Annotated in this window: 29 protein-coding genes and 1 pseudogene (1 of these 30 running past the window's edge); 18 read left to right on the forward strand and 12 right to left on the reverse strand. The window is 42.6% G+C overall.

Going from position 1 to position 48,561, the window contains the following annotated elements; all coding sequences use genetic code 11:
• The 7 genes from gcvP to HMPREF9455_RS06675 all read right to left on the reverse strand — a co-directional run.
• Positions 1–1,635: the 5' portion of an aminomethyl-transferring glycine dehydrogenase gene (gcvP, locus tag HMPREF9455_RS06645; protein ID WP_006798861.1), read on the reverse strand. 1,218 nt of this gene lie to the left of the window's left edge; 1,635 of the gene's 2,853 nt are visible here — the first part of the coding sequence; the start codon lies at positions 1,633–1,635; its stop codon lies beyond the left edge, outside the window.
• A 17-nt stretch (positions 1,636–1,652) separates the two neighbouring features.
• Entirely contained in the window at positions 1,653–2,294 is a 642-nt protein-coding gene (locus HMPREF9455_RS06650) for an MBL fold metallo-hydrolase (protein ID WP_006798862.1), read from the reverse strand.
• Positions 2,295–2,453: 159 nt separating this feature from the next.
• Positions 2,454–3,104 carry an NAD(P)-dependent oxidoreductase gene (locus HMPREF9455_RS06655; RefSeq protein WP_006798863.1) on the reverse strand — a complete coding sequence of 217 codons (651 nt, stop codon included), beginning with the start codon at positions 3,102–3,104 and terminating at the stop codon, positions 2,454–2,456.
• Between the two features lie 67 nt (positions 3,105–3,171).
• Positions 3,172–3,582, reverse strand: a complete 411-nt coding sequence (locus HMPREF9455_RS06660; RefSeq protein ID WP_006798864.1) for an Rrf2 family transcriptional regulator — start codon at positions 3,580–3,582, stop codon at positions 3,172–3,174.
• A 70-nt stretch (positions 3,583–3,652) separates the two neighbouring features.
• Positions 3,653–4,273 carry a 16S rRNA (guanine(527)-N(7))-methyltransferase RsmG gene (rsmG, locus tag HMPREF9455_RS06665; RefSeq protein ID WP_006798865.1) on the reverse strand — a complete coding sequence of 207 codons (621 nt, stop codon included), beginning with the start codon at positions 4,271–4,273 and terminating at the stop codon, positions 3,653–3,655.
• 1 nt (position 4,274) lies between these two features.
• Positions 4,275–5,120, reverse strand: a complete 846-nt coding sequence (locus HMPREF9455_RS06670; RefSeq protein WP_006798866.1) for a DUF3298 and DUF4163 domain-containing protein — start codon at positions 5,118–5,120, stop codon at positions 4,275–4,277.
• A 228-nt stretch (positions 5,121–5,348) separates the two neighbouring features.
• Positions 5,349–6,530: a vWA domain-containing protein gene (locus tag HMPREF9455_RS06675; RefSeq protein ID WP_006798867.1), complete on the reverse strand. Its 1,182-nt coding sequence runs from the start codon at positions 6,528–6,530 to the stop codon at positions 5,349–5,351.
• 157 nt (positions 6,531–6,687) lie between these two features.
• Between HMPREF9455_RS06675 and HMPREF9455_RS06680 the strand changes: the two genes are divergently transcribed.
• A complete protein-coding gene (locus tag HMPREF9455_RS06680) occupies positions 6,688–8,493 on the forward strand; it encodes a tetratricopeptide repeat-containing sensor histidine kinase (protein ID WP_006798868.1) in 1,806 nt (601 codons plus the stop codon).
• Positions 8,490–9,248 carry a LytR/AlgR family response regulator transcription factor gene (locus HMPREF9455_RS06685; RefSeq protein ID WP_006798869.1) on the forward strand — a complete coding sequence of 253 codons (759 nt, stop codon included), beginning with the start codon at positions 8,490–8,492 and terminating at the stop codon, positions 9,246–9,248. The genes HMPREF9455_RS06680 and HMPREF9455_RS06685 overlap by 4 nt, the downstream gene beginning before the upstream one ends.
• 26 nt (positions 9,249–9,274) lie before the next feature.
• On the opposite strand, the gene HMPREF9455_RS06690 is transcribed toward HMPREF9455_RS06685, so the two are convergent.
• The 3 genes from HMPREF9455_RS06690 to HMPREF9455_RS06700 all read right to left on the reverse strand — a co-directional run bounded on the left by HMPREF9455_RS06690 (position 9,275) and on the right by HMPREF9455_RS06700 (position 16,304).
• Positions 9,275–10,504, reverse strand: coding sequence for a glycoside hydrolase family 99 protein (locus HMPREF9455_RS06690; protein WP_085930889.1), 1,230 nt, complete (start codon positions 10,502–10,504; stop codon positions 9,275–9,277).
• A 101-nt stretch (positions 10,505–10,605) separates the two neighbouring features.
• Positions 10,606–13,047 (reverse strand): glycoside hydrolase family 95 protein, encoded by a 2,442-nt coding sequence (locus HMPREF9455_RS06695; protein WP_006798871.1) that lies wholly within the window; start codon positions 13,045–13,047, stop codon positions 10,606–10,608.
• 680 nt (positions 13,048–13,727) lie between these two features.
• A complete protein-coding gene (locus HMPREF9455_RS06700; protein ID WP_006798872.1) occupies positions 13,728–16,304 on the reverse strand; it encodes an AfsR/SARP family transcriptional regulator in 2,577 nt (858 codons plus the stop codon).
• 255 nt (positions 16,305–16,559) lie between these two features.
• Here HMPREF9455_RS06700 and HMPREF9455_RS06705 point away from each other — a divergent pair, with 255 nt between their 5' ends.
• From HMPREF9455_RS06705 to HMPREF9455_RS06780, 16 genes and pseudogenes are all read left to right on the forward strand, one after another.
• Positions 16,560–18,776, forward strand: a complete 2,217-nt coding sequence (locus tag HMPREF9455_RS06705) for a glycoside hydrolase family 3 C-terminal domain-containing protein (RefSeq protein WP_006798873.1) — start codon at positions 16,560–16,562, stop codon at positions 18,774–18,776.
• Positions 18,777–20,168: 1,392 nt separating this feature from the next.
• Positions 20,169–21,914, forward strand: a complete 1,746-nt coding sequence (locus HMPREF9455_RS06710; RefSeq protein ID WP_044215529.1) for a PL29 family lyase N-terminal domain-containing protein — start codon at positions 20,169–20,171, stop codon at positions 21,912–21,914.
• Between the two features lie 112 nt (positions 21,915–22,026).
• A complete protein-coding gene (locus HMPREF9455_RS06715; RefSeq protein ID WP_006798875.1) occupies positions 22,027–25,218 on the forward strand; it encodes a SusC/RagA family TonB-linked outer membrane protein in 3,192 nt (1,063 codons plus the stop codon).
• A 16-nt stretch (positions 25,219–25,234) separates the two neighbouring features.
• A complete protein-coding gene (locus tag HMPREF9455_RS06720) occupies positions 25,235–27,247 on the forward strand; it encodes a RagB/SusD family nutrient uptake outer membrane protein (protein ID WP_044215628.1) in 2,013 nt (670 codons plus the stop codon).
• Positions 27,248–27,276: 29 nt separating this feature from the next.
• Complete coding sequence (locus HMPREF9455_RS06725) at positions 27,277–28,023, forward strand: DUF3823 domain-containing protein (protein ID WP_044215629.1); 747 nt, start codon at positions 27,277–27,279, stop codon at positions 28,021–28,023.
• Positions 28,024–28,247: 224 nt separating this feature from the next.
• Positions 28,248–29,756, forward strand: coding sequence for a glycoside hydrolase family 99 protein (locus HMPREF9455_RS06730; RefSeq protein WP_148401852.1), 1,509 nt, complete (start codon positions 28,248–28,250; stop codon positions 29,754–29,756).
• A 5-nt stretch (positions 29,757–29,761) separates the two neighbouring features.
• Positions 29,762–31,414, forward strand: coding sequence for a family 43 glycosylhydrolase (locus tag HMPREF9455_RS20635; protein ID WP_006798879.1), 1,653 nt, complete (start codon positions 29,762–29,764; stop codon positions 31,412–31,414).
• 141 nt (positions 31,415–31,555) lie between these two features.
• Complete coding sequence (locus HMPREF9455_RS06740; protein ID WP_006798880.1) at positions 31,556–33,817, forward strand: GH92 family glycosyl hydrolase; 2,262 nt, start codon at positions 31,556–31,558, stop codon at positions 33,815–33,817.
• A 15-nt stretch (positions 33,818–33,832) separates the two neighbouring features.
• Positions 33,833–35,575, forward strand: coding sequence for a family 43 glycosylhydrolase (locus HMPREF9455_RS06745; protein WP_006798881.1), 1,743 nt, complete (start codon positions 33,833–33,835; stop codon positions 35,573–35,575).
• Positions 35,576–35,587: 12 nt separating this feature from the next.
• On the forward strand, positions 35,588–36,910 hold the full coding sequence (locus tag HMPREF9455_RS06750; protein WP_006798882.1) for a glycosyl hydrolase family 28-related protein: 1,323 nt from the start codon (positions 35,588–35,590) through the stop codon (positions 36,908–36,910).
• A gap of 9 nt (positions 36,911–36,919) precedes the next feature.
• Positions 36,920–39,291, forward strand: a pseudogene (locus HMPREF9455_RS06755) (glycoside hydrolase family 31 protein).
• Positions 39,292–39,405: 114 nt separating this feature from the next.
• Positions 39,406–42,075: a beta-glucosidase gene (locus HMPREF9455_RS06760; protein ID WP_006798885.1), complete on the forward strand. Its 2,670-nt coding sequence runs from the start codon at positions 39,406–39,408 to the stop codon at positions 42,073–42,075.
• Entirely contained in the window at positions 42,072–43,481 is a 1,410-nt protein-coding gene (locus HMPREF9455_RS06765) for a GDSL-type esterase/lipase family protein (RefSeq protein WP_006798886.1), read from the forward strand. The genes HMPREF9455_RS06760 and HMPREF9455_RS06765 overlap by 4 nt, the downstream gene beginning before the upstream one ends.
• Entirely contained in the window at positions 43,478–45,148 is a 1,671-nt protein-coding gene (locus tag HMPREF9455_RS06770; RefSeq protein ID WP_006798887.1) for a GH35 family beta-galactosidase, read from the forward strand. The genes HMPREF9455_RS06765 and HMPREF9455_RS06770 overlap by 4 nt, the downstream gene beginning before the upstream one ends.
• Positions 45,149–45,184: 36 nt before the next feature.
• On the forward strand, positions 45,185–46,171 hold the full coding sequence (locus HMPREF9455_RS06775; protein ID WP_006798888.1) for a family 43 glycosylhydrolase: 987 nt from the start codon (positions 45,185–45,187) through the stop codon (positions 46,169–46,171).
• Between the two features lie 31 nt (positions 46,172–46,202).
• A complete protein-coding gene (locus HMPREF9455_RS06780) occupies positions 46,203–47,138 on the forward strand; it encodes a family 43 glycosylhydrolase (RefSeq protein ID WP_006798889.1) in 936 nt (311 codons plus the stop codon).
• 90 nt (positions 47,139–47,228) lie between these two features.
• Here HMPREF9455_RS06780 and HMPREF9455_RS06785 read toward each other — a convergent pair whose 3' ends face one another.
• Together HMPREF9455_RS06785 and HMPREF9455_RS06790 are read right to left on the reverse strand one after the other, a co-directional pair.
• Positions 47,229–47,681, reverse strand: a complete 453-nt coding sequence (locus HMPREF9455_RS06785) for an RpiB/LacA/LacB family sugar-phosphate isomerase (protein ID WP_006798890.1) — start codon at positions 47,679–47,681, stop codon at positions 47,229–47,231.
• Between the two features lie 80 nt (positions 47,682–47,761).
• Positions 47,762–48,561 (reverse strand): transketolase-like TK C-terminal-containing protein (locus HMPREF9455_RS06790; protein WP_044215532.1); only part of this gene is annotated, 800 nt, incomplete at its 5' end.

Raw genomic sequence — 48,561 nt, forward strand, 5'->3', positions numbered from 1 at the left:
CAATTCGTTATATCCCTGAGTCTGCGACTGAGGTGCAAACGGATGGATGTTCTGGAACCCGCCCAATGAAAGAGGGAGCAGTTCTGATGCAGCATTCAGCTTCATGGTACATGAACCGAGTGAAATCATAGAATGGGCAAGTGAAATATCTTTTCTGTCGAGGCGTTTAATATAGCGCATCAACTCCGTTTCGGTATGGTATGAATTAAATACTTCGTGCTGCAAGTATTCGCTTTTACGGAGGAACTCATCTTTAATAGTCAGTTTTTCGGGAAGATCATCAATCATAAATACCTCCATACGTCCGGCTGCAAGGGAAAACACTGCCAGAAGTTCATGGGCTTTATATTCCGTGATAGTCTCATCTATGCTGACACCTACTTCTCCTCCCTCGTAATAACGCAGATTTATATCGCGCATTTCGGCATATTCGCGTAAAGAATATTGAGAGACACCACTGGCCAAACCTATTTTCAATGTATCGAAATACTGTTCGTTAAGGATAGTATAGCCCAGTTCTTTCAGTTCATCCGCTATCAATGCTGTTGCAGAATGAATCCGTTTCGCAATCTCCTTCAAGCCTTTAGGCCCGTGATATACGGCATAGAAACCGGCCATAGTAGCCAACAATGCCTGAGCCGTGCAAATATTCGACGTTGCTTTCTCCCGCTTGATATGCTGTTCCCGGGTTTGCAATGCCATACGATATGCAGACTTACCATAAGCATCTTTCGATACACCGATGATACGTCCGGGCACATTACGCTTGTTCTCTTCTTTTGTTGCGAAGAATCCGGCTGAAGGGCCTCCGTAAAACATCGGTATACCAAACCGTTGGCTGCTACCGAAGGCTATATCAGCGCCCCATTCTCCCGGAGGGACCAAAAGAGTCAACGCCATCAAATCGGTAGCGACAGCAACTTTGCATCCGGCAGCATGCACTTTTTCTGTAAAAGCCTTATAATCTTCGACACTACCGTTCGAATTCGGGTATTGGATAATAGCACCAAAAAATTCACTGTTAATATCAAATACCTTATAATCGCCAACCACGACCTCTATACCTTGCGGCACGGCACGAGTATTGATTACAGCGAGTGTTTGCGGGAATATATTTTTATCAATAAACAATTTGTCTGCTCCGTTTTTCACCTGATCGCGGCTGCGAAGGGCATGCATCATTGCTGCCGCTTCCGCTCCGGCCGTAGCTTCGTCAAGCAGGGAACAGTTCGATAAAGAAAGGCCTGTCAACTCGCTCACCATTGTCTGGAAGTTCATCAAAGCCTCGAGACGACCTTGTGATATTTCCGCCTGGTATGGTGTATAAGACGTGTACCAGACAGGATTTTCAAATACATTACGGAAGATAGGCGCAGGACATACCGTATCGTACCATCCCATCCCTATATACGAAGCGCATATGCGGTTTTTCGAAGCCATCAGTGCCATTTCTTCGGCATACTCATGTTCGCTGAGAGCCTCCGGCAAATTCAATCCGCTTTGTAATCGGATATTCTGAGGAATCGTCTGATCTATCAGCTCATCAAGGGATTTTACCCCGATTTTAGCCAACATTATTTTCTCTTCTTCTGCATTGATGCCAATATGGCGATGTTGGAATCTTTCGCTTTTCATGTGCTTTCCGTTCTGTTTTATTGTAAATAAAAATTACTTTTGATTTCTTCCCCTATTGTAGTTAATGGCCCGTGGCCTGAATATATCACTGTTTCTTTAGGCAGTGTAAGCAGTTTGCTCTTTATACCGACAATAAGCTGTTCATGGCTTCCTCCGGCAAGGTCGGTACGCCCTACGCTTCCCCTGAACAACACATCTCCGACAAAAGCGCAGCCAACATCCTGATTATAGAAAATGATGCTGCCCGGCGAGTGCCCCGGTATTTCCAGAACTATAAATCTCTGATTACCAAATGTCACCACATCGTTTTCATTCAGATACTTGCTAATCCTTGGAATTTCAGCACTTTCATTCTTAAAGCCGAACATTTGCAATTGGGCCGGCAATTGCTCCAGAAGAAATTCATCTCCTTTGTTTGCCTCTGTTTCCAGATGAAACTGTTCGTATATAAAATTATTTCCGAATACATGGTCAAAGTGCAGATGAGTATTCAAGAGGTGCTTTACCACCAGGTCGTTATCGAGAATAAAATTCAACAAAAGCGCCTTCTCATCCGGAAAGAAACAACCCGGATCAATGATGACACACTCTTTCGTTTCATCATATGCCACATATGTATTTTCGCTAATCGGATTAAATTCAAATATTTTTACGTTCATAGATTTTACAAATGACTTTCTGTTAAAAAACAGCCTAAAGGTAAAACTTTTTTCGTTTCAAAACTAGCCATTTAAGCTTATATCTTATGTTATAAATATACAAAAAGGCAGTATCCATATTTGGAATACTGCCTATACCGTATAGATTCTATATATCAATTAATATCCGGCTGTAAAGCGTTGGCGGGAGAATTTGTGGTTCTCAATCTCGTCAACAACTGCTACCGAAAGGTCTTCGACAGACAATACCGATTCGCCATCCTTATCAAATACAGGTTCATCCGTTCCCAGCCTGTATTTACCCGTTCTTCCGGTCTTAATACCCGGATGCATATTGATAGCCGGTGAAAACATTGTCCAGTCCAGTTCTTTTTCTTTTTTCAGCACATCCAGATAATCCCTTGCTGCTGTTGCACCGGGCTTAATACTTTCAGGAAAATCAGCGCCATCCACTATTTGCTGTCCGTCGATGTACAGGCTGCCTGCCCCTCCTATCATCACATAACGTTTTACTCCGGCTTCCTTTACTGCTTGCCGGATAGCTTCCGATCCTTTCATAAAATCATTATAAATATCCGGATTCGACCATCCGGGATTAAAAGCACTCAGTACAACATCATTTCCTTTTAATACAGAGGCTAATGCTTTTACGTCTGTTACATCTGCTGCCACCGCCTTTGGCTTTCCGTCCTTCACCGGAATTTTATCTACCGAACGGGCCACTGCTGTTACTTCAAAACCTCTGTTTACCAACTCTTGTAATAAATGTGAGCCAACAAATCCTGTTGCTCCTATTAATGCTACTTTCATATTGTTTTATTTTTAAATGTTATCCTTTTCTGTATTTATATTTATTACAGTTTTATATAAAAAAAAATTACTCGAACTTCTTCTTAAAATCGGCCAGTGTCTGATCTGAAAGTTTTGCGATTATAAAATCTTCTGCTTCCATATTCAAATCGTGCAAATGTTCATTAATCTGTTTCCCTACCGGACATTTCGGATTCGGAGATGCTAATGAATTGCCCAATGCTGTCTGCGAACTGACTATTCTATATATATCGGAAAGAAGAATCTTGTCTGCCGGTTTTGCCAGCATACTACCTCCGTTTTTACCTTCTTTACTTACAACAATCCCATGCCTGCGAAGGTTCGACAATTCTTTTCTTACCAATACTGGATTGATATTCATACTTCCTGCCAGATAGTCGGAAGAAATCCATTCATCCAAACTCGTAGCCAGGAGTACTAATATATGCATTGATATTGAAAACTTACGATCGCTCATACTGTAACATTTATAATTACAGTACAAAGGTAGACATATTTTCCTCCCGACAAAAAGAATTAACAATTATTTAAATAAGTACGTAAACGATTTTCTTGGTCTTGAAATATTCTTCATCGAAGAACATAGATAAGTCATCCGCTTCGGCTGTCTTCTTAAATGGCTTCAGTTCACCTTCAAGGTTCCCCCCTTTAAGGCAAATCAGACCGTTTGGCAAAGCATTGTGCTGTTCTTTCGAAATATTCTTTTTTATAATTTTTACCAGATCGGGCAACGGCATCACTGCGCGGCTTACTACAAAGTCAAATTTTTCTTTTACTTCTTCGGCCCTACAATGGCGGAACTGTATATTCTTCAATCCGATAGCTGTGGCTACCTCGGTAGCTACCCTTATCTTTTTACCGATACTATCTACCAGCAGGAACTTGCATTTCGGAAACAATATAGCCAATGGCACTCCGGGAAAACCTCCACCTGTACCTACGTCCATTAGCTGTGTCCCATCTGTGAATTGTATAAGTTTAGCTATGGCAAGTGAGTGCAGGACATGATGTGTATACAGATTTTCTATATCCTTGCGCGAAATTACATTTATTTTGGAATTCCAGTCAACATATAAGTCATAAAGAGCAGCAAATTGGCTCTTCTGTTCTTCACTGATATCAGGAAAATACTTAAGAATTATTTCCATATTATTTTCCGGCAAAAATTGATATTGGTGAATTATCTCTCAACAAGTCCCGGATTTCATTATAGGGAAGTGATACACGGATTTCCCCAAGAGATGGTGCCGAGTATTCTCCCGGATTGAAAATATAGGTCAGACCATTATTATCTACAAGGAAATTTTCATTCGATGTCAGGTCTTCAATCCCCCAATAACCGAACTCGAGAAGGTCTTCTGGCTTCTGCACTTTATTTTGAGCTACTATTTTTCTTATCAAAATAGCATTCAGCAATTTCCTGTATTCCGGCAAGAATATATCCTGTTCACTCAATATATTTCCGGTCTTTAAATCTATCACAATATTGCGGTAAGCCGTAGAGGAGTTGGCCCCGCCTTTATAATCCATCGATGATATTTGATACGACAATATATCGTCCATGTCGAATATCACCTTTGTATCCAATGTTTTATAATACGAAAAATAATCCTCGGTGTCGCCTGATTCCTGCCAGTCGGGAAACTGCTCTTTGGCATCAGTCTTATATTTTTCCACATAATCTTCCACATATTTATTGATGGCATCCTGCGGCTTCATTTGCTCATATTTCTCATCTTCCATCAGTGCAAAATTCAATTCCTTCTGTACTGTCGCCAAAATCTTCTCATCGGCAAACTTCACGGGGAAGATATATGTGATCTTTAACGAACATGATGGTTTTGTAGAATCATTATCCAAATGATATATCTTGGATACTGATATGGAATCGTAAGATATCGCATTCGGAGTATTTATCTTTTTCTCTGTCTTACAGGATATAAAAACAGCGAACGACAACACAAACAAGCTAATAGATGTAAGTATGATTTTCATATATACTATTATTTAACAATACAAATATACGACAAAATGGAAGAATGCCGATCTTTACCTAACATTTTTACATTTCGAAACCCTTTTATCTTTATAGATAAAGTAAGCTACTTCCTGTAAATCCAGTCAGTAGCCTACCTATCATAAAAACAAAAAACTAATGGATTTGTTTAACTCTTCAGTATTTGCATCGGTATAGTTTTGCTCCGGTACAGCGCCGACAGATCATTATTTACTTATAGTATAACCCTTCTGATTGGCAAATGCAAGAACGGATTCGTTAATAGCCTTGCCTAGGTCGTCGCTGGTACCATCGTTTTTCAGTTGCTTGTCTATATAGTCCTGTCGTTTTTTTGCCAGTTCGCTTATTTCTTTTTGTATAGCCGCTCTTTCGGCTTCTTTTCCGGCAATTACTTTTTGTATTTCAACCTTTGATTTATTCTGCAATTCTTCCGGAAGATCAGATTGCCTTATATTATCCAGGGCATCTTTGTCTTCTTTAACCCTATCCACCAAGTCCCAGCTACTATTCTTATAAACGCCTGCCGATTTACTCACCGCCCGTTCTGCCATATTCGACCTCGATATGGACTTCGCATTCACATCCTGAACGGCCTGCATTTCTTTCCGTGCAAAACCATTGTGTCCATATCCTAAATAAGTCGCGTTCAGCCGATCGTTACAAGTACTTATTCTGTCATCGTAAGGAGTATCGTAATAGCGTACTCTCACATTATGGTCGATATTGAAAAACTTCCCTTTTCCCCTTATAGCGGCATCACGCCACATTCCCTGAACACCTGAGCTATGATTGCCGCAATGTATTGTATTCACAAATATATCCTTGCCCAAAGCTCGGTCTATAGCAGATTTGTAAGAAATACGACCTTGAGTGAAAGGTTCATTACCCGCGATATAGATAAGCTTCATATCCGATGTGTTTCTGCCCCAGTCCAGCACTTCTACGGCTTTATTTATCACTGCCCCGCAATATTCGTCTCCTCCGTAGGTGGTCAGAGCAAATAGCTTTTGAGAAATCAGATCGAGATCGGTAGTCAGAGGTGTTACCTGGCGGATATAATCATTCGTACGTATACCATCATTCCCATATTCATACAAAGCAATTTCTATGCGGGGCGCTTTGCCTTCGTACCGCAGTGTGGTAAGTGTATTTACGATGTTCCATAAACGAGACTTAGCCTGTTCAATCAGTCCGTCCATACTGCTCGACGTATCGAGAAGAATAGCAACTTGTATTTTCGTCCCCCTATTCATTTTATTATCAGTTGCAGGTACAGACAATTCAGAATTGTGTTTCTGTTCTCTATTTTCGGCTGTTGCTGAGGAACAACCGACAGCCATTGCGACAAAAGTAAATAACACTGAGCTTAATAGTACAAACTTTTTCATATCATTGTGTTTTAATTGGTTTCTTTGCTCAAATGTATTATGATAAGAATTAACAATCGTGGAAAAATGGGTGAACGGTCATTTTGAATTGGTGAACTATAAGGTATAAATGTTTTAAAAGTATTTACTTTACAATCTCAATCAAACACAACAGCTTATGCATATCAGATATATACTTATACTCTTTCTTATCCTGATCTCAGCACCAGGTTGGGCGCAGCAGCCGAAGAGCGCATCCAAGCAATCGAGAGAGAATATACGGATACAGGAGGTTTCCAAAGCCATAGAAGAAGGCAAGTCCGATATGGAAGTAGCCGAAAGCTATGAGAAGCTGGCAAAAGAACTGTCCGAAAAAGGAGAATATGCAAAAGCCGAAGATTACCTGACAAGAGCTAAACGAATATACCAGGTCCGCAGAGAAAAGGAGAAACTGGCTGCTGTGGAACGGGAACTGGCAAAAGTTCAGGAAGCACAGGATAAGAGATATGATGCCTTTCTTAACTTTGGTTCTGCACAGGCAAACACCTCCAACAAAAAGATGCAGCAAATCAATTCCAATGATATGTATCGTGTGCAGAACTACAACAATCCGGCTGTACAATCGGGATATATACAACAGAATATACTGCTGGCCGAAGAACTGGACAGCAAGGATGATAAAGTCCTTGCCTACCGGCAAATGGCACAAGTGAACAAAGATATGGACAATGCTCCCGAAGCAATCAGAAACCTCGAGAAAGCCTTGGTCACTGTCCAGGGCCAGCCGGAAGCATCCATGCAGATACGGCAGGATATAGCCAGCACCTATGCCTCCGACAACCAGATAGGAAAAGCAATAGAAATAAACAAGGATCTGGTAGCAGAAGCCAAAGAAACGAACAACCCCAAAGCCGAGATCAAGCAACTGCAAGCCCTGTCGGAAAATTACCTCGAGGCCAATAAGTTGACCGAGGGTGTATCCGCCTTGCAACAGGCATACAGCCTCGCCATAGATAACGGACAGACCATAGAAGCCAAAAACAGCCTTGAGTTGCTCGTAGAACAATATCAGAGGATGCGTCAACCCCAGAAAGCCCTGGATGCTTATTCCGACTTCATGAAGAAGCTCGAAGGCCTTGTAAAGAACGACAGTACGCTGCTGGACGAAAGATTCTTTCACGTACAGGAGGAGAAAATACTCCGGCTGGAAAAAGAACGGGCGCTAAAAGATGAACTTATATCCAGAACCAATAGGTTCAACTATGTACTACTCATAGCCATTGTGCTTATACTCATCTCACTCGTCTTTATAGCCAAAGCCCTCTATTCCATCAAGAAGAAGAATAAGCGGATAGCCCTGCAATCGCTGCGCAGGGAAATGAATCCCCACTTCATTTTCAACAGCCTCAATAGTGTGAACCAGTTCATAGCGCAAAATAACGAACTGGAAGCCAACAAATACCTGTCTTCCTACTCCAAGCTGATGCGCAATATCATGGAAACTTCAAACAAGGACTTCATTCCGTTGGCTACCGAGATGGAGCAGATGAAGGAGTACCTCGATCTGGAATACATGCGCTTTCACGACAAGTTCACCTATAAGATGGAAATAGACAATTCGCTGGATGCCGATTCCCTGTTCATTCCCAATATGCTGATACAGCCGCAGCTGGAAAATGCCATCTGGCACGGGCTACGCTACAAAGATAGTATGGGACTGCTCACCCTGACCGTTAAGCCCGACGGTAATCATCTGAAAGTCGTCATCGAAGATAACGGCATCGGACTCACAAAAAGCAAGGAGCTAAAAACCAAGCACCAAAAAGAACACCGTTCCCGCGGACTGAATAATACACAGGAACGCATCAACCTGCTAAACGGCCTGTACCATACCGACATATCAATTTCCATCACCGAGAAGGAAGGGACGGAAAGCGGAGTGATAGTCAGGTTATTATTCCCTTTAATGAACAAGAACCTATGAACACACTGCAAAGAATAAAGAGCGTAATAGTAGAGGATGAGCCCGCCGCCCGGGAAGCCCTGAAAAACTATCTGGCAAAATACTGTCCGCAAATAGAAGTGATAGGCGAAGCATATAACTGTAAGGATGCCATACCCCTTCTTCACGATCTGGAACCGCAACTTGTATTTCTCGATGTGGAAATGCCGTTCGGTAATGCCTTCGATGTACTTGAAGGCTGTAAAGACCTCTACTTTGAGACGATATTCGTCACGGCTTTTTCCGAATACTCTTTGCGGGCGTTGAACCAAAGCGCGGCATACTATCTCCTGAAACCCGTAAGTATCGAGGAACTGATATTAGCCGTAAACAAAGTTCAGCAGCACATCATCAACAAGGAAGTCTTCAACCGCAACAAAATACTGGTAGAGAACTTCCGCGAAACCAAGCCGGAAAAACAACAGGTCATACTACCTACTCTCGAAGGCTTCGAAGTGGTGAAGATGGAGGATATCATCCGCCTGCAAGGCAACGGAAACTTCACCGATATCTACCTGAAAGATAAGAGCAAGAAGATGGTTTGCCGGTTCCTCAAGCATTTCGGCGAGATACTGCCCTACCCTTTCATCCGCATCCATAAGTCACACATCATAAACTTCAACTTTGTAAAGTCATATCACAAAAACTCCGGCGGATATGTGACTCTGGAAGATGGTACGGAGATCGAAATATCATCCAGCTATAAGGAAGATTTCCTCAGATTCTTTAAAGCATAGGTATAGAGCCTGCTTAATCAATCCTACTACCGGGAATCCCTTTTCGGCATCGGGATACTCAATGGCTTTTGTCTTTTCAGCATCTTAGACGCTTCACCTGTAAGCCAGAGATAATGATCGGAAGGCACTCCTTCCATCCCCACGAACTTAGCGATATCACTTACCGGAGGGTTGTCACTGCATTTGAATATTGCCGTCCCTTCATTTACCTCATCGAACATAGCCGCATAGATCATACCGGCGCCCGCATTGATAGCAGTAGATATCTGCTGCCAGTAGAAACGTCCCCCTTGGCGTGGTATAGACCCGGAGGGCTTTATATCATCGGGAAATTCAAAACGGCTGAGATTATGCCAACTGAATCCCGGGGTCACACAAGGCACATAATCGATATTGTTATTTTTACACCACTCCATATCACCTATTATCAGGTCGCGGAAACGGTCCATATCGTTATGCAAAAGCGGTGTAAAGCGCTGGACAGTCCAAGGGAGAACGATGTCGGCCTGTTTGATTATCGTATGTAAATAGGGGTCCGGAATACAATCGGCAGTCAGTTCGCGCCAGAATGTAGGTACCCCCAGCATAACACTGCAACCTCCATATTCAGGATCATTTTTCAGAAAATCGATGAAGCGCTCAATACCTATATCGCGAATATTATAAGGTCTGTCGGGAAATCCGATACCCCAGATGGCCACAAGAGGTTTCCCGTTGAAAAATAAATATGTCTGATTTCCTTTTTGGTTTGTCACCCGTATGGAATCTACCAGATACTTCCAGTCTTCTATCAGGCTGGAACAATCTTCTCCCGATCTTTTCAATCCCGACAGGTCGTACATAATAGCTACAGCACGCTGATATTTAGATGCAGCCTCAAACGCGTTTCTGATTACCGCAGTCGGAGCCTCCCCTCTGGCTTTTGGCTGAGCAGAATGAAAGAAGCGTTGCATAAACACACCGTCTACACCATATTCCTGCATCCATTTGAAATGCAAATCTATTGTACTTTTGTCCGTAGAACTGAAAAAGCGTGCTGTGGAACCATCCGCGTGCTTCAATCCTGTAGGATATGTCTTTTCATACTCGTTCACATCCGGCCACATATCTATGCGGACTTGTTTTTCATCGGGATACATCACTCCATCGGCCGGAGCCCTGAACCATCCCTGATAACCTGCCATAATCAGGCCTTTATAGCTTGGATACTGTGTTTTAGCAGAGTGCTTGTTTGTCTGGGCTGTAATCTTATTCATAAAAAGGCAGGATAAGATTATCACAGACAGAATAATTCGCTGATTCATTATATTTTAGTTTTATATATTAAATAATTATTTAAATTTTAATGATTTAGTCCTTATTTCATACCTCTCTTAAATGTATATGCCTGCCCCTGCCGCGTATCCACGTCATACTCGTATATCTTATACAGCAACGGATACTGAGCGTTTATCTCTTTGGAGACCAGAGGTTCCTTTATTTGTGCAGTTCCGTACAGCGGATTTGGATTTACTCCCTTAGCCTCTGACAGTCCCGCACCTGTCAATGGCACGTAAGAACGCAGGCGCATATTCCCTCCCAATTTAGATAATACCGAGACAGTCAAAAGTTCCCCGTTGTCCCACTCCATAGAAACTTCGAAACCACCGCGAGCTATCAGCCCTTTTACTGTACCTTTTTTCCATACATCAGGCAGGGCAGGAAGCAGATGGAGCGCTCCATCGTGGCTTTGCAATAACATTTCGGCCACTCCGGCAGTAAATCCGAAATTACCGTCGATCTGGAAAGGCGGATGTGCATCGAACAGGTTCGGGTATGTTCGTCCATCGTTATTTCCCGGCTCTACAAGCGATAGCATATTGGATATAATCTTATATGTATGGTTCCCATCCAGCAAACGCGCCCAGAAATTTATCTTCCAGCCTATCGACCACCCCGTAGCCATATCGCCACGGTAAAGCAACGAATTCTTTGCAGCCTGAAACAATGCAGGATGCGAATAAGGTGATATCTGGTTGCTCGGATACAACCCATACAGATGCGACACATGGCGATGGTCATTCTTTGGGTCGTCTACGTCATCGAGCCACTCCTGTAACTGATTGTATTTGCCTATCTGCATAGGGGCAAGACGTGAAATCATATCTTCCAGCCTTTTTTCATATGCATTATCGGCCAGTTGCAAAGCCCTGGATGCGTTCAATGCATCACTCAGTACATCGAATACTATCTGATTGTCCATCGTAGACCCGGCCGTGATGCTTGTCCCCGTTCCCGGAGGTCCTTGTTCGGGCGAAGTGGAAGGAGCCGATACCATCCATTTATATTTCGGATGCTCTACAAGGAAATCCAAAAAGAAATCGGCCGCACCTTTCAGCACAGGATACACTTCGCTCAGGAATGCCTTATCGCCCGTATAGAGGTAATGCTGCCACATATGACGGCTAAGCCATGCCCCGCCGTCAGGCCACATCCCGTAAAAAGCACCGTCCACAGGTCCGGTCGTACGCCAGATGTCCGTATTGTGGTGTGTAACCCATCCATTGGCATTGTACATTACTTTTGCTGTCTCTTTACCCGTTTCGGCTATTTCTTTCACCATTTCGAACAATGGAAAATGTGTTTCGCTCAGGTTGGTCACCTCGGCAGGCCAGTAATTCATCTCGGTATTGATGTTGATAGTGTACTTGCTATCCCAGGGTGGTACAAGCTGATCGTTCCATATACCCTGCAATGTCGAAGGCTGACCTCCCGGTTGTGACGAACTGATAAGCAGATAGCGTCCAAACTGGAAAAGCAGTGTTACAAGGTTCTGGTCTTTACCATCCTTAAAGTTCCGCACACGGCTATCGGTTTCATCGTTCATTCTTTCGGAAGTACCCAGATCCAGCTCAACACGGTTAAACTGCTTCTGATAATACTTTATATGGTCGGTCAACGCGGTCTGATACGGTTTGGTAAGTGCGGACTTCAATATTGTTTCTGCTTTTCTGGCCTCATTACCGCTTACATTCTTATAGTCTATAAAATTAGTGGCGATGGATATGTATATTGTCGCCGTATTGGCGTTTTTCACAACGATATTATCTTTTCCGGCTTTTACCGTTCCGCCCTCCGTTTTTATTTCGGTCTGGTTTTCGAACCTTACCACTCCTTTTATACCTTCATGATCAGAGCCTGTACCTTTCAGCACCAGCCTGTTGCCCTTTACTGATACAGAATAGCCTTTCACCTGAGAATCATATGACGCGGAGAAGTTAATACTGTTCGCCTTATCTGCCGTAATACGCATAATAATCACATTATCGGTAAACGAAGTGAAAACTTCACGGGTATATGTTACACCATCTACAGCATACCGGGTAGTTGCTACCGCCGTTTTTAGATCCAGATTGCGCGAGTAATCCGAGTAATTGTCATGCCCGGTGAAGTCAAGATACAAGTTTCCGATTGTCTGATACGGCATGCCGTTGTGAGGCGTCCGCATCGTTTTGTCCAATAATGCCTCTGCTTCTTTTTCCTTCCCTGCAAAAATAAGACTCCTGACTTCATTCAGTGAGCCTAGCAAAGCGGGGCTATCGTTCCGGTGCGGTCCTCCGCCCCACATTGTTTCTTCGTTCAGTTGCAGGCGCTCCCGGACCGGGCTGCCAAAAACCATCGCTCCCAACCGTGAGTTTCCTAAAGGCAAGGCTTCTACCCATTCTTTTGCGGGACGTTTATACTGTAATTTGATATCACCGGCCTGAACGGTAAGGATGCTCAGCGCGAAAAACATGAATAATCCAAATTTCTTTCTCATGGTATTATTTAAGTATTGGTTATTTCCGGGAACAAAATAAAGCCGACCGTATTAACGGGAGAGTTAAAAACATATTAATAATGTATTAAAAATACGGTTCGACATCATATTTTTTTCAAAAGGTAACAAAGGTTACACTTGTTTCAGTTAACAATATTCTCTCGCAAAGATGCTAAGGGGGCAAAGTCCAACCTATCATCATATTTACGTTTTTTAACCATACTCAGTTAAAATCTGACACATCTGACAGCTTTTCCTTTGTTTTTATCTAGTCATCTTTGCATCCGTTAACTATACATAGTTAAAAAGTAACAAAAGTAACAGTTTTTAGCCTTTGTGCCCTTTGTGACTCCCTTCGTGTACTTAGTGGTTAAAACTCTTTACCACAAGGGACACAAAGGTTTACACAAAGAACACTATATAAAAGGTAACTTTTCAGTTAACAGTTAATAATTAGAACTCCTTCATACTTACTACTCAATACTTACTACTTAAAAAGGTAACAAAGGTAACACTATTTCTACCTATTACTTTTTACTCTCTCTGTAAGGTGGGGGAAACAACGTTCGGCGGAGCCAATTTGGGGGCCATTAATCTTTCAAAGAACTATCAGCCAACTGCTAAAAGCTGTCAGCTAACATATAGATAAAATTATTTTTAGTTAAGAAGGAAAAGGAGACTCAATCTTCGATATTATTCCGGCTTATAACATCTGTAAGGGAGTACTTATATTTCGAGCCCAGCAGATTATAGTATTCTTTACAGAAATTGTCGTAAATGCTTTTCGCAATTCCTTTCTTACCCGAATTGAACAATATAGAGCATTTGAGATATAACGCTTCTTCATTTATATAATCGTGGAGGAATAAAGTATCGGCAATCTTAAGTTTCAGGTCATCAGTGAGCTTATAATAATTGCTCTGTGATAGTTCGGTCAATATATCTATCGTCATATTAGAAAAATCACTTTTGAATCCGTCTACCCAGTCAGCTTCTGTGTTTGGTAACAATACTCCCCTAAGCAATAGTTCGAGCAGCCTGTCTATATTTGTCTGATCGGGTGAAGCATTTTCTTTTATTATACCAAACAACCGCATCGCCTCTGTATAATCACACATGATACCTTCATTCAATTTTATACTCCAAAAGCCATTTTGGTTTATAATTTCTGCATTTCCTACATTTTCGAGTGTTGCACGCAACTTACTAAGATAGACGTTTCTGTTGTTTTTAGCAGACTCTTCATTCTTATCAAACCAAAGCAACTGAATCAGCTTCTTCCCCGATATACCTTTTTCATCCCTCTCTGTACTAAGAATGAGCAACACCAGCAAGTATTTCAGCATCGGCGTAAACTGGCCTGTTATATTCTGTCCATTTTTATCCATTACCAAGAAGCCCCCAAGAAAACAAACCGATCGCCGGGAGAAATCATAGTACTGAACCTCGGGCTCCTTCACTTTTGTCTCACTTACAGCAGATGTTATAATGCGCTGAGATGGAGCCATTATCTTTTTTCCGGTTTTTCTTTTAAATGTTCCACTTTTAATTAAAAAATAGATCGGAAGAATAAGTACAAATATAAGTCCCAGAGCTATTACAACAATCATCCACACGGAAGATGGCGAAGCCGGCTCTTCTATTGGCTGAGTAACCTGTATCTCGCTTAGAGCGATTGGCGGATAATTAAGTGAATAAATCGCAACTTCAGCCGACTTATCTGTTTTTATTTTATTTATCAATAGATAAAATTTATTATCGGCCTTGGAATAATATAGCTTCATATATAAATAGTGAGCCGTAAGATCTTCGTGTATAGGAAAAGACATAGCTTCAAATCCCGCAATATCTTTCTTTAGCCTCATTAATGTGCCGCCATTTTGGCTTGTAAATACATAAAAACAATCTTCTTTCTCATCATAAATCATATTCTCACCGGGAAGAAATTCCAACTCGGGTGCCGGCGTCTCCATTTCCCACAGTTTATTTGTCTGTTCTGTCAGGAGATTAACCGAATAAAAATCGTAATAATTACGGGGAGATAATTCCTGTCGTCCTGTTTTATTACCCCATCCTCCATAGATATACAAGGTATTGTTTACAATAACGGTTGAAGAAGAATGCCGGGGGGAAATATCTGGCAAAGTAGACTTTTTTATAGATTTCCGGCTCGGGTCTAAACGGAGTAATTCATTGTTATATTTATAAAAGCCATAACCTCCAAAAGACACCAATGAAGAATCGGAAGGCGAAAAAGAAACTGAGTTATTCCAGTAGGCATGTTCCAAAAGCGATTTTGTATTGTTTTCCCACGATTCGGAAACCGGATTGAATACGGATACTATGTTCTCATCGAGATTATAGGAAAATAGCTTGTTCGAAACAGGGTTGTAGAATAACTGATTAGGAGCATTGGCAGCTATTATTCCGCTTTTCACAGCTATTATATTTTCTTTCCTTTTATCGGCATCGAAAGTGATAAGCTCTTTAGAATCGGGGGAAGCAATATAAATTACCCCCTGATTCGGATTGAAGGCAAACAATGAATTCTCTTTAATATGTTTCGAATAGATTTTTTCCCAAGTTGCATAAATATCTATGATCCATCGTGGATTTGTAACTACTGCCGGTACCTGGGCTACAGAGTCGGGACTGTGCTTTTCATCGTGTTTCTCCAATTTCCAGTGCCTCAGTAGGTTTTTACCATTGAATATTTTTACATCCCGGATATTCACCGATGCTATATCATATAACATATATCCTTCAAATGGGCATAGGCCAAAAGAGACTTTCACCTCATTGGCACGTGATATCTGGTAAGGAACAGATAATTTAGTCTCCCCATACAATACAATGATTTCATTTTTCTCTGACGATAACGTTATACTTACCGATAGCCATTCATCGCAGATTATTTCTTTGGAAATCATGTAGACAGACTCATTTACCACAAGCATCGGATATCGCTTATCTCCCTCACCCACTGTAAATAATAAGTCTATATTTTCTTTCTTATCCGTAATCATCCTGAACACAACCCCAAACACATTGTCTTTGCGTACGCTCATATCAAATGTCATGGTTGTCTCATTGTGCAGCCTGATCGGTTGGTTATTCTCCAGTATCAGGGATGTTTTTTCCTGATCATTGAACGGGAATGACTTTATATATAAACCATAATCTATACTATCGGGTTGTGCAGCATTGATTAATACTGACAAGAAGAGAAATAAAATAGTAGAGAATAGTTTTTTCATTTAGATTTTTTGTGGAAGATAAATTGTATTTTTAAAACTGTAACAGAAGCTAACGATTGTAAAAATAATCTATTTCTTTTTTTATTCCAACTAAAAGATTTTAGTTTTCCGATAAATCACCTATTTTTAGTCTCATTCTTTTAAAATATAGAATATTAATCCTATTTTAATAGAAACATTAATGTTTGATTTCAGCTTTTATTAATGCCTTTTGCTTTATTTTGTATTTAATAAATATCTTAAAAAATCTTTATCATGAAAACTAAGGTACTCTTAATTCTCATTTTTTCCACATTTTCGGGCACTCTGATATTCGGTCAGCCATATCCTTTCCGCGATACAAAGCTGTCTACAGATAAACGGGTATCTGATTTGGTATCGCGTCTGACTTTAGAAGAAAAGGTATTGCAAATGCTAAACAATACCCCGGCCATAGAACGGCTCAATATCCCGGCTTATAATTGGTGGAACGAATGCCTGCATGGCATTGGGCGCACAGAATACAAAGTAACTGTTTTTCCCCAAGCCATAGGGATGGCTGCTGCATGGGATGCCAGGTTACTAAAAGATGTAGCAAATGCTATTTCTGACGAAGGACGTGCAATATACAATGATGCTTCGGCAAAAGGAAACTATTCTATATACCATGGTCTGACATATTGGACTCCTAATGTAAATATATTCCGTGATCCTCGTTGGGGACGCGGGCAGGAAACATATGGAGAAGATCCTTACCTGACAGGGGCTTTAGGCAAGTCATTTGTCGCCGGACTACAAGGTGACGATTCCCAATATCTAAAAGCAGCCGCCTGTGCTAAACATTATGCTGTACACAGCGGTCCGGAGAATACTCGCCATACATTTAACACCTTTGTTACCACATTCGACTTGTGGGATACGTACCTTCCTGCATTCCGCGATTTGGTTGTAGATGCCAAAGTAGCAGGCGTTATGTGTGCATATAATGCATTTAGCGGAGAACCGTGTTGCGGGAACAATCTGCTAATGCAGGAAATATTGAGAGATAAATGGGGCTTCACAGGATATGTAACATCCGATTGCGGCGCTATCGACGATTTTTACCGTCATCATAAAACCCATCCTGATGCTAAATACGCTGCTGCCGATGCGGTATATAGCGGAACTGACATCGACTGCGGCAATGAAGCATACAAAGCTCTTGTAGATGCCGTGAAAACCGGGCTTATTACAGAGGAACAAATAGATATATCTTTAAAGCGCCTATTCGAAATACGTTTCAGATTGGGAATGTTCGATCCTGCAGAAGATGTGAAATTCTCAAAAATTCCACTTTCGGTACTGGAATCACAACCTCATAAGGATTTAGCCCTTAAAATAACGAGAGAATCAATCGTATTATTAAAGAATGAGAATAACTTTCTACCGCTAAGTAAGAAGTTGAAGAAAGTAGCTGTTATCGGACCTAATGCAGACAATGAAGTATCAGTGCTGGGTAACTACAATGGCTTCCCTACACAGATAATAACTCCTTACAAAGCTATCAAGAACAAACTGAAAAATACAGAGGTGATTTATGAAAAAGGTATTGACTTTGTAAAACCGTCGGAAAACAGCAAAGAGGAAATCGCAGCTCTGGCCAAACGTTTGAAAGGAATGGACGTAGTCATATTTGCCGGAGGTATATCTCCGGAACTGGAAGGTGAAGAAATGCCTGTCAAAATAGAAGGATTTACAGGAGGTGACCGTACGAGCATAAAACTGCCGAAAATACAGACAGAACTGATGCAGGCGTTAAAAGCAGAAAGAATTCCGACTGTCTTTGTTATGATGACCGGAAGTGCTATCGCTGCCGAATGGGAATCACAAAACGTACCTGCAATATTAAATGCCTGGTATGGGGGACAGGATGCAGGAACAGCCATTGCAGATGTTCTTTTCGGAGATTATAACCCTTCGGGAAAATTACCTGTGACATTCTATACAAAAGACAGCGACCTGCCTGCATTCAATTCTTATGAAATGAAGAACAGAACCTATCGTTATTTTGACGGACAGGTACTTTATCCGTTCGGTTATGGATTAAGCTATACCAAGTTTGAATACTCCCCTATACAAATGCCTGCAAGTATAAAAGCAGGTGAAAACATGGAAGTTTCCATCACTGTAAAAAACACAGGAAAGACAGATGGAGAAGAAGTAGTCCAACTATATATATCCCACGACAATAACGGTACAAACAGACAATTACCGTTATATGCGCTGAAGAGCTTCGAAAGGATATCCCTGAAGGCGGGAGAAAGTAAAAGTGTAACATTCAAATTATCGCCAAGAGAAATGGCTCTGGCAGACGAAGATGGTGTATTAAAAATGACTAAAGGAAAAAGCAAGCTATATATCGGAGGAACTTCTCCTACAAAAACAAGTGCGGAAAAATTACCTCTTGTCGAAACTCAGTTTGAGATAACAGGAAATGATTACATAATTGATTAAAAGAGATATCTATTCATAGATAATCTTTTCTATACGCACATAATGGGGGTGGATAAACATTCGGCTAAGACGAAATGTTATCCACCTCTTATTATATCTTCAAGCTATATTATCTAACATGTCAAGATCAACAAACGTAATACTTATTATACCTTTATTATCCGTACCTGCCTCGTCACCAGCCAAAGAAGAGAAGTTTACAATACCAGACCTTAACAAATTTACATGTATTAATTTATTAATGCGAATCAGTAGTTGAGATTTAATGTTCTATTTTTATCTAATGCGCCGTCCGGCTTGTTTTTCTTAACTTTTTCTTGATAAAAAGTTACAAAAATCAAGGCTGCATCCCTTTGGCGACCCAAAACCGCAGCTCCGGTGGGGCAAAATAATACGGAATTATCTATAGACGGATTATTAGCCGTGTATAGCAGCTATCCTATTTTGCCCTACACCTCCGCTTTACGGATTGGGTACCCCGCCTGCGGAATGAGGCCGGAATCGCGATGCGGCGACAGGACTGTGTCTTTTCAGGCTTTAGCTCCGCGTGCGTCAGCCCTTGCGCATTAGTGACGCAGGCGGGGTACCCAATCCGTTGCAGGCGGCGTAGAATCAAACGGGGCTATAGCCCATGTGTTTGATTCAGCCGACGAAACGGTTTTGGGTCGCCGAGGAGCGAAGCGCTAGCCTTTTGGTTCGTTTTGGGCAATGCCAAAATGAACATTTAAGCGGAACGAAGTGCAGCTGAAAAAAATAGAACAATTTTATACTACAATAGTTACTTGAACTACTGATTGGCATAATTAATAAACTTTCATAAAATACCGAATCGGTTTAATCCCTATTCTCATTATTTAATTTACTTCCATATTCAAAAGCATCAGTTATCTCCTGAATTAATGAAACCCTTATGAATAAAAGGTTTAAAAGCCTAAATTATAGAAATTTTAATGGCTCTATTAATGTTATTTTTAGAAAAATATTAATATATGTTATATAAATTTGCCCACACTCAAGTACTATTAAAATTAATTATATAAACATGAAAAATACATTAAATACCTCTTGAACACAAAAGAAGATCCGGATCCGTGTATATTTATATAACCATAGGTGTAAGACAGCATAGGCCTAATCCATTTGATATACAAATCCTCGAACCTAAACGATTATAATAACAATTTATGAGCAATAATTCCAGGGAAAAATACAAGCGGAAACAACCTGTTTTCGGCTTATAAAATCTTGTTTTGGAAACTTCGTATAGTTTTCCACGCAAATATTTGTTTTTCAGAAATTACTTAAATAAAAGATAAAGATTTCACAACAAAAGTTATCACTTAACTTAATCCTTATTTATCTATGAATAAACCATTTAACTCCTATTTATGTATGAACAAACGATTTTTAAATGTGCTCCTATGTGGAGTCATGCTTTTTTCAACAGGTATTTTCTCATCATGTGGTGAAGACGTCGATGACCTGAAATCAAGAGTATCAGTATTAGAAGTTGCAGTTGCGGATCTCAAAGATCAGCTGTCAAATGCAATGACAACCGGTGCAACCATTGTAAAGGTAGAAGAAGCCAATGGCACTTATACTTTAACTTTGAGTGATGGTAAAGTTATTACAATTAAACCGGGTACCGGTAGCGGAGCAAATATTACTGTAGAAAAAAATGAGAAAAATGTAATTATTACTGTGGATGAAACTGAATATGTACTACCTATTGGTTCGGCAGTAAACTCATTAATCTACAGTCCTGAAACTACTGACGGTATCGTCAATATAGGTAATACAAGCATTACCGTAAACTTTTTGGCTACACCGGCTATCACTTCCGCTAATTTAGAGAGTGCCACTTTCGATATAGCAGAAGCCCACCAACTCAAAGTAGGAGGCAATGGCTTGTTCAAAGTCGACGGCGATGTAACGCTTGAGGGCGATTTCATTAAAGTTCCTATCAAAGCTCTTGGTGTAGAAGCGAGCAAATCGTATGCCGTGGCAATCTATATGACTATCAACGGTACTACGGCTATCAGCTCCAATTACTTTACTGTAAAAGTTTCCGACGACTATTCTTTCAATAGTGAAGAACTTGTTACCCCTACTTTCTCTAATGCAATTACTGACGCAACAGAAGTATCACCAGGCTTCTGGACAGCTACTCTACCCGAAACTGATGCTGTCAGCTTCCTGAATGAATTCAACTTCAATACACTTGTTTCCCTTCCTTCAATTAACGCGGCAGACCTGCGTTTCGAATTGGGAGTGAAAGCTAATCAGAATGGTAATGTGCAAGATAGGTATGACTTCTTAAAAAGTTGTCTAACCGCAAATGGCGCATGGAAAATGCAAGGCCGTCCAGGTTCAAACTTTAATAAAAAAGAAGGTGATGCAAAACCTGACGGTGTATTGATTAATGTCGTAGTTAACGATGTGATAAAAGCTAAAATATACTGGAAAGTCATTGATCCATTGGCAAATATTGATTTCCACGGTGGATTAGTGAATTTCAGTGAACACATGGAATACGGTAATCCTGGAGTTGACGGTACAGGCGTTGGCGAAGGTGAAGGAATCATCGTGAATCCGGGTGTAAACAGCATCGATTTGGCGAGAACTTTAATTGGAGGCAAACTGTCTTTGGTACATGGTAATGGCATGAAGTTCCTGAATGCTTTGAAAGCGTATTCAGTAAAATTGGGAGAGGAGGACTTAGTTATGAGCGATGGTACTAAATTGGTAGTGACTAACGTCGGCAAAAAATACACAAAATTCTCTCGTGGACTGAATTGGTTCAATATCCAAACATCAATCGCAAAATCACAACGCAGGAACTGGACGATGTCCGATGATGAAAAAAAGGCTCTCGCACAATCCGATTGTAATGGAGAAATTGTTACAGGTTGGGACGGACTTCCAGGTGAGGACATGACTGCAAAAGGCTTGAATATCACATCCGATGGTTTCTTCAAAACAACAACAGCTTATGGTGGATGGGCCCTTCGTGTAGGTATGGGACTCGAATTCGAATATGACTACGGAATGAAACCAATTAGTAACGGATGTTTGGTATTCCTTTGGATCAACCGTCGCACCAGTGCGGAGAACGTAGTAGATGTTGCTCCAAGATAATAATCTTTTGGATATATCATATATGAAATACTCTCTTCTCCCCGCATGGGGAGAGAGGTCTTTCTATCGCAAATAGAAATCATATTTCCGATTAATAATTTAAAATTATATCATGAAAGATAGTAACTCAAAAACATATGGAAAAAGCGCGTCGGCCTCGTGGAGGTTTATTATAGTCGCGTTTTTATGCCTCCTGGTGGCATTGCCTGCTTCAGCGCAGCTCCGGATGGTTCAGGGGATGGTCGTTGATGCCTCAGAAGAACCAGTCATCGGAGCCACTGTAACAGTCAATGGAAACGCTACCCGTGGTACAATGACCGACTTGGACGGTACTTTCAAAATAGAGGCATCGAAAGAAGAAAAACTGACAATCTCATTCATTGGCTATCAAACGGTTGTGGTAACAGCCGACAAAACTGACCTGAAAATCACATTACAGGAAAATAGCAAAGAATTGGAAGAAGTAGTCGTTGTAGGCTATGGTACACAAAAGAAGGTAACACTGACAGGTGCGGTTTCCGCGATAAACAGTAAAGAAATCGCTGTTACCAAGAATGAAAATGTGGTCAACATGCTTTCAGGTAAGATACCGGGTGTGCGCATCTCTCAGAATAGTTCGGCGCCAGGGGATTTTGACAGCAAAATTGACATCCGCGGTATGGGCGAACCTCTGATCGTAGTCGATGGAATTCCCCGTGATAAAGGATACTTTTCCCGTATGGATGCCAATGAAATAGAAAGCGTATCCGTATTGAAAGATGGTACGGCAGCTATTTATGGTGTTCGTGCCGCCAATGGCGTTATTCTGGTTACAACCAAGCGTGGTGATTCCACCAACGGCAAGTTTGACATCACGTTCTCTGCCAATTTAGGCTGGCAACAGTTCCTCTATGTACCCGAAACATCAAGTGCGACAGACCATATGTTACTGACCAACGAAAAAAGATACAACGATTTTAACGGCAACTATCCCATTCGCACTACTCCTCAATATACCTGGGAAGAAATGCTGGAATACAGCACCGGCCGCAAAAAAAGTACCAACTGGAACGATGAGTTGTTCAAGAACAATGTGCCACAATCTCAATACAACATCAGTATGGATGGCGGATCGGATAAAGTGAAGTATTTCTTCAATCTGGGCTACATCAAACAAGAAGGAGCATACAGAAGCGGTTCCCTGAACTATGACCGTTGGAACTTCCGAAGCAATGTGGACGCACAAATTACCAAACGGCTGAAAGCCGCGGTACAGTTGAGTGGTTATATGGATGAGAAGAACCAGCCACTCACCGATATATGGACAGTATACAAAAAAGCGTGGAGCTATCGCCCAACGGCTGAAGCATGGCTGGATGGCGATCATAGTATGCCTGCTTTCAACGAGCAAATGCCGGTAGCAGGTTATATGGATAATCCTGTAGCTCAAACCAACAGTGATTTTGCCGGTTTCCGCCGCGAAAAACGGAATAACTTTAATGGTTCTTTGGCACTGACTTATGATATTCCGGGCGTAGAGGGATTAAATGCGAAAGCATTCTATAGCTACGACTATTATTCTACAAATAATACAGAATACAAACGTACACACAATCTGTATCAACGGTTAGGAAATGGGACTATAGAACCTATCGTTCAGAATGCCGACAGTTATCTGAGACGACGCACCGATCCGGCTTATGGGACAGTAATGCAATTATCATTGAACTATGCCCATAAATTCGGCGATCACAACATCAACGCTATGGTGCTGTTCGAGGAGCAATACAATAACTATGATAACTTCTATGGGCAGCGTGACATGCTTCTCGATGGTGAATACCTTATTTACGGTGAAGCCGAAGGCCAAACAGCGTTTTCCGACGGTGGCGGTATTTGGGATGTGGTTCGTCAAGCAGTTGTAGGAAGAGCTAATTATGACTACAAAGGCCGTTATATAGCAGACTTTGCTTTCCGTTACGATGGATCATCCCGTTTTCCGTCCGGGTCGCGTTGGGGATTCTTCCCTACAGCATCTCTCGGCTGGCGCATCAGTGAGGAGCCATTTATGAAAGAATGGATTTCATACTTAAACAACCTTAAGTTGCGTGGATCTTACGGACGAATGGGGGACGATGGCGGCGCAGGCAACTATCCTCCTACGGTAGTGGGTTATGAACTGAATGGCAGGAAACTCGGTTGGATTTATAACGGAGCTCTCATGGGCGGATTAACGCCTACGGCTATCCCAAATCCTGACCTAACCTGGTACACCATAGACACTTGGGACTTTGGTCTTGATTTCGACCTTTGGAACTCAAAACTCACAGGTACATTCGATGTATTCAAACGTAGCCGGAACGGACTGTTAGCAAGAAGCACATCCGTTATTCCAGGCACGGTAGGTGCTTCCATGCCTTTGGAAAATATCGAAAGTGATGAAACATTCGGTTGGGAAATCAGTCTGGGACATAATAACAAGATAGACGACATTACTTATTGGGTAAATGGTCAGATTTCAGCCACGAAGAATCGTTGGGATTATAGAATCGATTCTCCGGCACAAAACTCAATGGACAATTGGCGTCGTTGGCAGACATCCGGTCGTAACAAAGATATCTGGGCTACCTACAAGGAAGGGGGAAGATTCACCAGTTACGATCAAATCCGCTATCATAACACTACCGGAGGTAATTACGGCCAAGGTTCGCTGCCGGGAGACTATTGGTACGAAGACTGGAACGGTGATGGAGTTATTAACGACCAGGACAACCATCCGGTGGCTACTTACAACCTGCCGGTATTCAACTATGGTATCACAATGGGAGCCGCATGGAAAGGTGTAGACTTTTCTATGAACTGGCAAGGTTCAGCAGGTGTATACAATCAATACACTGAAGTATTTGCCGAAGTAGGTGCATTCGGAGGCGCTATTCTGGATATCTACAAGGACCGTTGGCATACAGCTAACGCGACAGATGATCCCTGGAACCCGAATACCCAATGGGAAGAGGGGCTCTATCCGGCTACCGGCCGTCCTTTTGGCTCAGGTACAACCGGTATTAAAAATACTTCATATATACGTCTGAAAACATTGGAAGTAGGTTATACACTACCCAAACCCTTGATTAGCAAAATGGGTATCAAAAACCTTCGTGTATACCTGAATGCCTACAACCTATTGACTATAACAGGCTTGGACAATATTGACCCTGAGCGTCCGGGGGCTAAGGGAGGTTCCAATAATAATGATGAGCAAGGTGTTTTATTTTATAATTATCCGGTGAACCGCACCTTCAATGTAGGTGCTACAATTAAATTCTAACATGAAAGGACAGAATATGAAAACATTCAAATATATATGTATAGCAGCGTTAACACTCACCATGGGTTCCTGCTATGACATGGATCTGGAGCCGAAAGGAATCATTGGGGAAAATGTCCTGTTGACTTCTGACAATGGTATCAAAAAGTATTTCGCTGTCACTTATCAGGACCTTCCCATCGAAGACTTTAACTATAATCATACAGGGTCTGATGGCAGTGGAAAGGGGTATGCGACCGTCAATCAGGATGGTTGGCATACAGGCAATAAATGGACAGCACAAAAGGGTAGCCCGGCTTCCGCTGCTCTCGAAGCATTAGGCCGCGGTACATCCTATGGTGATGGTTGGGGATATTGGCCTTACGACCGTATCCGTGACATCAACAATTTCATTGCGGTTTTTCCGAATTATAGAGACAGTTATTCGACCGAAGAAGAATATAATTCTTACCTGGGCGAAGCTCACTTCCTGCGTGCGTTTTATTATTTTGGAATGGTGAAACGCTATGGTGGAGTACCTATTGTAAAAGAAGTGTTGAACCCTACTGCTGGCGAAGCATTGCTACAACCACGCAATACAGAGTACGAATGCTGGAAGTTTATCTACGAAGATCTGAAATTTGCGATGGAAAATGCTGCTGACAAAAGCAAGTATGAACCAGGTCGCGCCAATCGCTACGCTGCTGCCGCCCTAATGTCACGAGCTATGTTGTATGCCGGATGTGCGGCTAAATATGGTAGCTACATCAATGTAAGCGGTCCGGCTGTCAGCAGTGGACTGATGAGCATTCCTGCGGATAAAGCGGAAGAATTTTTCCAATATGCATACGATGCTTGTAAGTTTATTCAGGAAGGTGGCTATACGCTGCATGGAGCAGGCGCCGCAGATGCTGCTGCCAAAGAAAAAGCATATGTAGAAGTCTTCCTGAATGATAATAAGGCAGACGAGGATATTTTTGTGAAACAATATACAGCAGTGGCCGATGCCATTTGGGATACAAGTTTATTCCATTGCTGGGACGGAATGGTGTTGCCTTTGAGTATGATTGGCGGTGGAGCGGCAGGAGCGGCTTTGCAACCGACATGGGAACTCATGAAATTGTATGAGGTGCCTGCCATCATCGACGCAGATGGCAAACCGGTTCGTTTCGACAGTCCGGAAGAGCTTTGGAATAACGGGGAAATGGAACCTCGCTGCCGTGCTAATTTCTACTTCACCGGAATGACTGAACCGGGCTCCGGCAAAAAGGTAGACATCCAGGCAGGTGTTTATACAGAATATCCGGGAACAGCAGCTGACGGCACTGCCGAGATTGGAGGAAGCCGCAACGACTATACCGACAGATATCGTATCAGAGCCCAGCGGGCAGGCGAAAGCCGGAATATTGGCGGTAAAATGGTGAGAGTGAGTGGACAGGACGGCTTGGGTGAAGGACTTGGCGACGAAGGATATACCCGTTCGGGAGCGTTTATTCGTAAGTATACAGACCCCGCTGCCGCTGCCGCCAGCCGCGTATTATTCGGCAGTAAACAACCTTGGAAAGTATTCCGTTACGGAGAAGTGCTTTGCAACTGGGCGGAAGCCGCTTATGAGTTGGGTACGCTGAGAAATGACAACAATCTGAAAAAAGAAGCATTCGTATATGTGAACCAAATCCGTTCACGTGCCGGCGCTCATCCTCATGAGATGGTAACCAACCCGGAAGATATAGGTACGTCGCTCTACGGATTCGCCATTGACGAAAACCTGAAATATATCCGTGACGAACGTGCTCGTGAGCTGTGCTTCGAGAACCAACGTCTTTTCGACCTGCGTCGTTGGAGAGTGGCCGACATCGATTTCCTTAATGGGAAATTCGGACATACCTTACTTCCTTATTATGTACTGAATGAAGACAAATGGATATACCTGAACGAGGTAGAAACCATAGCCCGTACAGTGACATTCGAAAGAAGATGGTATTATGAACAAATACCGGGGGGAGAAATTGGAAAAAATCCGAATTTGGTACGTAATGATGGTTATTAATGGAAATAAATGAACTAAAATACTTGAATATGAAAAAAGTAATATATAGTCTGCTTGTGGGCGTGTCGGCACTGTTGGCAACTTCGTGTATGGAAGTTGATAACTTTGATGAACCTGATGCCCATTTCACCGGACGTATTATCGATTCGACTACGGGCCAGAATATTCTTGCCGATCAGGGTGAAAATCGTATCCGTATATGGGAGAAGAGTTATAGTCTCAATCCCGCTAATCAGGATATCCCCGTGAAACAGGATGGAACTTTCAATAATACGAAGCTCTTCAAAGGTACATATGACGTAGTTCCCGAAGGAGCTTGGTGGCCTTGCGATACAATACGGGTAGGGATTGGAAAGAAGTTAGAACAAAATTTTGAAGTGACCCCTTACCTGACAATGTTTGATTTCCAAATGGAATATGTCAATGATTCACTGACAATGTCGTGCCGTTTCGACGCTCCTATCAAAACGGGACTGCCAAATATCAGGGATATCAGGCCGTTTCTTAGCTTGAATCAATTCTGTGGTGCCGGCAATTCGATCAGTTATTATAACACCCCGGAAGACGCTAATGGCGATCCTCTATATTGGAAAAGCATCATGACAAGCTGGGCAAACATACCTAAGTTACAAGATGGGAAGAGCCAGGTTTATAGCTTTAGGCTACCTGTCAAACCTGGTTATATTTATTTCGCCCGTATGGGTGCCAGAGTAAATGATACTCAACAGAAATATAATTATACAGAGATCAAAATGATTGAAATCCCGAGTAAATAAAGGTAATATAAGGTGATTTAGATTATTCTCAAAATGTTACCGGGAGGGATGACATAAAAAGAAAGACTCTCTCCCGGTTCTTTACTTTTTACAATGGTTCGTTATTAAATAGAGTAAATGGCGGGGTACAAATAGACAATGAAAAGTGCTTGTATATATTGATATATTACAGCTATTTATTCAAAATTTATAACAAACTAATATTTATGATAAAGATGAAATATATGAAACTAAACAAGATATTATTGGGAGGTCTGTTATTATTCGCAACCTCTTGTAACAGCGGAGATGACGACTATATTCCACCCGCAATAGAGCCGGATCCGAAGCCGAATCCACCTGTAGAAGAGGTATATAACGACCTTGGCTTTGCCCCGCATGAGGACGGCAAGCCTTTCGATACATACCGGGGATTGGTGATGGCTGGTTATCAAGGATGGTTTGGCGCACCCGGAGACGGATGTCCACATGCCGACCATGCAAATACCGAGTGGTATCACTATCGGGAGAATGACATGTTTAAGCCTGGCGTGTTACGAAACAAAATCGATTTCTGGCCGGATATGAGCGAATATACAGTTCAGTATACACCCGGAGACGATGGTACACCCGGTCGGTCAGAACATTTTTTCTATCCCAATGGAGAAAAGGCTACCGTATATAGCGCTTATGATGAATCGAGCGTATTGCTCCATTTCAAATGGATGAAGGAATACGGTCTCGATGGAGTATTTATGCAACGATTTGTGGGTGAGGTAATAAACAACCATGATGGAAAGACTCATTTCGATAAAGTACTGGAGTCTGCCATGAAAGGGTCTAACACTTATCAGCGCGCCATCTGCGTAATGTACGACCTGGGTGGATACGAGCCTAATAAGAATAACACTACAGCTGCTGTTTTGGCCGATGCAAAAGCTATCATGGACAAATATCAGTTACTGAATAGGGAAGCCAAACAGAAATACTACCTCTACCATGACGGCAAGCCGTTGATTACTTTGTGGGGTGTAGGTTTCAATGACGGCCGGCCTTACAGTCTTACCGATGTGGAAGGATTGATGAATGGATTGAAGGAAATGGGCTACAACATTATGTTGGGTGTTCCTACTTACTGGCGCGAAAGGCGGAACGATGCTTTACCTGATGCTAAATTACACGATCTGATCAAAGCTGCCAAAGTGATCATGCCGTGGTTTGTGGGTCGTTATGATAATAATAATTTTCCGAACTTCCATAGTTTAATTGAGCAAGATGTCAAATGGTGTAAAGAGAATGGAGTAGACTATGCTCCGCTTTGTTTCCCCGGCTCTGCCGACCGCAATATGCATCCGAATAACACAGTTCAACCGCGCCTGGGTGGTACGTTCCTTTGGAATCAGATGTATCATGGTATCAAGTCGGGAGCTCAGATGCTCTACATTGCTATGTTTGATGAAATAGATGAAGGCACGGCTATTTATAAATGCCTCAATCAATCGAAGGTACCGGGTAATACAGCAGATCAGGATTATTATGTGGTGTTCCAGAATGGTGGGTATCGAATGACTTCCACTATGGTAGAAGGCCTGACAGGAAATGATTGGTGCAAAAAAGCTTCGGAACTCAATGTTACCTTCACAGGTATCGAAGACAATCTGCCTACCGACCACTATCTGTGGCTCACTGCAGAAGGCAAAAAGATGCTGCGCGGAGAAATCCCTTTGAAATCTACCTGGCCTGCCAGAAAATAAGACTTATGAAATTATTAATAAATCTGGTTAAAACAGGAAGTCTGATCATTGCATTACTCTTTGCGTCGTGCAGTGATAGTAAAGAGACCCCTGAGAAACTTCCGGAGGAAACGCCTCCGGAAGTTACTCCTCCCACACCCTCCGAGCCGGATGGTCCTTATGTCTATGATAATGATCTGGATTATGACACAGAGGCGTTTCTTAATGCCTATAAAGGAACCGCCTATCAAGGGCCTCATCATGTGCCTGGGACAGTAGAAGCCGAAGATTTCGACGAAGGAGTGAATGGTGTCGCTTACTACGAAAGTGATTCCAAAACTGCTGACGGTTATAGAAGCGGACATGCAGTTGATATACGTGGAGATGCCAGAGCATCGGGTGGATATTATATAGGTGAAGTACAGCCTGGTGAGTGGATTTGTTATACAATTGAGGTGGACGAAGCCGGGACTTATTCTATCGACACCTATTGTGTAAAAGGAGATGGCTCGGAAGGCAGTTTCTATTTTGAAGTGGATGGGCGTGGAGCAAGCCGGAGCATAACTATACCTCAGGGTGGATGGACGGACTTCTCTAAAAAAACAACAGCTACAAACATCCAGTTGACCAAGGGGAAACATGTACTGAAATACTTCGGTAGTACCCCCGGCAATGTGGATAAGTTTGTATTTACACGCACAGGAGATTTAGAGGAACTGTCCAATTCTTTCACCTATCCTGCCACTAAAGCGATGGCCAATCCTCTGTTTGTAGACTTTGAGTCGCCAATGTATAATAGCTGGTTGAAAGGTCCACTGTATACAGCCGATGCTTCAGCACGTGTATGGAACATTAATGGAAAAGAAGTACTTTATGTATATGCATCGCATGACATGGAACCTGCACAGGGATGCGACCGGATGGACCGCTATCATGTGTTTTCGACAGAAGATATGATCAACTGGACAGATCATGGCGAGATCATGAATGCAGCCACTGTGCGAAAACAAGCCGGTTGGGGCTGTGAAGGTTTTATGTGGGCTCCCGATTGCGTGTACAACCCGGCTAATGAAACATATTATTTCTATTTTCCTCATCCCACCAATGCGACCAATTGGAACAGTACCTGGCGTATCGGTGTAGCTACCAGTAAATATCCCGATAAGGAATTCCGTGTACGGGGATATGTAGAAGGTATGTCTGCTGAAATAGATCCATGCGTATTTGTAGACGATAATGGACAACCATATATTTACAATGGCGGAGGAGGCAGAATGTATGGTGGTAAATTAAAGAAAGATGACTGGACTAAGTTAGACGGAGCAATGACACCAATGACGGGAATGAGTGATTTTCACGAAGCGGCTTGGGTACACAAAAAAAATGGCGTCTATTACTTGTCTTATGCCGACAATAATCCGGGGGCTAATCGTTTGAGGTATGCAACAAGCAATTCACCGCTGGGGCCATGGAAATATGAAGGTATTTATCTGCAACCGACTACTTGCGACACCAGTCACGGTTCTATCGTTGAGTTCAAAGGCCAATGGTACGCTTTCTATCATACCTCGGATGTATCCGGAGAGGGAACTCTTCGTTCGGTGTGCGTAGATAAATTGTATTACAATTCTGACGGGACTATACAAGAGGTGAAACAGACTCGCAGACAAAAATTATAATTAAAAAGACTTAATTCGACCGATTTATTAGAAAACGAATAGAGAATTAAGTCTTTTTTTAATCTAAAATTAATCTATCTATTAGTTGGTATCCTTTTTATTTGCTTTTGTAAAAAATATCAACTTAATAAATTACTTATCATGAAAATCAGTAATGTATTTTTCTTCATTTGCATCCTTATTTTATCAGCTTGTACATCTATAAATAATGGTAGTGCAAATAAACAGCCGGTCGACTATGTAAATCCTTATATGGGCAACATCAGTCATCTGCTTGTACCCACCTACCCTACCATTCATCTGCCAAACAGTATGCTTAGGGTATATCCCGAACGGGCCGATTTCACAGGCGATAATATCAAAGGCCTGCCATTGATTGTAACCAGCCACAGAGGACGTTCGGCTTTCAACCTTAGCCCTTATCAAGGCGCCAAAGAAGACATAAAGCCTGTCATGGCGTATAGTTACGATAGAGAAAAGCTGAAACCATACTACTACGAAGTAGACCTGGACGATCAGCAAACGCATATCCAATATGCACCTTCGCATCAATCGGCTATCTACCAGATTGACTTTTCAAAATCCGAAACACCGGCTTATCTTATATTGAATTCCAAAAACGGAGCAATAAAAGTAGAGGGCAATGCTGTCAGCGGATATCAAAAACTGGAAAATAATACAAACGTATATATATATCTGGAAACAGAACAAACTCCTGTAGAATCCGGCACATGGAAAGACAATGCCATCGACGAAAGCCAAAGACAGGTTGAGGGAGACAATGCTTTTGTTGTACTATATTACGGAGACAAAGTACAAACAATAAACCTTCGCTATGGTATTTCATTTATCAGTGAAGAACAAGCAAAGAACAACCTGAAAAGAGAACAAAAAGATTATAACGTAAAACAACTCGCCGACAGAGGGCGTGCGATTTGGAATGAGGTTTTAGGTAAAATTAAGGTGAATGGAAACGACGATACAGAGAAAACTGTATTCTATACATCTCTGTATCGTTGTTATGAACGTCCGGTTTGCATCAGTGAAGACGGGCACTATTTCAGCGCCTTCGATGGTAAAATACACGAAGACGGAGGCAAACCCTTCTATACCGACGACTGGATTTGGGATACTTATAGAGCAACCCACCCGCTACGCGTACTTACCGAAGCAAAAACAGAAGTAGACATCATCAATTCATACCTGTTGATGGCCGAACAGATGGGTACCAACTGGATGCCTACATTCCCGGAAATAACCGGAGACTCGCGCCGGATGAATTCAAATCATGCCGTAGCCACCGTGATAGATGGTTATACAAAAGGATTGAAAGGCTTCGACCTTGAAAAAGCATATATCGCCTGTAAAAAAGGTATAGAAGAAAAAACACTAATTCCGTGGTCAGGCGCGCCTGCCGGATGGCTCGACGAATTCTATAAAGAACATGGCTATATTCCGGCCCTGTATCCGGGAGAGAAGGAAACTGTAGAGAACGTAAACTCGTTCGAGAAGCGCCAGCCTATCGCCGTCACTCTAGGTACCTCTTACGACCAATGGTGCCTTTCTCAAATAGCAAAAGCATTAGGCAAAACAGAAGAAGCCGATTATTACCTGAAATGTTCATATAATTACAGAAACGTATACAATGCCGAAACAGGATTCTTCCATCCTAAAGATAAAAACGGGAAATTCATCGAACCATTCGATTACCGCTATTCTGGTGGAATGGGTGCGCGCGATTACTATGGGGAAAATAATGGCTGGGTTTACCGCTGGGATGTACCTCACAATGTTGCCGACCTTATCAGTCTCATGGGCGGCAACGAACAATTTATCGCTAATCTGAATCGTACTTTCGTAGAACCGCTGGGTAAAGGTAAACCTGAATTTTACGGACAGCTACCCGATCATACAGGCAATGTGGGACAGTTCTCGATGGCAAACGAGCCGAGCCTTCATATTCCGTACCTGTACAACTATGCCGGGCAGCCGTGGAAAACGCAAAAACGCATCCACACACTGATAAACCAATGGTTCCGCAACGACCTTATGGGTCTGCCCGGTGACGAAGATGGCGGCGGTACTTCAGCTTTTGTAGTATTCTCTATGATGGGCTTCTATCCTGTAACCCCGGGAATGCCTGTGTATAATATAGGAAGTCCGTTTTTCGCAAATACCAAAATGACAATGAGCAATGGTAAAGTATTCGAAATCGAGGCTCAAAACTATTCTGGCGATAATAAATACATCCAGTCGGCAACATTCAACGGAAAAGACTGGGATAAAGCATGGTTCAGCCATTCTGATATAGAAAACGGAGGTAAACTTATACTGGTTATGGGCAATAAACCAAACAGGAACTGGGGAGCAAAAGACGTTCCGCCTTCAGCCGAGAAATTATGATTAAACTATAAAAGCATGTATAAAATACATCCGTATATATTATTTTTTTTAGGTTTATTTATTCTTTACAGTCCTTTTTCTAAAAGTCAGACTAACGGAAAGAACAGGCAGATTATAGCGAACCCTCTCAATCTGAATTATCGATTCCAGTTCGATGATCCGACACGGAGGGAAGCTGCCGATCCTGTGATAGAATACTTTAAGGGAAAGTACTACTTATTTGCATCTAAGTCGGGGGGCTACTGGAGTTCCCCTGACTTAAGCGAATGGACTTATATTCCGTGTAAAACCATCAAAACTATCGAGGGCTACGCGCCTACCGTTCTAGTACACAATGATGCGTTATATTATCTGGGGTCAGGTGCTCCTACAGTATTCAGAACAACCAATCCCGATGAAGACAACTGGGTAGATGCGGGCAGCCGGTTCAGTCATGGAATGACCGATCCTGCTTTTTACAAGGACGATGACGGAAAGGTTTATCTTTACTGGGGATGCTCCGATGTAGATCCTATTATGGGCGTTCAGGTTGACCCTGACAACGGGTTTAAAGAAATGGGTGAAGCCGTTGTACTTATCAGACATAACGGAGATAAATACGGATGGGAAGTACCGGGAATAAATAATGAAGAAACCCGCACCGGATGGAACGAAGGCCCTTGTATCATCAAATACAAAGGTAAATACTATCTGCAATATGCTGCACCCGGGACTCAATACCGCATTTATGGCGATGGGTTATACATATCCGATAATCCTCTGGGTCCGTACACTTATGTAGAAAGCAGCCCGTTCTCTTTCAAACCCGGAGGATTTATCGGCGGTGCAGGACACGGCCATACATTCAAGGACAAATACGGAAATTACTGGCATGTGGCTACCATGACTATCTCGGTAAGACATATGTTTGAACGAAGAATAGGATTATTCCCCGCTTATATGTCATCTGATGATGAGTTGCATTCGCATACTGTGCTCTCCGACTACCCTTTCTACATTCCCGACAAAAAAATAGATATGGGGAAAAACGACTGCTCTCTGTCATGGAATATATTATCCTACGGTAAAACAATTACGGCATCTTCTTCCCTGACAGGATATGAGCCGGCAAAAGCCAATGATGAGAAAATAGAAACATGGTGGGCTGCCGCTTCGGGAAAACCGGGGGAATGGTTACAAACCGATTTGGGAAAACCAATGACCGTAAATGCAATTCAGATAAATTTTGCAGATCATAACTTCACGATGAAAGCTCCCGAAACATATTCCTATCAGTATATTATAGAGTGTTCAGCTAATGGCGACGACTGGAAAACAATCGTCGACAAAACTTCCAACAATAAGGATATGTCACACGAGCTTATTGTTTTGGATAATCAACAGAAAACGAGATATATCCGCATAAAAAACACAAAAGATGTACCTGGAAATTTCTCATTATATGATCTCAGGATATTTGGGAACGGACATGGAAAACTACCAGAGAGGGTTCCCAATATCCGCATTGAAAGAGATTCCGGAGATAGGAGAATAATAAGGCTGAATTGGGATAGAACCTCTGATACAAACGGTTATATCCTTCGATGGGGAGTAAAAAAGGACCAGTTAAAAAATGCGGCAATGATATATTCCGGTAATTTCTTCGAAGGACGTTTCTTCAATCGCGATTCGGAGTATTATTTCTCTATAGATTCATTTAATGAGAATGGTATTAATAAAGGAAAGAAGATATATATCACAAAAAATAAAGTTCAATAAATTCTATTTATTATGAAAAAAATAATATTTACACTGCTCTTCATCCTTGGTATAACAAGCATGTCGGCACAAGGATTAAGTAAAAAGCAACAGGATACGGATATCAAACCCTATCCTGAGTCTGTTGACGTTGTTTCTGCCAAGGATTTCGGAGCAAAAGCGGACGGAATCACAGACGACACTGATGCTATTCAAAAAGCGATGAACTCTTTCGGTAAAAGAGGTGGGACAGTTTATTTGCCTAATGGCACGTATCTGATCGCCGGATCGCTGAATATTCCACAAGCTGTTACCTTAAAAGGGTCGATAGAATCGGTACCATCGCATAATGGTATCCGCAACGCCGGACTACCCAAACCGGGCGATGACGGCACCACCCTACTCATCACAGGAAATAAAGGGAAAGACCTCGACGGTACTCCTGCTATAACGATCAATACAAACAGTACGCTTCGCGGGATAGTCATGTACTGGCCATCGCAAGACCCGGATAAAATACCCGACGCTTATCCGTGGGGTGTAGCTATGAAAGGTAAGAATCCGGCTCTTCTCGATGTGGAAATGCTCAATCCTTATAATGCTATCGACGCATCGCATAACGAACGCGCCCTTATCCGCAATATCAGCGGGCAACCGCTCCGCAGAGGTATATATGTAGATGCCATCTATGACATAGGCCGTATTGAAAATGTACACTGGAACCCGTGGTGGAGCATGAGACCGACACTTTACAACTGGCAACGCGAACATGGCGAAGCATTTATCTTCGAGCGCACCGACTGGCATTATGTGATAAATACTTTCTGCTTCGGATACAATGTAGGATACAAATTCGGGGCTAGCCAGGGCAGTACCGGCTCATGTAACGGGAACTTCCTGGGAATAGGTGCCGATGCCTGCCACACATCGGTAAAAGTGGAGCAGAGTGCCGCTTACGGAATACTTATCACCAACGCCGAATTTGTTGCCCTGAATGGCGATGACCCTACAATGGTGGAAGTAACCAATGCGAACCATGGCAATGTACGTTTTGTAAACAGTGCGTTCTGGGGCCCTTGTAATCAGATTGCCAAAATTAACGGTGAAGGAACTGTCGGTTTCTCAGATTGTATTTTCGTACAATGGGACAGAAACAAGGAAAACAGAAGTGCAATACAGGTAAACGGTGGCTCTATCGTAGTACGTGGATGCGACTTTATGCACGACAGTCCGCAGATTACTATCAGTAAAGACGTACAGCGCGCCATTGTCAGCGAAAATACCATTAAGGGGAAAGTCCGCATAAACAATAATGCAAAGAATACCTATATAGTTGGAAATCTAGGAACAGAATAACAACAGAACATGAACAAGTTTATAATATTCCTTATGTTGGTAGCTTTGTGTACGCGATTGAGCGCACAAAGTTATCAGCAAACATCTCAAGGCGTAAAAACTGAAGTCGGCCAGACTACGATTGAGTTACAATTCTATAGTCCTAAGATTGTCAGGGTATTGAAATATCCTAAAACCGGGAAGATTAATAAAAAAAGTCTGTCAGTAATAAAGATACCGGAAAAGACTGATTTTAAAACAGACAGGTTTAATAATGTAATTACCCTTTCATCTTCTGAAGTAATTGTCACCCTCAACCTGACGACAGGGGACGTACAATTCAATGGATTGGACACCCGTCCATTCATTGCAGAAAAAAGCTCTTCTTCTCTCTTTACAGAGAAACAATACAAAAAGCGGAAAAAACCTGTGAGATTCAACAAACCTTCCTGCTGGACAAGCAGGAGGCCATATACGGACTGGGACAACACCAGCAAGGATATATGAATCAGCGGGGAAAAAGCGTACGCCTGCGTCAGGCGAATACGGAAATAGCGATTCCTATTATCCATTCGGTAAAAGGATATGCTGTATTCTGGGATAATTATTCAGAAACCGAATATAAAGACTCCTTTGATGGGATGTCATTTACATCGGTCTCAGGCAAGTGCATCGATTACTACTTTATGTATGGGAAAGATGCAGACGGCACTATCGCACAAATACGCGACCTTACAGGACAGGCGCCTATGTTCCCGCTATGGACATATGGATTCTGGCAAAGCCGCGAACGTTACACCTCTCAGGATGAACTGGTAGGCACTGTGAGGAAATACCGCGAACTTGGAGTTCCTCTCGACGGCATCATACAGGACTGGCAATACTGGAGTACCGATAATACGCATTGGAACGCTGTCGAATTCGGAAATCCGGCCTTCCCAAATCCCAAGCAAATGGTGGAAGATATACATGGTCTGAATGCACATGTGGCTATATCGGTATGGCCGTCTTTCGGTCCGAATACCAATATCCACAAAGATCTGAAGAAAAGGAAACTATTGTTGAACTTCGATACTTACCCTCACAACAATGGGGTAAGAGTATATGATGCATTCAACCCCGAAGCCCGGAAAATATACTGGGATTATATGAACAAAAATCTCTTTTCGTTAGGCATGGACGCATGGTGGCTCGATGCTACGGAGCCGGAAGATAATATTAACGGGGAGACTCTCGACGGAGCTACTTATCTGGGAGCTTACAGGGATTTCTCGAATGCTTTCCCCATCGTTTCTGTCGGAGGTGTTTACGATAACCAGCGAAAAGCAACTGCGGATAAGCGCGTGTATATTTTCACCCGTTCGGCTTTTGCCGGGCAGCAACGTTACGGCGCAAATTCCTGGTCGGGGGATATCGATTCCAGATGGAGCACCTTGCGTAAACAGATTCCGGCAGGATTGAACTTTTCTCTTTGTGGCATTCCTTACTGGAATACGGATATAGGCGGTTTCTGGGCAGGCAGGGCATATCCCGAAGGAATTAAAGATATCGCTTTTCACGAACTGTATGTACGCTGGCTGCAATTCGGAACATTCACGCCAATGATGCGCTCGCATGGGACAAACACCCCGAGGGAAATCTATCAGTTCGGAAAAAAAGGGGACTGGGCCTTCGACGTGCAGGAGAAATATATCAATATGCGTTATAGCCTGATGCCGTATATGTATTCGACAGGGCATGACATTACGGATAATTCGGGTTCGATGATGCGGCCTTTAATGATGGATTTTGCAAAAGACCCGAAGGTATATGACATCGATAACCAGTTTATGTTCGGGAAATCTATCCTCGTAACACCTGTAACCGACTCTATGTATGTAAACCGTACACGGGACGGCAGGACGGTCGCCGACTTCAGCGCGGCAAAAATACAAAAAGTGTACCTGCCGAAAGGCGCCGACTGGTATGACTTCTGGACAGGAGAGAAAATCAAAGGAGGACAGGAAATAAGCAAAGCCGCTCCTATCGATATTATTCCGCTATACATCAAAGCGGGTTCGATACTTCCATGGGGGCCAAAAGTGCAATATGCAGAAGAAAAGAAATGGGATGATCTCAATATTTTCATTTATCCGGGTGCTGATGCCGAATTTGTTTTATACGAAGACGAAAACAATAATTACAATTATGAGAAAGGCATTTATTCCACAATCAGAATGAACTGGGATGATACAAACCAGACTCTTACCATAGGTGCAAGACAAGGAGAATTTCCGGGTATGTTATCTAAACGGACTTTCAGAATTACACTTTTGCCAACCGGAAAAAGTATTGAATCTTCATCGGACAAAGCTGACCACCTTATTGTATTTGATGGAAAAGAAATCAACGTTAAAATGTAGTATTAATGCGTAATTAAGCGTGTCTTAATGTTCCTGTTAAGGTTATTTTAATGGAGTAGAAATACTTTTGATTTAAGAAAAATCGACTAAATATCCTTAATTAAAATTATATCCATGAAAAAGATGAATTACATCTGTGTCGCAGTATTTTCGTTATTCCTCTGTGCAGGATGTTCAGACACGCCACGTTACAAAGATCCAAATGCATCTGTAAAAGACAGAGTAAACGACCTGCTCTCCCGAATGACATTAGAAGAAAAAGCTGCACAACTCGATATGCTTTCTGCGAATGATATATTGGATGGTCCCGATAAACTTAAAGAAAAGGAGGCGGCCTATTTTATCGATTCCATGTGCATCGGGTCTATACATGATTTCTATCCTAAAACAGCAGCAATAGCCAACGCAGTGCAAAAACGCGCAATAGAAAACTCCCGCTTAGGCATTCCGGTGATCTTCATAGAAGAAGCATTACACGGTTATCAGGGCGAGGGAGCGACTACATTCCCCACCCCGATAGGCAATTCATCCACATGGGACACGATACTAGTGAATAATATAGGAAAAGCTATTGCCGCAGAGGCCCGGGCACATGGCGTGCATTTCGTATTGGGGCCTAACCTCGATCTGGCTCGCGATATCAGATGGGGGCGTACCGAAGAAACATTCGGAGAAGACCCTTATCTCTCGTCACGTTACGCTGTCAGTCTGATAAAAGGAATGCAGGGAAACAGCCTGAAAGATAATAATACCGTTGTCGCCGAACCAAAACACTTTGCCATACACGGTATTCCCGAAGGGGGAGTAAATACTTCGCCCGTTTTTATTGGTGAACGGGAAGCACGTTCCACACATCTCTATGTGTTCGAGAAAGCTATTACCGAAGCTAAGGCTAAAGGGATTATGGCGGCCTATCACGAACGGGATGGAGTTCCTGCTATTGCCGACCCGTGGTTACTGAAAACCATATTACGTGACGAATGGGGTTTCGATGGCTTTGTCGTTTCCGACCTGGGAGCGATTGCAAAACAATATAAAGACCACCATACTGTTGCATCGGGAGAAGAAGCTATTATAAATGCGCTATCTGCCGGGTTGGACATGCAGTTTTATGATTATCCTCACGATGTATTTCAGAATACAGTTGTACAGGCTGTGAAAGATGGTAGACTAGCTGAAAAAGATCTGGACAGGGCAGTAGGAAGTGTATTGAGGGTAAAATTCGAACTTGGACTTTTTGATAATCCATATACGGATGAATCGTTAATAGCGAAAGTATTTCATAGCGAAGAACATCAAAAACTGGCTCTTGAAGCTGCCCGAAAATCAATTGTATTACTGGAAAACAGAGAGAATGTGCTCCCTCTAAAGAAAAATATAAAATCGGTAGCACTCGTAGGCAACTTAGCCAATGTATCTTCGTTAGGAGGTTATTCTCCTGCCGGGGCAAAAGGTGTAACAGTGTATCAGGCCCTGAAAAAAAGGTTTGGAGAGGATGTAAAGATCAATTTCGTAAACAGCGATATATCCGAGCGTTTCTCTAATATTCCTCCCAGCGCTTTAACGCCAAAATCAACTACAGATAAGAATGGTCTGGATACAGAATTCTTTAACAATATTGAGTTCAGTGGTAATCCTGTTTATAGTTCCATCAATGATAATCTGTCTGTATACTGGCACAATCTGAGCCCTGCGCCGGGAGTAAATTCAGACAACTTTTCGGTACGTTGGAACGGTTATATTACAGCACCTGTAACAGGCGAATATGAGTTCTACCTGAATGCGGATGATTATGCACGTGTTTATCTGAACAATGAACTGTTTATCGACTGCTGGGGTACCGATAAAGTAAAGCAAACCATCAACAAGAAAATAAATATGACAGCCGGGCAGCCGGTGTCTATACGATTGGAATATGCCGAGTTGGAGGATATTGCTTTTGTAAACCTTAGATGGAGAATGACACAGATTACTTCATCCTCTTTATTCAAAGATGTTGCACAAGCATCAGCTGCTTCCGATGTCACTATTGTGGTAATCGGAGAAACCGACAGCGAAGTGGGAGAAAGCCGCGACAGGCAAAACCTATACCCGCATCAGGCAGATTTAGATATTATAAAAACTGCCAAACAAACCAACAAACCAGTAATAACCGTTATGCTTACAGGCCGCCCGCTAGTACTTACGGAAATAGCTGCAAATTCGAACGCTCTTCTTCAGGCATGGTATCCGGGCGAAGCGGGAGGAGATGCCATTGCTGACGTATTGTGGGGAGATTATAATCCTTCGGGAAAATTGTCGGTTAGCTTCCCCAAAGAACAGGGCACATTACCTATTTACTATTCGAAGAAGCCATCGGCCAGCCGTAGGTATGTGGACGGAAACGGTGACCCTCTGTACGAATTCGGTTATGGGCTTAGTTATACCAATTTCACTTACTCTGCATTAAGCATACAACCGGAAAATCCGAGAACGACTGATAATATCACTGTTACTATCAACTTGAGAAATACAGGAAATGTAGACGGCTCAGAGGTAGTACAGCTATATATTAACGATAAAGTGAGCAGTGTAGCCACTCCTGTGAAGTTACTTAAAGGCTTTGCCAATGTATTCCTTAAAGCTGGAGAAAACAAGGATGTAAAATTGGTTTTAACCCCGGAACATTTGTCTTTGATAAATGCTGAGATGAAACGCGTAGTTGAACCTGGAGAATTTGAAATAATGGTAGGAAGTTCATCTAAAAATATTCATTTGACTCAAACAATAACTGTTACAAAATGAAGCAATTCATCTGTCTCTTATTCTGTTTATTGATAACGGTTTCTACTCATGCACAAAAAAGAATTGCATGTATAGGTGCCAGTATCACAGAGGGTGCCCGCACCACTGACCCTAAAAAAGATTCATATCCTGCACAATTAGGACGTTTACTTGGCAATGAATATGAGGTTCTCAATTTCGGGCTCGGAAGCCGTACAATGTTACGCAAAGGTGACTTCCCATATTGGGATACAGAGCAATATAAACAAGCCCTCGCCAGCAATCCTGATATTGTATTCATCGATTTAGGCGGCAATGACGCAAAATTGCAGAACAGGGTTTACATGGACGATATTAAAAATGATTGTATCGATATGATCAGGTCTTTCAAAAACCTGCCGTCCGATCCGCGTGTGATATTGATGTTGCCTTTCGTTTCATTTGAACCGGATACAACTCAAATATGGGATCCGGTACTGGTAAACACAATAATCCCACGACTTCAACAGGCTGCCTATGAAGAAAACATCGAAGTATTGGATATGCATTCATTGCTTATCAATAGAAAAGACCTCATGCCGGACAATATACATCCTGAAGATGAAGGCTCCGCTATAATAGCCAAAAGATTGTATGAACAAGTTGTACTAAAAAGGGATAAAGCTTTTGATATACTTAAAAATATAAAAGAGCCATATTCTATCAGCGATTTTAAAGGACATATATGTGCCGACTTCAAATTAAGAGGGCGTGAATGCAAAGTGGTAAAACCCAAAGAAGCCGCACCGGGCAAACCATGGATTTGGCGCACACGCTTCTGGGCACACGAACCTCAGACAGACATAGCCCTGCTCGAAAGAGGATTCCATCTGGTCTATTGTGATGTGGTCGAACTTATGGGTAATAAAGAAGCATTATCTATCTGGTCAGACTTCTATAAATTACTTACCAAAGCCGGATTATCTAAAAAGAGCGTCATGGAAGGCATGAGCCGCGGAGCTATGTACTCATTCTGCTGGGCAGCAGCCAACCCCGACAAGATAAGCTGTATATATGTAGATAATCCTTTGCTCGATTGCCGCTATCTGGCCGATAGGGAAGGTGATTTAGGAGAAATGACAAGAGATTTTATGGCTGCATACGGGCTGAAAACGAAGGATGATATCCGCAATTTCAAAGGTAGCCCTACAGATAAGGTAAAGGAAATAGTAAAAGGAAAATATCCCATACTGATACTCTGTGCCGATCAGGATGAAGCGGTCTCGCCTACCCAGACACTTCTTTTTGAAGGGAGGATCAAGGCCTTGGGCGGTGATATTACCGTAATGATGAAACTCGGATTCAAACATCATCCGCATAGTTTCCCAAATCCCGCACCGATAGTAGACTTCATCCTAAACGCCAATAACAATCAATTAGTGAAATGAGAAAAGCTATAATCTTCATATTTATATATTTATTCTCAGCCGGATTGATATGGGGACAGGATATTCCTCATTTAAAGAGGAATGAAAACAATATTGCCCAACTCATCGTAAATGGCAGGCCATATATAATGCTTGCCGGCGAACTGATGAACTCCAGTGCTTCTACCCTGGAAAGTATGGCCCCAAAATGGAACCAGTTAAAAGCGCTCAACCTGAATACAGTGCTGGCAACCATAGCATGGGAACAAATAGAACCGGAAGAAGGCCAATATGACTTTTCCATTGTAGAGGGTCTTATCAAAGAAGCCCGCCGGCATGATCTAAAACTTGTCTTTTTATGGTTCGGTAGCTGGAAAAACGGCTCCTCTGGATATGCCCCGCATTGGGTGATGAGAAATACCGGGAGATTTCCACGAATGGAAAACGACAAAGGGGAGAACCGTCCGTTCCTTTCAAATTTCAGCGAGAACCTGATAAAAGCCGACAGCAAAGTATTCGGTGCTTTAATGAACTTCATTAAGCAAATAGACGGCAAAGAATATACTGTGCTTATGATGCAGATAGAAAACGAAATGGGTCTGCTGGGAGATAGCCGTGACCGTTCTGATAAGGCGAACGGACTATTTACGAAAGAGGTGCCCGGCGAACTGGTTCAATATCTCCAAAAGAATGAAAAACAAATCCTACCCGAGATAGCCGGGCAATGGAAAGCCAACGGGAAGAAATCCCGGGGAAACTGGCTCTCGCTATTCGGGAATGAGAATCAGAAACTTGCCGATGAAATGTTCATGGGATGGTATTATGCCAGATTCGTAGAGCAGGTTGCCGCCAGTGGGAAAAAAGAATATGCCATTCCTATGTTTGTAAACGCATGGACCATCTATCCGGGCGATCCGGTACCGGGAAACTATCCAAGTGGAGGTCCTAATCACCGGATGCTGGATATATACCAGTGTGCAGCTCCGTCTATAGACTTTCTGGCGATAGACAACTATAATGAAGACTATATATCCCAACTAAAGCAATACAACAGAAATGGTAATCCGGTCTTTGTTCCTGAAGCTGTCGCCCTGTGGCGCGGGGAAAAGTGGAGTGGACCGGCTAAAGCATTCTATACTTTGAGCGAATTTAACGCCTTGGGATTCTCTCCCTTTGCCATTGACAACGCTATCTATGACGATAAGCATCCGCTGAAAGATGCTTATCATGTATTGAACAACCTGATTCCCCTGATTGCTAAAGAGCATGGATCGGGTAAAATGAAAGGTTTCATGCAACAGGATAATAAGTCCGATAAAATCGATTTTGGAGATTATGAGATCAATATCCATTACAATTATCCTTATCTGGGTTATGGATTGGTAATAAGGCTTTCCGAAGATGAGTTCTTAATTGCCGGAAACGGAGCGGATATATCATTCCGGTCTAAAGTAAAATCATTGCCGGGTATCAGTTACGGAACTATCAGGGAAGGCTACTTTGTAAACGGGGAATGGAAGACTTCAAAATATATAGGAGGAGACGAAGCCATGCAGGGAGTAGGCGGTGTCAAGATCCCTCCTGTTTATCTGAGTGAAGATGCAAACCAGAATCTGGTATCCATCCTGCGAATCAAAGTAATACCCGTAAAGAGTTCGACTTATACCAACAAAAATATCTTCGATTGACTGAATAATTATGCAACTTAATAACATATTAAAGAAATGAAAAAGTACTCTATTCTTTGTAAAGCTAAAGCCATTTATCCATTATTCGGATTATTCTTGTGCATACTGTTATCTAATAATGTTTCCGGTCAGAAAAATCCGTTTATACAACATATGTACACCGCCGACCCGTCGGCACGTGTATGGGCCGACGGCCGCCTGTATGTATATGCATCGCATGATATTGCTCCGCCGAGAGGTTGCGACCTGATGGACCAGTACCATGTATTCTCTACCGACGATATGGTAAACTGGGTAGACCACGGCGAGATACTTCGTTCCAGTCAGGTGCCTTGGGGCAGACCCGAGGGTGGATTTATGTGGGCTCCGGATTGCGTCTATAAAGATGGAACATACTACTTCTACTTCCCGCATCCGAGTGAATCGAATTGGGGCAAAAGCTGGAAAATAGGCGTAGCCACAAGTAAATACCCTGCAAAAGACTTCGTAGTGCAAGGATATGTAAAAGGTATGGAAGCTCATATCGACCCCAATGTATTTATTGACGATGACGGACAGGCTTATATTTATCAGGGTGGAGGCGGTGTCTGCCTCGCAGGTAAACTGAAAGACAATATGATGGAAGTAGACGGCAAGCTGCAAAAGATGGAAGGATTATATGATTTCCATGAAGCAGCATGGGTACACAAACGCAATGGCATCTATTACTTGTCATACTCCGATAATCACGATGACAACTGGAACGACGGAGTAAAAGGTGATAACAGAATGCGCTATGCTACCAGCAACAGTCCGCTCGGTCCATGGAAACATCAGAGTATCTATATGGAGCCGACCAACAGCTACACAAATCATGGGTCGATAGTGGAATACAAAGGACAATGGTATTCGTTCTACCATGATAGTTCTCTATCTCTAAAAAACGGTGAGTTCAACGACTGGCTCCGTTCCATTTGCGTAGATAAGCTATACTATAATGAGGACGGAACAATCCAGATGGTAAAACAGACCAAAGAAGACTGAAAATAACGATAACATACAAAAAAACCTCATAATGAACAAGATAATACTATCCATCTATTTTATAGCACTCATATTGGCTTCAGGTAATGCTTATACTCAAAAGAACCCATTTATCAGACACATGTACACAGCCGACCCTTCAGCACGTGTATGGGCCGACGGTCGCCTGTATGTATATGCTTCACACGATATAGCGCCACCAAGAGGGTGCGACCTCATGGATCAGTATCATGTATTCTCTACTGATGATATGATAAACTGGGTAGACCACGGCGAAATACTACGTTCGAGTCAAGTGCCTTGGGGAAGGCCCGAAGGAGGTTTTATGTGGGCACCGGATTGCGCCTATAAAGATGGTGTGTATTACTTCTACTTTCCTCACCCAAGCGGAACGGAGTGGAACAAAACATGGAAAGTGGGGATCGCAACCAGCAAGAAACCCGCCAGTGATTTCAAGGTACAGGGATATATCGACTTAGGAGAAGATAACTTTGCCATGATCGACCCTTGTGTCTTTACCGATGATGATGGACAAGTCTACTTCTACTATGGTGGTGGAGGCCGGTGCAAAGGCGCCAAAATGAAAGACAACATGATAGAATTAGATGGTAAACTACAGGAAATGACCGGTCTTGATGATTTCCATGAAGCTACATGGGTACACAAATATAACGGGACATACTATCTCTCATATTCGGACAATAACCCCGGAGCCAACCGCAAGAAGTATGCAACCAGTAATAGCCCGTTAGGACCATGGAAATATCAGGGTGTATATATGGACCCTACCGACTGCGATACAAACCATGGGTCAATAGTCGAATATAAAGGGCAATGGTATGCATTCTATCATGACAGTTCACTTTCAGGAAAAGGCAACCTTCGTTCGATCTGCGTCGATAAACTATACTATAATACCGATGGTACTATCAAAAAAGTAATCCCGACCAAAGAGGGCTGGAAATAACACCTACAAGCATCTCACTATCTGTCAGATATTAACTATAAATACTAAATATGAAAAGGCCGGATTATTGACAATCCGGTCTTTTCATATTCAGCAGTTAATCTTATCAATCCTTCCCTGATGCCTCCCCCCTTCAAAATCGGTATTAAAGAAGACTTCGATCATATCATATGCTTCTTTCTCTGTGATAAACCTGCCCGGCAGAGTCAATACATTGGCATCGTTATGCATCCTGACCAGTTTGGCAATTTCTGTGTTCCAGCATAAGGCGCTTCTTACATGCTTATGATGGTTTAAAGTCATATTGATACCGTTGCCCGTACCGCAAATGGCAATGCCTTTATCGCATTCTCCGCTGTCGATGGCCTCCCCCAGCCGATGGCCGAAGTCGGGATAATCGACACTCTGTGTACCATAAGTACCGAAGTCGGTATAAGGGATGCCCTGTTCCTTAAACAGGCTGATGATATATTCTTTCATCGGGTAGCCGGCATGGTCGCTGGCAAGGCCGATGGATTTTGAGGGGATGGGAAATAAGCTCATGGGATAGTGATGAGTTATGAATGATGAATGATAAGTTGCAGGCTGCCTTCATTCCACAACCTGCAACTGTTTATTCTTTGTTAACTGTTTACTGTTAACTGTTTCACCTGGTTATATACATTCTCAGGGGTAAAGCCCAGCTTCTCATCCAACACCTTGTAAGGGGCAGAGAATCCGAAGGAGTTCATACCCCAGATCTTACCTGTATCGCCTACAAGACCCTGAAGGGTAACAGGAAGGCCTGCGGTAAGGCCGAACTTCCTTTTATCTCTTGGCAGTACGCTTTGCTGGTAGGCTTCACTTTGCGCACGGAACAATCCTTCGGATGGTACACTAACGATCCTTGTTTTGATTCCTTCTGCTTTCAGCAGCTTAGCTCCGTCCACAAGGGTCGATACTTCCGAACCCGAAGCCAACAGGATAATGTCATAGTTCTCGTCTTCTTCCACGATGTAAGCCCCCTTTTCGGCCTGTAAGGCTTCCGTATATCGGCTTGTCCTGGCGGGCAGGTCGTTGATATTCTGCCGTGAGAAGATAAGGCCTGTCGGGGTGGTCTTGTTCTCCATGGCCATCTTCCAGGCTACGGTAGCTTCCTGCACGTCGGCAGGACGGAGCACCAGCATCGAGTTATGTCCGTGGTGGTTCTGGAGTTTCTCCATCAGGCGTATCTGGGCTTCCTGTTCCACAGGCTCGTGGGTAGGGCCGTCTTCACCTACCCGGAAGGCGTCGTGTGTCCAGATAAACTTAACGGGCAGTTCCATCAGCGCCGCAAGGCGGATGGCGGGTTTCATATAGTCGGAGAATACGAAGAAGGTGGCACAGGCTGCTGTGACTCCTCCATGCAGGGTCATACCGATACACAGGCAGGCCATGGTCAGTT

Origin of the sequence: Dysgonomonas gadei ATCC BAA-286 (genome assembly GCF_000213555.1) — a bacterium.
Lineage (GTDB): Bacteria > Bacteroidota > Bacteroidia > Bacteroidales > Dysgonomonadaceae > Dysgonomonas > Dysgonomonas gadei.

Coding starts and splice junctions, on each gene's coding strand:
- HMPREF9455_RS06770 (WP_006798887.1), top strand. CDS start 43,478: ATGAGAAAAGCTATAATCTTCATATTTATATATTTATTCTCAGCCGGA.
- HMPREF9455_RS06740 (WP_006798880.1), top strand. CDS start 31,556: ATGAAAATCAGTAATGTATTTTTCTTCATTTGCATCCTTATTTTATCA.
- HMPREF9455_RS06720 (WP_044215628.1), top strand. CDS start 25,235: ATGAAAACATTCAAATATATATGTATAGCAGCGTTAACACTCACCATG.
- HMPREF9455_RS06670 (WP_006798866.1), bottom strand. CDS start 5,120: ATGAAAATCATACTTACATCTATTAGCTTGTTTGTGTTGTCGTTCGCT.
- HMPREF9455_RS06680 (WP_006798868.1), top strand. CDS start 6,688: ATGCATATCAGATATATACTTATACTCTTTCTTATCCTGATCTCAGCA.
- HMPREF9455_RS06710 (WP_044215529.1), top strand. CDS start 20,169: ATGAACAAACGATTTTTAAATGTGCTCCTATGTGGAGTCATGCTTTTT.
- HMPREF9455_RS06685 (WP_006798869.1), top strand. CDS start 8,490: ATGAACACACTGCAAAGAATAAAGAGCGTAATAGTAGAGGATGAGCCC.
- HMPREF9455_RS06705 (WP_006798873.1), top strand. CDS start 16,560: ATGAAAACTAAGGTACTCTTAATTCTCATTTTTTCCACATTTTCGGGC.
- HMPREF9455_RS06650 (WP_006798862.1), bottom strand. CDS start 2,294: ATGAACGTAAAAATATTTGAATTTAATCCGATTAGCGAAAATACATAT.
- HMPREF9455_RS06780 (WP_006798889.1), top strand. CDS start 46,203: ATGAACAAGATAATACTATCCATCTATTTTATAGCACTCATATTGGCT.
- HMPREF9455_RS06715 (WP_006798875.1), top strand. CDS start 22,027: ATGAAAGATAGTAACTCAAAAACATATGGAAAAAGCGCGTCGGCCTCG.
- HMPREF9455_RS06765 (WP_006798886.1), top strand. CDS start 42,072: ATGAAGCAATTCATCTGTCTCTTATTCTGTTTATTGATAACGGTTTCT.
- HMPREF9455_RS20635 (WP_006798879.1), top strand. CDS start 29,762: ATGAAATTATTAATAAATCTGGTTAAAACAGGAAGTCTGATCATTGCA.
- HMPREF9455_RS06730 (WP_148401852.1), top strand. CDS start 28,248: ATGAAACTAAACAAGATATTATTGGGAGGTCTGTTATTATTCGCAACC.
- HMPREF9455_RS06750 (WP_006798882.1), top strand. CDS start 35,588: ATGAAAAAAATAATATTTACACTGCTCTTCATCCTTGGTATAACAAGC.
- HMPREF9455_RS06655 (WP_006798863.1), bottom strand. CDS start 3,104: ATGAAAGTAGCATTAATAGGAGCAACAGGATTTGTTGGCTCACATTTA.
- HMPREF9455_RS06785 (WP_006798890.1), bottom strand. CDS start 47,681: ATGAGCTTATTTCCCATCCCCTCAAAATCCATCGGCCTTGCCAGCGAC.
- HMPREF9455_RS06775 (WP_006798888.1), top strand. CDS start 45,185: ATGAAAAAGTACTCTATTCTTTGTAAAGCTAAAGCCATTTATCCATTA.
- HMPREF9455_RS06660 (WP_006798864.1), bottom strand. CDS start 3,582: ATGAGCGATCGTAAGTTTTCAATATCAATGCATATATTAGTACTCCTG.
- HMPREF9455_RS06675 (WP_006798867.1), bottom strand. CDS start 6,530: ATGAAAAAGTTTGTACTATTAAGCTCAGTGTTATTTACTTTTGTCGCA.
- HMPREF9455_RS06690 (WP_085930889.1), bottom strand. CDS start 10,504: ATGAATAAGATTACAGCCCAGACAAACAAGCACTCTGCTAAAACACAG.
- rsmG (WP_006798865.1), bottom strand. CDS start 4,273: ATGGAAATAATTCTTAAGTATTTTCCTGATATCAGTGAAGAACAGAAG.
- HMPREF9455_RS06760 (WP_006798885.1), top strand. CDS start 39,406: ATGAAAAAGATGAATTACATCTGTGTCGCAGTATTTTCGTTATTCCTC.
- HMPREF9455_RS06745 (WP_006798881.1), top strand. CDS start 33,833: ATGTATAAAATACATCCGTATATATTATTTTTTTTAGGTTTATTTATT.
- HMPREF9455_RS06700 (WP_006798872.1), bottom strand. CDS start 16,304: ATGAAAAAACTATTCTCTACTATTTTATTTCTCTTCTTGTCAGTATTA.
- HMPREF9455_RS06725 (WP_044215629.1), top strand. CDS start 27,277: ATGAAAAAAGTAATATATAGTCTGCTTGTGGGCGTGTCGGCACTGTTG.
- HMPREF9455_RS06695 (WP_006798871.1), bottom strand. CDS start 13,047: ATGAGAAAGAAATTTGGATTATTCATGTTTTTCGCGCTGAGCATCCTT.